This is a genomic window from Pseudomonas nabeulensis, assembly GCF_004682045.1.
GTDB lineage: Bacteria > Pseudomonadota > Gammaproteobacteria > Pseudomonadales > Pseudomonadaceae > Aquipseudomonas > Aquipseudomonas nabeulensis.
In genome coordinates this window covers 1-57,671 of the sequence record NZ_QUZT01000040.1, presented here as the reverse complement: position 1 = coordinate 57,671, position 57,671 = coordinate 1, and the positions used below count along the sequence as shown (strand labels likewise).

Annotated in this window: 47 protein-coding genes, 1 tRNA gene and 2 pseudogenes (1 of these 50 running past the window's edge); 29 read left to right on the top strand and 21 right to left on the bottom strand. The window is 62.0% G+C overall.

The annotated features are described in order from the left end of the window. The 5 genes from DYL61_RS20155 to DYL61_RS20135 form a co-directional block, all read left to right on the top strand. Window positions 1–143, top strand: partial view of a helix-turn-helix domain-containing protein gene (locus tag DYL61_RS20155; protein ID WP_135309786.1) — the end only. The gene continues 223 nt to the left of window position 1, outside the view; only the last 143 of its 366 coding nucleotides appear in the window; its start codon lies beyond the left edge, outside the window; its stop codon occupies window positions 141–143. A 150-nt stretch (window positions 144–293) separates the two neighbouring features. Continuing rightward, window positions 294–935 (top strand): response regulator transcription factor GacA, encoded by a 642-nt coding sequence (gene gacA, locus DYL61_RS20150; protein WP_099585067.1) that lies wholly within the window; start codon window positions 294–296, stop codon window positions 933–935. 1 nt (window position 936) lies between these two features. After that, the gene (gene uvrC, locus DYL61_RS20145; protein ID WP_135309785.1) at window positions 937–2,760 is read left to right on the top strand and encodes an excinuclease ABC subunit UvrC; all 1,824 of its coding nucleotides are present in this window, start codon (window positions 937–939) and stop codon (window positions 2,758–2,760) included. Between the two features lie 32 nt (window positions 2,761–2,792). Then, a complete protein-coding gene (gene pgsA, locus DYL61_RS20140; RefSeq protein ID WP_105700203.1) occupies window positions 2,793–3,353 on the top strand; it encodes a CDP-diacylglycerol--glycerol-3-phosphate 3-phosphatidyltransferase in 561 nt (186 codons plus the stop codon). Between the two features lie 60 nt (window positions 3,354–3,413). Then, window positions 3,414–3,489 (top strand) — tRNA-Gly (locus tag DYL61_RS20135). 145 nt (window positions 3,490–3,634) lie between these two features. Here the strand turns inward: DYL61_RS20135 and DYL61_RS20130 are convergent. Both DYL61_RS20130 and DYL61_RS20125 read right to left on the bottom strand, forming a co-directional pair. Next, the gene (locus DYL61_RS20130) at window positions 3,635–4,756 is read right to left on the bottom strand and encodes a metallophosphoesterase (protein WP_135309784.1); all 1,122 of its coding nucleotides are present in this window, start codon (window positions 4,754–4,756) and stop codon (window positions 3,635–3,637) included. 410 nt (window positions 4,757–5,166) lie between these two features. Further along, the gene (locus DYL61_RS20125) at window positions 5,167–6,333 is read right to left on the bottom strand and encodes an MFS transporter (RefSeq protein WP_135309783.1); all 1,167 of its coding nucleotides are present in this window, start codon (window positions 6,331–6,333) and stop codon (window positions 5,167–5,169) included. A 94-nt stretch (window positions 6,334–6,427) separates the two neighbouring features. On the opposite strand from DYL61_RS20125, the gene DYL61_RS20120 reads away from it, so the two are divergent. Beyond that, the gene (locus DYL61_RS20120; protein ID WP_167497986.1) at window positions 6,428–7,384 is read left to right on the top strand and encodes a LysR family transcriptional regulator; all 957 of its coding nucleotides are present in this window, start codon (window positions 6,428–6,430) and stop codon (window positions 7,382–7,384) included. On the opposite strand, the gene DYL61_RS20115 is transcribed toward DYL61_RS20120, so the two are convergent. From DYL61_RS20115 to DYL61_RS20080, 9 genes and pseudogenes are all read right to left on the bottom strand, one after another. Beyond that, window positions 7,327–8,622: an MFS transporter gene (locus DYL61_RS20115; protein ID WP_135309782.1), complete on the bottom strand. Its 1,296-nt coding sequence runs from the start codon at window positions 8,620–8,622 to the stop codon at window positions 7,327–7,329. The two genes, DYL61_RS20120 and DYL61_RS20115, sit on opposite strands and share 58 nt — an antisense overlap. A gap of 183 nt (window positions 8,623–8,805) precedes the next feature. Then, window positions 8,806–9,093: a transcriptional regulator gene (locus DYL61_RS20110; RefSeq protein WP_238704593.1), complete on the bottom strand. Its 288-nt coding sequence runs from the start codon at window positions 9,091–9,093 to the stop codon at window positions 8,806–8,808. A gap of 139 nt (window positions 9,094–9,232) precedes the next feature. Further along, entirely contained in the window at window positions 9,233–10,759 is a 1,527-nt protein-coding gene (locus DYL61_RS20105) for a sensor domain-containing diguanylate cyclase (protein ID WP_135309780.1), read from the bottom strand. A 160-nt stretch (window positions 10,760–10,919) separates the two neighbouring features. Continuing rightward, entirely contained in the window at window positions 10,920–11,276 is a 357-nt protein-coding gene (locus tag DYL61_RS20100) for a cupin domain-containing protein (protein ID WP_135309779.1), read from the bottom strand. Continuing rightward, on the bottom strand, window positions 11,273–12,604 hold the full coding sequence (locus tag DYL61_RS20095) for an NAD(P)/FAD-dependent oxidoreductase (RefSeq protein ID WP_135309778.1): 1,332 nt from the start codon (window positions 12,602–12,604) through the stop codon (window positions 11,273–11,275). The genes DYL61_RS20100 and DYL61_RS20095 overlap by 4 nt, the downstream gene beginning before the upstream one ends. Before the next feature lie 10 nt (window positions 12,605–12,614). Continuing rightward, a complete protein-coding gene (locus DYL61_RS20090; RefSeq protein ID WP_238704595.1) occupies window positions 12,615–13,787 on the bottom strand; it encodes an FAD-dependent oxidoreductase in 1,173 nt (390 codons plus the stop codon). A 45-nt stretch (window positions 13,788–13,832) separates the two neighbouring features. Further along, a pseudogene (locus DYL61_RS31620) lies at window positions 13,833–13,994 on the bottom strand (rubredoxin); the annotation flags it as partial. Between the two features lie 11 nt (window positions 13,995–14,005). After that, window positions 14,006–15,442: an aldehyde dehydrogenase family protein gene (locus DYL61_RS20085; RefSeq protein WP_135309776.1), complete on the bottom strand. Its 1,437-nt coding sequence runs from the start codon at window positions 15,440–15,442 to the stop codon at window positions 14,006–14,008. Window positions 15,443–15,456: 14 nt separating this feature from the next. Then, the gene (locus DYL61_RS20080) at window positions 15,457–16,638 is read right to left on the bottom strand and encodes an aromatic ring-hydroxylating oxygenase subunit alpha (RefSeq protein WP_135309775.1); all 1,182 of its coding nucleotides are present in this window, start codon (window positions 16,636–16,638) and stop codon (window positions 15,457–15,459) included. Between the two features lie 284 nt (window positions 16,639–16,922). Here DYL61_RS20080 and DYL61_RS20075 point away from each other — a divergent pair, with 284 nt between their 5' ends. Continuing rightward, complete coding sequence (locus DYL61_RS20075) at window positions 16,923–18,593, top strand: BCCT family transporter (RefSeq protein WP_135309774.1); 1,671 nt, start codon at window positions 16,923–16,925, stop codon at window positions 18,591–18,593. 496 nt (window positions 18,594–19,089) lie between these two features. Here DYL61_RS20075 and DYL61_RS20070 read toward each other — a convergent pair whose 3' ends face one another. The 3 genes from DYL61_RS20070 to DYL61_RS20060 form a co-directional block, all read right to left on the bottom strand. Beyond that, entirely contained in the window at window positions 19,090–20,007 is a 918-nt protein-coding gene (locus DYL61_RS20070; RefSeq protein WP_135309773.1) for a LysR substrate-binding domain-containing protein, read from the bottom strand. Between the two features lie 117 nt (window positions 20,008–20,124). Continuing rightward, entirely contained in the window at window positions 20,125–20,493 is a 369-nt protein-coding gene (locus DYL61_RS20065; RefSeq protein ID WP_135309772.1) for a BrnA antitoxin family protein, read from the bottom strand. 3 nt (window positions 20,494–20,496) lie between these two features. Continuing rightward, a complete protein-coding gene (locus DYL61_RS20060; protein ID WP_135309771.1) occupies window positions 20,497–20,778 on the bottom strand; it encodes a BrnT family toxin in 282 nt (93 codons plus the stop codon). Window positions 20,779–21,371: 593 nt separating this feature from the next. On the opposite strand from DYL61_RS20060, the gene DYL61_RS20055 reads away from it, so the two are divergent. From DYL61_RS20055 to DYL61_RS31930, 9 genes and pseudogenes are all read left to right on the top strand, one after another. Further along, the gene (locus DYL61_RS20055; protein ID WP_135309770.1) at window positions 21,372–22,205 is read left to right on the top strand and encodes a class II aldolase/adducin family protein; all 834 of its coding nucleotides are present in this window, start codon (window positions 21,372–21,374) and stop codon (window positions 22,203–22,205) included. Between the two features lie 10 nt (window positions 22,206–22,215). Then, window positions 22,216–23,178, top strand: a complete 963-nt coding sequence (locus DYL61_RS20050) for an ABC transporter substrate-binding protein (protein ID WP_135309769.1) — start codon at window positions 22,216–22,218, stop codon at window positions 23,176–23,178. Between the two features lie 6 nt (window positions 23,179–23,184). Continuing rightward, a complete protein-coding gene (locus tag DYL61_RS20045) occupies window positions 23,185–25,629 on the top strand; it encodes a TonB-dependent receptor plug domain-containing protein (protein ID WP_105699417.1) in 2,445 nt (814 codons plus the stop codon). Window positions 25,630–25,642: 13 nt separating this feature from the next. Next, complete coding sequence (locus tag DYL61_RS20040; protein WP_135309768.1) at window positions 25,643–26,986, top strand: LLM class flavin-dependent oxidoreductase; 1,344 nt, start codon at window positions 25,643–25,645, stop codon at window positions 26,984–26,986. Continuing rightward, on the top strand, window positions 26,983–28,557 hold the full coding sequence (locus tag DYL61_RS20035; RefSeq protein WP_135309767.1) for an ABC transporter substrate-binding protein: 1,575 nt from the start codon (window positions 26,983–26,985) through the stop codon (window positions 28,555–28,557). The genes DYL61_RS20040 and DYL61_RS20035 overlap by 4 nt, the downstream gene beginning before the upstream one ends. Further along, window positions 28,554–29,504 (top strand): ABC transporter permease, encoded by a 951-nt coding sequence (locus tag DYL61_RS20030; RefSeq protein WP_135309766.1) that lies wholly within the window; start codon window positions 28,554–28,556, stop codon window positions 29,502–29,504. The genes DYL61_RS20035 and DYL61_RS20030 overlap by 4 nt, the downstream gene beginning before the upstream one ends. Further along, entirely contained in the window at window positions 29,501–30,355 is an 855-nt protein-coding gene (locus DYL61_RS20025; protein ID WP_105699425.1) for an ABC transporter permease, read from the top strand. Before DYL61_RS20030 ends, DYL61_RS20025 begins: the two co-directional genes overlap by 4 nt. Further along, a pseudogene (locus DYL61_RS31935) lies at window positions 30,352–31,149 on the top strand (ABC transporter ATP-binding protein); the annotation flags it as partial. The gene DYL61_RS20025 and the pseudogene DYL61_RS31935, both read left to right, overlap by 4 nt. Continuing rightward, a complete protein-coding gene (locus DYL61_RS31930) occupies window positions 31,141–31,962 on the top strand; it encodes an ABC transporter ATP-binding protein (protein WP_420825082.1) in 822 nt (273 codons plus the stop codon). The pseudogene DYL61_RS31935 and the gene DYL61_RS31930, both read left to right, overlap by 9 nt. Before the next feature lie 774 nt (window positions 31,963–32,736). Here the strand turns inward: DYL61_RS31930 and DYL61_RS20010 are convergent. The 5 genes from DYL61_RS20010 to DYL61_RS19990 all read right to left on the bottom strand — a co-directional run bounded on the left by DYL61_RS20010 (window position 32,737) and on the right by DYL61_RS19990 (window position 39,466). Further along, window positions 32,737–34,302: an alkaline phosphatase D family protein gene (locus DYL61_RS20010; RefSeq protein WP_135309764.1), complete on the bottom strand. Its 1,566-nt coding sequence runs from the start codon at window positions 34,300–34,302 to the stop codon at window positions 32,737–32,739. A gap of 9 nt (window positions 34,303–34,311) precedes the next feature. Further along, on the bottom strand, window positions 34,312–36,582 hold the full coding sequence (locus DYL61_RS20005) for a TonB-dependent receptor (protein ID WP_135309763.1): 2,271 nt from the start codon (window positions 36,580–36,582) through the stop codon (window positions 34,312–34,314). A 240-nt stretch (window positions 36,583–36,822) separates the two neighbouring features. After that, window positions 36,823–37,962 carry a hypothetical protein gene (locus DYL61_RS20000; protein ID WP_135309762.1) on the bottom strand — a complete coding sequence of 380 codons (1,140 nt, stop codon included), beginning with the start codon at window positions 37,960–37,962 and terminating at the stop codon, window positions 36,823–36,825. A gap of 32 nt (window positions 37,963–37,994) precedes the next feature. Further along, window positions 37,995–38,555, bottom strand: coding sequence for a hypothetical protein (locus DYL61_RS19995; protein WP_135309761.1), 561 nt, complete (start codon window positions 38,553–38,555; stop codon window positions 37,995–37,997). After that, on the bottom strand, window positions 38,552–39,466 hold the full coding sequence (locus DYL61_RS19990) for an Ssp4 family T6SS effector (RefSeq protein ID WP_135309760.1): 915 nt from the start codon (window positions 39,464–39,466) through the stop codon (window positions 38,552–38,554). The genes DYL61_RS19995 and DYL61_RS19990 overlap by 4 nt, the downstream gene beginning before the upstream one ends. 186 nt (window positions 39,467–39,652) lie before the next feature. Here DYL61_RS19990 and DYL61_RS19985 point away from each other — a divergent pair, with 186 nt between their 5' ends. Continuing rightward, window positions 39,653–40,141, top strand: coding sequence for an Hcp family type VI secretion system effector (locus DYL61_RS19985; protein ID WP_135309759.1), 489 nt, complete (start codon window positions 39,653–39,655; stop codon window positions 40,139–40,141). A gap of 7 nt (window positions 40,142–40,148) precedes the next feature. Here DYL61_RS19985 and DYL61_RS19980 read toward each other — a convergent pair whose 3' ends face one another. Continuing rightward, window positions 40,149–40,973 carry a 5'-nucleotidase, lipoprotein e(P4) family gene (locus DYL61_RS19980; protein ID WP_135309758.1) on the bottom strand — a complete coding sequence of 275 codons (825 nt, stop codon included), beginning with the start codon at window positions 40,971–40,973 and terminating at the stop codon, window positions 40,149–40,151. Between the two features lie 176 nt (window positions 40,974–41,149). Then, on the bottom strand, window positions 41,150–42,052 hold the full coding sequence (locus DYL61_RS19975) for a LysR family transcriptional regulator (RefSeq protein ID WP_135309757.1): 903 nt from the start codon (window positions 42,050–42,052) through the stop codon (window positions 41,150–41,152). A gap of 350 nt (window positions 42,053–42,402) precedes the next feature. Between DYL61_RS19975 and DYL61_RS19970 the strand changes: the two genes are divergently transcribed. From DYL61_RS19970 to DYL61_RS19915, 12 genes are all read left to right on the top strand, one after another. Further along, window positions 42,403–44,796 carry a TonB-dependent receptor plug domain-containing protein gene (locus tag DYL61_RS19970; RefSeq protein ID WP_135309756.1) on the top strand — a complete coding sequence of 798 codons (2,394 nt, stop codon included), beginning with the start codon at window positions 42,403–42,405 and terminating at the stop codon, window positions 44,794–44,796. Further along, window positions 44,796–46,388 (top strand): ABC transporter substrate-binding protein/permease, encoded by a 1,593-nt coding sequence (locus DYL61_RS19965; RefSeq protein WP_238704594.1) that lies wholly within the window; start codon window positions 44,796–44,798, stop codon window positions 46,386–46,388. Before DYL61_RS19970 ends, DYL61_RS19965 begins: the two co-directional genes overlap by 1 nt. Beyond that, the gene (locus tag DYL61_RS19960; RefSeq protein ID WP_135309754.1) at window positions 46,385–47,065 is read left to right on the top strand and encodes an amino acid ABC transporter permease; all 681 of its coding nucleotides are present in this window, start codon (window positions 46,385–46,387) and stop codon (window positions 47,063–47,065) included. Before DYL61_RS19965 ends, DYL61_RS19960 begins: the two co-directional genes overlap by 4 nt. A gap of 3 nt (window positions 47,066–47,068) precedes the next feature. Next, on the top strand, window positions 47,069–47,815 hold the full coding sequence (locus DYL61_RS19955; RefSeq protein ID WP_135309753.1) for an amino acid ABC transporter ATP-binding protein: 747 nt from the start codon (window positions 47,069–47,071) through the stop codon (window positions 47,813–47,815). After that, window positions 47,812–49,056: an FAD-dependent oxidoreductase gene (locus tag DYL61_RS19950; protein ID WP_135309752.1), complete on the top strand. Its 1,245-nt coding sequence runs from the start codon at window positions 47,812–47,814 to the stop codon at window positions 49,054–49,056. The genes DYL61_RS19955 and DYL61_RS19950 overlap by 4 nt, the downstream gene beginning before the upstream one ends. After that, a complete protein-coding gene (locus DYL61_RS19945; protein WP_135309751.1) occupies window positions 49,053–49,766 on the top strand; it encodes an SDR family NAD(P)-dependent oxidoreductase in 714 nt (237 codons plus the stop codon). Before DYL61_RS19950 ends, DYL61_RS19945 begins: the two co-directional genes overlap by 4 nt. A 2-nt stretch (window positions 49,767–49,768) precedes the next feature. Next, window positions 49,769–51,133 (top strand): MmgE/PrpD family protein, encoded by a 1,365-nt coding sequence (locus tag DYL61_RS19940; RefSeq protein ID WP_167497985.1) that lies wholly within the window; start codon window positions 49,769–49,771, stop codon window positions 51,131–51,133. Continuing rightward, window positions 51,130–52,341, top strand: coding sequence for a dipeptidase (locus tag DYL61_RS19935; protein ID WP_238704592.1), 1,212 nt, complete (start codon window positions 51,130–51,132; stop codon window positions 52,339–52,341). Before DYL61_RS19940 ends, DYL61_RS19935 begins: the two co-directional genes overlap by 4 nt. Window positions 52,342–52,382: 41 nt before the next feature. Continuing rightward, a complete protein-coding gene (locus DYL61_RS19930) occupies window positions 52,383–53,114 on the top strand; it encodes a response regulator transcription factor (protein WP_135309749.1) in 732 nt (243 codons plus the stop codon). Next, window positions 53,114–54,457: a HAMP domain-containing sensor histidine kinase gene (locus DYL61_RS19925; RefSeq protein WP_135309748.1), complete on the top strand. Its 1,344-nt coding sequence runs from the start codon at window positions 53,114–53,116 to the stop codon at window positions 54,455–54,457. The genes DYL61_RS19930 and DYL61_RS19925 overlap by 1 nt, the downstream gene beginning before the upstream one ends. A gap of 97 nt (window positions 54,458–54,554) precedes the next feature. Beyond that, complete coding sequence (locus DYL61_RS19920) at window positions 54,555–56,765, top strand: TonB-dependent siderophore receptor (protein ID WP_135309747.1); 2,211 nt, start codon at window positions 54,555–54,557, stop codon at window positions 56,763–56,765. Further along, window positions 56,765–57,631 carry an alpha/beta hydrolase gene (locus DYL61_RS19915; RefSeq protein ID WP_135309746.1) on the top strand — a complete coding sequence of 289 codons (867 nt, stop codon included), beginning with the start codon at window positions 56,765–56,767 and terminating at the stop codon, window positions 57,629–57,631. The genes DYL61_RS19920 and DYL61_RS19915 overlap by 1 nt, the downstream gene beginning before the upstream one ends. The last annotated feature ends 40 nt before the right edge of the window (window positions 57,632–57,671 follow it).

The window sequence follows — 57,671 nt, the reverse complement described above, 5'->3', positions numbered from 1 at the left end:
GCCAGCTAGAAGAAAAGATCCTCGAAAACTACCGGGTCATGTTCAAGGAAGACCAGGACGCTATCCGCCAGTTGGCCTCGACGCTGGCGGAGCATTCCGTGCTGCATAACGGAAAACCCAAGCCTGTCACTCCGCAAAACTGACCTTTTGCCCAGCATAAATGGCCGCCTACCGAACGGCGGAGGCTTTAGTGCGGGCAAACGCTATATATATGACGCTTGCGGCTAGGTCTGTGCCTGGGTTTTTTGCTAAGGTGTTCAGCAACCTATAAGACCATATCGCGAGGTGTCTGCTTGATTAGGGTGCTAGTAGTCGATGACCATGATCTCGTTCGTACAGGCATTACACGAATGCTGGCTGACATCGATGGCCTGCAAGTAGTCGGCCAGGCCGAATCGGGTGAGGAATCCCTGATCAAGGCACGGGAGTTGAAACCCGATGTGGTGCTGATGGACGTCAAAATGCCGGGGATCGGCGGTCTGGGCGCCACCACTAAATTGTTGCGCAGCCATCCCGACATCAAAGTCGTGGTGGTGACCGTGTGTGAGGAAGACCCGTTTCCGACGCGCCTGCTCCAGGCCGGCGCCGCCGGTTACCTGACCAAGGGCGCTGGCCTGGCCGAGATGGTGCAAGCCATTCGCCTGGTATTCGCCGGCCAGCGCTACATCAGCCCGCAGATTGCCCAGCAGTTGGCCATCAAGTCCTTCCAGCCGGTCAGCGACTCACCGTTCGACACGTTGTCGGAGCGGGAAATCCAGATTGCCTTGATGATCGTCGGGTGCCAGAAGGTCCAGACCATCTCCGACAAGCTGTGCCTGTCGCCCAAGACCGTCAACACCTACCGCTATCGCATCTTCGAGAAGCTCGCCATCAGCAGTGATGTTGAATTGACCCTGCTCGCGGTGCGTCACGGCATGGTGGACGCCAGCGCCTGACATGACCACACCGTTTGATCCAAGTGCCTTCCTCTCAACCTGCAGTGGCCGCCCTGGCGTGTACCGCATGTTCGACAGCGAGGCACGCCTGCTGTATGTCGGCAAAGCCAAGAACCTGAAAAACCGCCTGGCGAGCTACTTTCGCAAGAGCGGTCTCGCGCCCAAGACGGCTGCGTTGGTGGCGCGTATCGCCCAGGTCGAAACCACCATCACCGCCAATGAAACCGAGGCGCTGCTGCTTGAACAGACGCTGATCAAGGAGTGGCGGCCGCCCTACAACATCCTGTTGCGCGACGATAAGTCCTACCCCTATGTGTATTTGTCCGACGGCAACTTCCCACGTCTGAGCATTCATCGTGGCGCGAAGAAGCAGAAGGGCAAGTATTTCGGGCCTTATCCCAGTGCCGGTGCGATTCGCGAAAGTTTGAGCCTGCTGCAAAAGACCTTTTTTGTGCGCCAGTGCGAAGACAGTTTCTACAAGAACCGTACGCGACCGTGCCTGCAATACCAGATCAAACGCTGCAAGGCGCCATGCGTGGGGCTGGTCGAGCCGGCGGAGTACGCCGAGGATGTGCGCCATTCGGTGATGTTCCTCGAGGGGCGCAGCAATGCACTCACTGACGAACTTTCCGGCGCCATGGAGCAAGCGGCCAGCACCCTGGATTTCGAGCGTGCAGCCGAGTTGCGTGACCAGATCTCCCTGCTGCGCCGCGTGCAGGACCAGCAGAGCATGGAAGGTGGCAGCGGTGATGTTGATGTGATCGCCGCATTCGTCAACCCCGGTGGCGCGTGTGTGCACTTGATCAGCGTGCGTGGCGGCCGCGTGCTGGGCAGCAAGAATTTCTTTCCGCAGACCGGTATCGACGAGGAAGTGGCCGAGGTCATGGCGGCGTTCCTTGGCCAGTATTACGTGAGCAGCCCTGAGCGCGACCTGCCGTCGGAACTCATCGTCAACGTGGTGCACGAAGACTTCCCCACACTGATCGAGGCGATCCACGAACTGCGTGGCCGCGAACTGGACATCAGCCACCGTGTGCGCGGCACTCGTGCCCGCTGGCAGCAACTGGCGGTGACCAATGCCGAGCAGGCCCTGGGCGCACGCCTGGCCAATCGTCAGCACGTTGCTGCACGCTTCGACGCCTTGGCCGAAGTCCTCAACCTGGACGAGCCACCGCAGCGCCTGGAGTGCTACGACATCAGCCACTCCAGCGGTGAAGCCACGGTGGCGTCCTGCGTGGTGTTCGGGCCGGAAGGGCCGATCAAGTCCGATTATCGGCGCTATAACATCGAAGGCGTCACCGCCGGCGATGACTATGCGGCCATGCATCAGGCGCTTACGCGACGTTTCAGCAAGTTGAAGGACGGCGAGGGCAAGTTGCCGGATATCCTCCTGGTGGACGGCGGCAAGGGCCAACTGTCGATGGCCCGCGACGTGCTCAATGAGTTGGCGGTGCCCGACCTGATCCTGCTCGGCGTGGCCAAGGGTGCCACGCGCAAGGCCGGTTTCGAGACGTTGTACTTGAATGATGCCGCCCATGAGTTCACTTTGAAGGGCGACTCACCTGCGCTGCACTTGATCCAGCAGATTCGCGACGAAGCCCACCGCTTCGCCATTACTGGCCACCGCGCCCGCCGTGGCAAAACCCGACGAACCTCAACCCTGGAAGGGGTGGCAGGGGTAGGGCCGACGCGCCGCCGCGATTTGCTTAAACATTTTGGTGGCTTGCAAGAGCTATCCCGTGCCAGCATTGACGAAATAGCCAAAGCACCCGGTATCAGTAAAAAGCTCGCTGAGTTGATTTATGCGAATCTGCACAGCGAATAGAATGCCTTTCCACCTCGTAGCCAGTTGTGCCGATGAATATCCCTAATCTGATCACCGTTCTACGCGTCCTGCTTATTCCGATTTTCATTCTGTTGTTCTATTTGCCGTATGAATGGAGCTATGCCGCCTCAAGCTCCGTGTTCGCCTTTGCCGCTGCCACCGACTGGCTCGACGGCTACCTGGCCCGCCGCCTGGAACAGAGCACGCCGTTCGGCGCGTTCCTCGACCCGGTGGCCGACAAACTCATGGTGGCTGTGGCCCTGGTGCTCCTGGTGCAGGAACACGGCAACCTCTGGCTGACCCTGCCGGCCGCCGTGATCATCGGTCGCGAGATCGTCGTCTCGGCCCTTCGCGAATGGATGGCCGAAATCGGCGCCCGCGCTCATGTTGCTGTGTCCAACCTGGGCAAATGGAAAACCGCTGCGCAAATGCTTGCGCTGGTCATTTTGCTGGCCAACCCGTCGGACTTCTCCTTCTGGGTACTGATTGGCTACGCCTTGCTGCTGATCGCGGCGGGCCTGACGTTGTGGTCGATGCTCCAGTATTTGCGCGCCGCCTGGCCACATTTGCGCACCACCGTCGAAAAGAAATAAAACTTTTTTGAATCAAGAGGTTGACGAGTTCCGAGATTTCTATAGAATGCGCATCACCAAGCGGGAATAGCTCAGTTGGTAGAGCACGACCTTGCCAAGGTCGGGGTCGCGAGTTCGAGTCTCGTTTCCCGCTCCAAGCATTACGAAAAAGCCACTCTAACGAGTGGCTTTTTTTTGCCTGGGATTTGTGGAGACGCCGCGGCGTCGTTTTTTGTTTTAGCGCGATTTATCGGCCTCTCTATAGTGGTTGGATCGACTTTCATCTGACCGCCAGACCGCTTTCAGAGTACTGCGCGGCGTAGCGTGATCCTGGTCAGTTCCGAAGGCTTGCCCAAGCGCAGTGCAAAGCCAGGCCACAGTGCAGTGCCGTTGTTGACGTACAACGACATCCCATCGACATCATAAAGCCCCGATACAAACCCTTCATTTAGTACCGCAATGACTCGGTCGATTCCCAGGATCATTCCGCCGTGGGTGTGGCCGGAGAGTTGCAACGCTACACCTTGTTTGGCGGAGTCGCGGGCGTTCCGGGGTTGATGATCCAGCAGGAGAATGGGAGCGTTTTTTGGCGCACCTGCAATCGCTTGCTTGAGATCCGGAGGCGGGAAGCCGGTCTTGGGCGCGGTCAGGTCCGTCACCCCGGCCAGTACCACCTGTGCGTGATCACGTTCGATCACTGTGTGGCTGTTCGCCAGAGGGCGCATGCCCAGCGAGACGAAGTACTGCATCCAGGCCGCGTAATCAAAAAAATACTCATGGTTACCGGGTATCACATACACACCGTCCGGAGCGTGAAGATTGCGTAAGGCCTCTACGTCTCGTGCGCGGTCACTCACCGAGCCGTCGATCAGATCACCGGTCGCGACTATCAGGTCCACACCCAAATCGTTCGAACGGCTTACAACCGCTTGCGTCCATGGCGCATCAAAAAGCCGACTGATGTGCAAGTCAGTCAACTGCAAGACCTGGTAACCCTCGAATTGCGAGGGCAAGTCTTTGATCGCGATTTCGATATCTTTGACAGGTGGCACGCCTACTGCCTGGTGTACGCCGGCGGCTGACAACACCAGCGCTGTGGTTCCCAGGCCGTAACGTACGACCGCAGGAATGCTTAGGACGCGTCGTCGAATTAGCATCGCGATAAGCGTGGCGATATCGGCAACCATTTGAAGTACTGCCGATAGCAAAATCGCGCCAAACGCCCAGTTGAGGAGTATGACCAGAGGGCGTGCAAACTCCGGAGAGAAAACGCTTCCGGACGAGAACCTGCAATACAAATGATATTGCGATGCAAGTACGAGTAACACCGCAACAGCCATCCTGGCCGGCACCGCCCAAGGCATTGGCCAGATAAACCGAATAATGACGTATAGGCACGGTAGGCTGAACATAAGGTGAAACATCAGTGCTTCCTTGAACGATGCATGTGCAGTGTTGGACGGTATGCATAATGACCGGTGACAGACGCAGTCGTGCGTTCAAATGTCGAAAAGTCTGTCTGCGCTGATTCAGCCCATGGATCTTTCAGCGACACGCTCGAAAAAGCTCATGTATTTGTAGATTCTCGACAGGAGAATCGCCCCCTCGTCGTCAGCGACCGTCTGACGTGCCGCCGCCAATGCCTGAAGCTCATCCATATGGTTTGCGTAAATAAAGGCCAAGGCGCAAACGGATGGAGACGCCCCAGCGCCTGCCCTATGAGTTGGCCTTCATGCCGGCGGCGTCCCGTTTCCCGCTCCAGGCATTACAAAAAAGCCACTCTAACGAGTGGCTTTTTTTTGCCTGGTGATTTTTAGATCCCCTCACACCCTCATCACACCACCACCGCCGCAACCGCTCTGGAACGCCAGGCAAACCCCAGCACCATCACCAGTCCAAGACCCGCCATCGCCGCACCCGCCAAGGCAATCGCTGGATAACCCAGCCCCGCGTTAATCACCGCTCCACCCAGCGCCGCACCGATGGCGTTGCCCAAGTTGAAGGCGCCGATGTTCACCGCCGAAGCCAGGTTTGGCGCGTCCTTGGCCGCTTCCATGACGCGCATTTGCAGCGGTGGCACGAGGGCGAAGCTGGCGATACCCCATATCAGGATGGCGACGGCAGCCGGCAGTGGCCAGCGCATCAGAATAGTGAACGCCAGCAAGACCAGAATCAGCACGCTCAGCGACGCGATCAAGGTGCGATCAATCGAGCGGTCGGCGGCTTTGCCGCCCCAGATGTTGCCCAGCGTCAGACCTACGCCGAACAGGACCAGCATGGCGGTGATGAAGGCGGTGGACGCGTGGGTTTCGCTGCTGAGGATGGGGGCGATATAGGTGAAGACGGTAAACATTGCCCCCGAGCCGACGACGGTCAGTGCCAGCGCCCCGAGCACCGGGCCACGGCCCAGTACCCGAATTTCCGCCAGTGCGCCGGCGCTTTTCGGCGCGGGCAGGTTGGGCAGGGCGAACCACAACGCAGCCATGGTCACCACGCCGAGCCCGGTAATGCCCCAGAATGCGCTGCGCCAGCCGAACAGTTCACCAAACCAGGCCGCCAGTGGCACGCCGCCGATGGTGGCCAGGGTCAGGCCCATGAACATGGCCGCAACCGCCCCGGCACGTTTCTCCGCCGGAACCACGCTGGCGGCAACGATGGAACCGACGCCGAAGAACGCGCCGTGGTTCAGTGAGGTCACTACCCTGGCGATCATCAGGCTGTAGTAATCAGTCGCCAGGGCGGACATCAGATTGCCGAGGGTAAAAATCGCCATGAGTGCTATCAACAGATAGCGCCGGGGGATCTTGCCGGTGGTGAGGGTCATCAGGGGCGCGCCGAGCAGCACGCCCAAAGCATAGGCACTGACCAACAGGCCGGCGGCAGGAATGGACACGCCAAGGTCCGCCGCAATACCCGGCAACATGCCCATGGGGGCGAACTCGGTAACGCCGATGCCAAAGGCACCAATGGCGAGGGCTACAAGGGGTGGATTGATACGCATGGAAGGCTCCTTATCTATGCCGCTAATGCTACGATCCATCCTTTTCAGGCGGTAGATAGCATTTTTGGCAATCACCTTTGCGTACGAGGCACAGATGGACGTCAACGGCAGGTCGGGTGAAATGGGTGTGTTCGTTTCCGTGGCGCAAGAAGGCAGCCTATCGGCTGCGGCGCGGGCATTAGGGATGACACCCTCGGCGGTCAGTCGGATCATTGCGCGGACCGAACAGCGTCTTGGCACTCGGCTGTTGCTGCGTACCACGCGAGCGCTCAGCTTCACCGCCGAGGGCGAGGCGTTCCTGCGTGGCGCCCGGCGTATCCTGGCGGATATGGCCGAGGTCGAAGAGGCCATCGCCGATCAAGGCGTGCCGCGAGGCCGTTTGCGGGTCAGTGCTGCACTGGGTCATGGACGGCTGGCCATCGTCCCGCTGGTTGCCGCGTTCAGTACCCGCTACCCCAATATCGTGGTCGACCTCTCCCTGGGTGACGAAGTGGTCGACATTCTCGGCGGTCAGGCCGACGTGGCGGTACGCTTTGGCCATTTGCCCGACAGCCCGCTGACCGCGCGCAGGATAGGCGCCACCGGCCAGGTCGTGGTGGCATCGCCCGACTATCTCCAGCGTCACGGCACGCCTCAAGCGCCGGAAGACCTGCTGCAGCACAACTGCCTACGCTTCAACTTCCGGCGGGCCGAACCCAACTGGCCGTTTATCCGCGATGGCAAAGCGTTTTCCCTGAAGGTCAGTGGCAACATCGAGTGCAGCAGTGGTGAAGCACTGGCCCAACTGGCGCGAGTCGGTGCCGGTATTGCGCGGATCGGTGCGTTCAGCGTGAGTGAGGACCTGCAGCGCGGTGACCTGATACCGCTGTTGCAAGCCTGGAACCCCGGCGACCAGGAGCCGATTCATGCCGTGTTTGTCGGGGGCTCGGCGATGCCCGCCCGGGTGCGCGTGTTCGTCGACTTTCTGGTGGAGCATCACCGGATGAACACTGATCAGCGCTCGCCCAACGGCGCAGGCTCCCCGCTCAACGCATCCACCAACGGCGGGTGATCCTGCGCGGCCTGGCGCAAATCTTCGGTCACCCGCAGTTCAGCGCCGGTCGGCGAGTAGGTGGCTGAAGCGGTGAACGGCGCGGGATTGGCCGGGGCAGGGCGTTTGCCACGTCGCCAGACGAAGAACGTCACCATGCACAGGTTGACCAGCGCGAATACCCAGAACAGACCGTGGGCGCCGAACGAGTTCATCACCGGTGAGATCAGCATCGGGCTGATCGCCGAACCCAACGAGTTGATCAGCAGCAAACCCTGGATCATCGGTACCAACGCTTCCGCCGGCGCGCGGTCGGCAGCATGGCTGACCGCCACCGGGTACAGCGCGAACACCCCACCGCCGAGCAGGAACAGCATCGCGGCGAGCATCGTCGTCGACAACGGCAGCAACACGATCACCAATGACAGCACGGTGCAGGCCACCGTCAACAGGGTCAGCACCTGCAAGCGGTCCGTGCGGTCGGACCAGCGGCCTACCGGGTATTGCAGCAGCATGGCGCCAAGGATCGTCCAGGCCATCATGTTGCCCACTTCCCCGACATTCAGGCCGGCGCGTTGCAGATACAACGGCAGCAACGTGTAGATCGCCGCGATGGTGACACCCGAGCCGAAGCAGCCGACCAACCCGGTCGGGGTGACGCCCAGCAGTTGCCGGGGCTTGAGCGGCTCCACCTGATCCAGCAGGGGCGACACCCTCGGCAGGATCACGATGGGCAGCACCGACAACGACGCGAGCATGCCGGCGACCATGAATGGCGCGCTGTCGCTCAAACCGGTGATGCTGCCCAGCGTTGCCTGGCCCAGCACGCCCGCGCCGTACAGCACGATCATGTACAGCGCGAGCAGGCGCCCGCGAATCTTCGCGTCACCGGCCAGCAGCAGCCAGCTCTCGATGACCAGAAATACACCGACCGTCGCCCAGCCGTTGATCAGGCGCAGCACCATCCAGCCCCAAGGGTCATAAAACAAGCCTTGCAACAGGATGGTCACGGCGATCAGCGACGCAAAGCTGCCGTAGGCGCGGATATGGCCAATGCGCAGGATCAAGCGGTCATTGAAGATCGCGCCCAGTGTCAGCCCGATAAAGTAGGCCGACGCTACGACACCGATCATGGTGGCGGACGCGCCTGCCGCATCGAGCCTAAGGGTGGTCAGGGAGGACAGGAAACCGTTGCCCAGGGCCACAATAAACAGCCCGAGCAGGGGCGCCAGCGCCATGGCCAGCAAACGCGGAGACATAAAAACCTCAAGGAATCGAACAGCGGACGGGCGCTTCTGCGCCAGTCAACACTCAGGCGTCTGCAAGCGAGCGCGGGATTCTAAGGCTTGGTGGGGATTTGCCAAGAGGGGCTTGCTGCGGCGTTGTGACGCAGGCGGCAGGGTGCCACCTGCGGGTTCAGTTTGATCGGGATCTGAGCGCGCTCAGTCCTCGGCGCAGTCGGAAAGCGATTCGGATAGCTGGCTGATAGCGCCCTGATCCTGCTTTTGCAGCGCCCGGTAATGCTTGATCACCACGGCTTCCTGGGGAGAGAGGCTGGCTTCCAGGGTCGGCGTATGCACCCCCAGCAGCACGTAAAGAATATCGGCGCCGCCGTGGGCAATACCGATCAGGTAGTTGGCCTTGGGCAAGCGCGCGCCAGACTCATAGTGCGCCTGGGCATTGCCTTCCACGCCGCCGAGTGCGGCGAATTCAGGTTGTGTCAGGTTCATGCTTTTGCGCACTTCCCTCAATCGGATTCCAACAGGTTTCACGGGCTTGGCCTTGGGAGAGTATCAAGGGACCATACACCCTTGAATTCAAAACGGGTGAAGTTAATCGAAAATACATGCAAATGGGTGTATTTGGCGGCTATATAAAGCGGTCCCTACCGTGCTGCTTGGCCATATAGAGCTTCTTGTCAGCGCTGGTAATCAGGCCGGCGGGTGTGACAGCGTGTTCGCCCGGCTGACACGTGGCGATCCCGGCGCTGGCGGTGATGTGCCCCAGCGGATGGGCGCTGTGTTCGATCCCCAGTGAGCGAATGGCCTCCAATATGTCGCGGGCCAGCAGCGCGGCGCCGTGGCTGTCGGTGTTGGGCAGCAACACCGCAAATTCTTCGCCGCCATAACGCACCGCCAGATCTCCCGGGCGTTTGACCGCTTGGCCAATGGCGGCGCCTACCGCGCTGAGGCAATCGTCACCCGCCGCGTGACCGTAGGTATCGTTGTAGCGCTTGAAGTAATCCACATCGAGCATGATCAACGACAGCGGCCACTGTTGCCGCGCCGCCAGGCGGATCTCATCGACCAACGCGCTGTCCAGCCGACGACGGTTGCCCAACCCCGTGAGACTGTCCGTCAACGCCATGTCGCGCATGGATCGGTGCGCCAGGCGTAACTCCCGCTCCATCAGCATCCGCAGGCGCAACTGGTTCAACACAATCAGGCCGAACACCGTGAACGCGCCAATCAGGAACAGCAACACGAAGCCGGTCTTGAACAAGTCCCACCGCCAGGGCGCGATGATCGACTCACGGGAAAGCCCCGCTTCAACCACCAGCGGATAGGCCGTCAACGCCCGGTACGCATACAGGCGCTCGGTGTCATCCACCACCGCCTTGACCTCGGCGATGCCTTCATTGGAAACCGGCAGGTAATGCTGGAAAATCGCGCTGTCCGCCAGGCTCTGGCCCACCACCGAGGCAATGAACGGCCGCCGTACCAGGATGGTGCCGTTGCGCAAGGCCAGGACCAGTGCGCCCTTGTCATCGATTTTGAAATCGCCGTAGTAATCCACGAAATAACTGACCTTGATGGTGCCCAGCAAGACGCCGGCGAATGAGCCGTCAGGGTTGTTCAAGCGGCGCGAGATCGGAATGATCAGTTCATCGGTGGAGCGGCTTTTCACCACCGCGCCGATGCGTACGCTGGGGTCCTCATGGGTGCGGTGATAGTGGAAGTAATCACGGTCGGCATTGTTCGCCGGTTCCGGAACCACGTCTTTGTCGGTCACGATCCACTGCCCATCCGGGCCGTAGATGAACAGCCCATGCAATTGCGGCATGAGCTTGGCTTGCTGGACCAGCAGGTTGTGGATACGCGCAACGTTGATGCCCTGCAGGCCGTCGCCTTCGACCCGTTCAGCGAGGGCGGCGGTCAGCACATCGACCTGGCGGATGGCGTCTTCGGCATGCTGCGCCGTGGCGCGTGCCAGGTTCGTCACAGAATCGCGGGCGGTGGCGAAGGCGGCGTGGTAGTCGCGCCAGGTGCGCCAGCCTTCGACGGCCAGGAACGCCAGGATCACCGTGAGCATGAAGGTCACGGTCAGGCGGAACGCGACACGCGCGCTGACCGCTTGGGTGAGGGGGCTGGAGTCCGGTGGTGTGCGTCCGAGCATGTGGGGGTCCTTGTGCGGCCGGTCTCGCTAAACCATAGCAGGCGAGCGAGCCCAGACGGTTGGGGCGGACAGATCACACGGTCGGACGCTCAGACGTATGGAGAGGGGAAGGGTTGAAAACGTTCAACTTTGTCGGGCCCGCGCGACCTCTACAGCGCGTTCAAGCCAGCCCCTGCCGTTGCTTCCAGTCACCGGGATACACCACGTAGCCAAACAGCGCGTGCCCGCCGTAAACCAATTCCGTTCCCTCGGGAATCCACAACACTTGCCCCGGCGTCACCCGGTAATGTTCGCCATTGGCCTTGAGTTCGAAGCAGCCTTCGATCACAAAGACCACCTCGTCATACAGCACCGTCCAACTCACCTCGGCGCCTTCCCAACGGGCGAAACCGACGCCCAGGTTGGGGGAGATTTCATTGCTCAAGGCACGCGCCACCCAGGCATCGCCGGGCGGCCCGCCGCGATGGATGAATTCAAGGTGACGGTGATCCACCAGCCTGACCGGTGCCTTGCTCATAGTTCGCTCCGGCTGTTCCACGCCGCCAGCCGAATGCGCGAGCGTACGCCCAGGCCCAGCAGCGGTTCGGGCGGGTTGCGCGAGGGCATGCCAGTGACGGCGTGGATGTCTTGCAGGCGCTGGGAGTGTGCGCCGACCACCCTGTCCGCGAGCAAGGTGCCGGAGATGGTGCCCCAGGCGGCGCCGACGCCGTTGTCGCAGGCGGTGGCGTACACGCCGTCGTCCAGCTCGCCGAAGAAGTTGGTGAAGTTGCGCGAGATCGCATACACGCCGCCCCAGGTGTGGGTGAAGTCGACGTGGGCCAGGTGCGGGTAACGCGCCAGCAGTGCGCGACGATGACCGCTGCGGATCTCCTGGCGCGTGCTGTCGCTGACGCTCTTGCCGTAGCGCGGTACGTGCTTGTAGGTGTTGCGGATCATCAGGCGGCGATCCTGGGTCATGCGCACGGTGGTGCCGGCGTGATCGGCCGGGGTCAGGCCCCAGTCGGGGAGGATGCCGGTGGCCTGCATTTCGGCGTCGGTCAGCGGGCGGGTCCAACTGGCGAAGGTCATCACCGGCAGCAGGCGGCTGCGCAGGTAGCCGAACTCTTGGGTGAAGATGCTGGTGCCCAACAACAGGCGAGGGGTGCGTACCTGGCCGTCGACACCTTGCAGCAGCCACTGGCCTTGGGCATCGCGTTGCAGGCCCTTGATCGGCGAGTGTTCCAGCAGTTCGACGTTCGGCGGCAAGGTCTCGGCCAACCCTCGTACTAATGCGGCAGGCTGCATCAGGTAGCACCCCGGCGTGTACACCGCGCGGCTGTAGTGATGAGTACCGATCACGCCCGCCAATTCCTCACGCTCGACGCTGCGAAACGGCTCGCCTAATTCCTTCATCAACCGCTCGAAATGCTCGAGATAGGCCAACCCGCGCGGGCCTACCGCGCCCTGGTATTTACCGGCGTGGGACCATTGGCAGTCGATCTGGTGGTGCTCCACCAGGCCTTGCAACTGGGCGATGGCTGCACGGTTCAGGCCGAGCAGGCGCTGTTTGTGTTCCGGGTCCGGGTGTTCCAGGGCCATCTTGTGCGGCAGGTCGATGACAAAGCCGGAGTTGCGCCCCGAAGCGCCGTAGCCCACGCGTTGCGCGTCGATCAATACAATGCGGGCCTCGGGCTGGTGCACGGCCAATTGCCGGGCAGCCGCCAGGCCGGCGAAACCGGCGCCGATCACGGCGTAGTCGACCTGTTGTTGTCCGTTCAAACGTTTGGCGGGTGCCGGTTCAGGCAGTGCGGCATACCAGCCGCAGTCCTGGTCATCGTGTGGCAGGTGGATAGCGCGGTTGTTCATCTTGTTATTCTCAGGCCACGTTTGAATGGGGAGGAAGGCAGGTCTGCAATAGCGCGCTGCGTTGTTGCTGGGCCTGGCGCCCAAGCAAGGCAAAGCCGCGCAGGTTGCCGCTGTCGTCATGGAACGCGGCGCTCAGGCCATCGGCCGTCAGCTCGATGCGCCATTGGCCGGTGCAGTCCATCGGCGCGGGCAACAGGCACAGCGGCGCGACGGGTGTCTTGACCGTCACCGGCATCAGCGGGTAACGCACCGGCGTGGGTTGCCCCAGCAGCGTGCGCGCCAACGCGTCGATGCCTTGATTGATCGGCGCCAGGTACGGCAGCAACTGGCCGTTGATTTCGATGCAATCACCCAGGGCAAAAATGCCCGGCACTGAGGTTTGCAGGTGTTCGTCTACCTGGATCCCGCGTCCACAGGCCACGCCTGCGGCTTGGGCCAACTCGACGCTGGGGCGCAAGCCCACGGCGGACAACACCAGGTCGGCTTGATGCTGCTCGCCGTTGGCCAATGTCAGGTCGAAGCCCTGCGCGCCACGCTCGATGTGCTGCAAGGTGGTCTGCAAGCTCCAGCTCACCCCCAGCGCGCTCAGCGCTTGTTGCAGATGCAACCCGGCAGCGTGCGGCAACAGACGCTCCATCGGCCAGTTGCCCAGGCCGATGACCTGGACCTGATAACCGCTGCTGGCCAGGTCATTGGCGAACTCGCAACCGATCAACCCATCGCCGAGGATCGCGATGCGTTCAACCCCCGCCAACTGCGTGCGGAAGGCCTGGTAGTCGGCCAAATTGTTCACGCTGACCAAGGCGTCGTGGGCACCTTGCACCGGAATGCGGATTGGCTCCGCTCCGCTGGCAAGCACCAGTCGGCCGTAGCTCATCTCGCCGAGGCTGGTGTGCAGGCGGCGGGCCTGGGTGTCGATGCGTTCCACGTGACAGTGCGGGTACACCCGAATGCCCAGGCGCTGCTCGATGGCCATCGGGCTTTCGCTGGCCAGGGCTTCGGCGCTACGGCCCTGGGCCAGGGCGATGGACAGCGCAGGCTTGGAGTAGGCGTGGCCGCTTTCACGGGTCAGCACGCGAATCTCGAGGTTCGGGTCCTGCTTGCGCAGGGCTTGGGCCAGGCCATAACCGGCGTGGCCGCTGCCGATGATCACCACCGGGCCGTTCACGACGTTTGCCTGCATGGGGGCGACAACCGGTGCCACCTTGACGGCGGTCACCGGTTCGCTGATCTCGATCATCTCGAAATCCGCCTTGCCCACCTTGCACTCCGGGCACAACCAGTCTTCCGGGATATCTTCCCAGCGCGTACCAGGGGCGATGCCGTCGTCGGGCCAGCCGAGGGCTTCGTCGTAGATCCACCCACAAATGATACATAGCCACTTTTTCATGGGGTCGGCCCTCACTCGCCTTGAATTCGCACAGCCAGGTTCTTGGTGCGCACATAGCTGTACAGCGCTTCCTGGCCTTTTTCGCGGCCGTAACCCGACAGCCCGACCCCGCCAAACGGCGTCTCGATGCCACCGGCAAACCATTCGTTGACGAACACCTGGCCCGCGCGCAAACGCCGGGCACAACGCAGGGCACGGTTCAAGTCCTGGGTGAACACACCCGCCACCAGGCCGAAGTCGGTGCCGTTGGCCAGTTCGATGGCGTGTTCTTCGCTGTCGAACGGCAGGATCGCCAGCACCGGCCCGAACACTTCGCTCGTGGCGATTTCCATGTCCGGGGTCACATCGCAAAACACCGTGGGCTGCATGAAGTTGCCGTGACGGCTGACCGCCTCACCGCCCGCCACCACCCGTGCCCCCTGTTGCTGGGCGCGTTGGCACATGGCCTGGATGCCCTGCAACTGGCCGGCGGAAATCACCGGGGTCAACTCGGCGTTTTCCGCACCAGTGCCGATGTGCAGGCCGCGGGCGAGGGCAGCGACGTGTTCCACCACCTCGGTGTAGATCGAGCGTTCCACCAACAGCCGCGACATCGCCGAGCAGACTTGCCCTGCGTTGAAAAAGATCCCGCTGCGCACGCTGGCCAGCAGTTGTTCGCGATCGGCGTCCGCGAACACCACGGCGGCGGACTTGCCGCCCAATTCCATCACGCTGGGCACGGCGTTTTCGGCGGCAGCGCGCAAGATGCTCTGACCGGTGGGCACCGAACCGGTAAACACAATCTGATCGACCTGTTTGTGTCCCGCCAGGTAAGCGCCGACTTCCCGCCCACGCCCACACAGCAGGTTGACCGCACCGCTCGGCAGCCCGGCCCGCTCGATGGCCTGCATCAACACGCACAGGCCCAGCGGCGACAGCTCGGGTGACTTGACCACCACCGCATTGCCCGCCGCCAGTGCCGGCGCCAGGGAGCGTGCACAGATCGACACCGGGAAATTCCACGGCACGATCTGCAACGACACGCCCATCGGCTCATACAGCGTGAAGTCCATGTAACCGTTGCCCAGCGGCACGGAGATGCCTTCGATCTTGTCCGCCATGCCGGCGTAGTACTCGAAGTAGCGCGCCGCTTCGATGAACTCGTCGCGTGCATCGTTGAGGGTCTTGCCGTTTTCCGCGCACAGGATGTGTGCGCCTTCGTCCGCCACCAAGCGGATTTGTCGGGCGATTTCCAGCAGCCAGGTCACGCGTTGGGCCGGGCGCACGCGGGTCAGGGCGCCGCTGTCGGCACAACGACGCGCCGCCAGCAGGGCACGCTCGGCGTCGGCGATACTGGCCTGGGCCATGGTCGCCACCGGCTGGTTGTCCGCCGGGTTGAGGATGGTCAGGTGCTGGTCGCTGTCGAGCCATTGCCCGTCGATGTAATTCAGCCAATGTGCAGGGGTCATGATTGTTCTCCGCCTCAGGCCGGCTTGACGCTGTCGAGCAACTGACGTGCTGCCCACTTGTGGAAGTAGTGGGTGGGCAAGTCCATTTCCGGCGAGAACGCGCCGCCGCCGTAACCCGGTGAGTTGCGGCCTTTCTGCATGCCTTCCACCGAGGCGATGTCTTCGGCGAACACCACGCGCCACGACTCCATCACGGCGTTGCGCGCGGCGGCGTAATGCGGGTCGAGGGCTTCGTCACCGACATAGAACAGGCGCAGGTGCTCAACGGTTTTGCCCGGCGCAATCGGCTCCAGCATCATCGCGAACGCGTGGTCGGCCTGGATGCCCAGCAGCACGTTGGGGAAGAACGACACGTACTCGGCGTTGCGCAGACGGTCGGCCGGCCACGACGGGAACGTCGGCAGGTGCGTACCGGCCACATCCGACAGGTTGTAGGCGTAGCTGCCTTGCCCGGCGAACTGGTCGAACAGAATGTTGTAGTGATCTTCCAGGCGCGAATAGCTGTTCAGGCTCGGGTGTACCCACGGCAGGTGATAGGCCTCGCAGTAGTTCTCCACCGCGAGTTTCCAGTTGCAGTTGACCTCGATGGCCATGGCGCCGCTGTCGCTTTCGCGGCGCATCAGGTCCATGCCGTCGTGGCCGAGGAACTGGGTCCAGCGTTCGGTCAATGGCGCCAGGGCGTCTTTCAATTCAGGGGCATCGCCGGACAGATTGACGAACACCATGTCCATCCAGATTGCGCTGCGCAGCGGTTTGAGGCCGTGTTTCTCGCAGGCGAAACGCTCGTCCTTATGTTGGTTGATGCCGCCCACATGGGGCGTGCCACGCAGGGCGCCGTTCAGGTCGTAAGTCCAGGAGTGGTAAGGGCAGCGGATCATGCCCTGCACGGTGCCAGCCTCTTGCACCAGCTTTACGCCGCGATGGCTGCACACGTTGTGGAACACCTGCACCTGGCCTTCACGGTTGCGCATGATCAACAGCGGCAAGCCCATGAAATCCACCGGCTTGACGTAGGCATTGGTCGGCAGGTCGCTGGCGAAACCAATGCACGCCCAGTTGCGGCCGAGCATCTGGTCGCGGTCCAGTTCGAAGAAGGACTGCTGGGTGTAGAAGTCGTTGGTCAGGCCGTGGGCCTGCTCGATGGGGCCCAGGACGGTTTCCAGGCTGTGTACGGGAATAAGGTTGGCGATGCCCATTATTGTTGTCTCCAGATCGCACGGTAGGTCGGCCTTGTTGGCCTTTGGCTGCGGCGATTCTTGAGGGCAGGGCGGGGGGCGGACAAACCATTTTTCAACACGCATTAATGAGGAAAAGTCATAGGTCTGCGCCGGGTTTATTTGTGCGTTTAGCTCATTAATCCGTGCAATTAAATGATTTGTTGAGGCCGGTTCAGCTGACGCATTGTGCCGTGTGCAATCCCGGCATTGCCGAATAAAAAATCCCATAAAGCGCTGTACTACAACAACAAGGGAGACAGCTGATGCGTGCTAACAGCGGCCTGTTCAAAGGCCTCAATCCAACCGTGACTGTCGTGTCGGTGGCTATCGTCGTGGCGTTCGTCCTGCTCTGTGCCATCCAGGGTGACCAGGCGACCGCCGTGTTCAAGACAGCTTCCGACGCCATCCTCCACGACTTCAAATGGTTCTATCTGGCCTTGGTCAGCGGCGTGCTCTGCATGCTGTTGATCATCGCCTGCAGTCGTTTCGGCGCGCTCAAACTGGGCCGCGAACACGACACGCCAGAGTTCAGTTTCAGCGCATGGATTGCGATGCTGTTCAGTGCCGGCATGGGCATTGGCTTGATCTTCTGGTCGGTGGCCGAACCGGTCCTGCACTATGCCAACAACCCCTTCGCCCCGGGCCTGACCGACGAGGCCGCGACCGTGGCGATGCGCCTGACCCTGTTTCACTGGGGCCTGCATCCCTGGGCGATCTTCACCATGATTGGCGTGAGCCTGGCGTACTTCGCCTACTGCAAAGGCTTGCCGCTGGCGTTGCGCTCCATCCTCTATCCGCTGATCGGCAAGCGCATCTACGGACCGATCGGCCATGTGGTCGACATTCTCGGGGTGGCGATTACCGCCTTTGGGGTGTCGCAGTCGCTGGGGCTGGGCGTGGTGCAGATCAACACCGGGCTGCATCAGGTGTTCCAGGTGCCGGTGAGCATTGGTTTGCAACTGTCGATCATCGCGTTTGTCAGCCTGATCGCGGCGGTGTCGCTGGTGGCGGGTTTGTCCAAGGGCATGAAGCGCTTGTCCACCCTGAATATGTGGATCTCCTTCGGTCTGATGCTGGTGGTGCTGGCGCTGGGGCCGACCCGTTACATCCTCAATTTTTTCTTTGAGGCGACGGGGGATTACGTGCAGCACATTGTCGGTTTGAGCTTCTGGACCGACACCCAGGCCGACACCCAATGGCAGAACAGCTGGACCGCGTTCTACTGGCCGTGGTGGATGACCTGGGGGCCGTTTGTCGGGCTGTTCATTGCGCGCATCTCCCGTGGCCGCACCATTCGTGAACTGATCCTCGGTGCCCTGGTGGTGCCGACGCTGGTGACCATCTTGTGGATGTCGGTGTTTGGCGGGGCCGCTTTGAAGGACGAACAACAAGCGCGCAAGGCCAACGCCCAATTGCCGGTGGCCGAGCAGGTTGAAGGCGCAGCGTTCGCCGGTGGACCGGTGTTGCAGGCGACCCAGAAAGAAACCACCGCTGCCATGTTCACCTTGCTTGAACGTCTGGACGGCCCGGCGGTGGGCGGTGTGCTGTGCATCATCGTATGCCTGTTGCTCGCCGTGCATTTTGTGACGGCAGCCGATGCGGGTACCCAGGTGTTGTGCATGCTCAATTCGGTGGGCAGCATCAACCCGCCCAATTGGATTCGTGTGTTGTGGTGTTTTCTTGAGGGGGCCATTGCGGCGGGGCTGTTGTTGGCGGGTGGGCTGATTGCGATCCAGATGGCGAGCATCATTATCGGGCTGCCTATTGCGCTGTACTTGCTGGTGGCGGGTTATAGCCTGATCCGCAGTTTGCGGGCCGATACCATGAGTACGGTCGAAGGGTTGATGATGCGTCCGACGGCCAATGATGCGTTGGGCGAACTGGCCACCAATGACGGGCGATTTGCACCGGCGCCGGCGCTGATCAGCCACTAGCGTTGTGGGAGGGGGCTTGCTCTGTCGGTGTACATATCCGTTATTTAGGTAACGGCGGCTTATGGTTCCGCTCTTACAGCGGCTCACTTTTGGAAAGGCCCAAAAGTAAGCAAAAGGCCTTCGCCCCAACACTCGGCACCTCGCCGTAGGCTCGGTGTGCCCGTAATTCGACATGGATTTGGGGGGCCGCCGCCACGCGCCATCCATGGCGCGGGGCGGCTAAACCGGCGTCCTGCCGGTTTACCCCCCAAATCCATGCCGAATTCCGGCCAGCGTGTTTGACGGGGCGATTGCAGATCAAAAGCAAAAGCGCGGCGGCCTTAGAGCCGACCGGTATTTTATGCCATCCGCAGTTCAAATGTGGGAGGGGGCTTGCCCCCGATGACGATGCGTCAGCCAATAAATGAGTCGACTGACACTCCGCCTTCGCGAGCAAGTCGAATCGTCGCACCGCCCCTCCCACAGGGTCCATCGCTGCACCTACGCTACCAGGCACTCACGCCGCATCAATCATCTGCGCCACATGGCTCAGCAACCAGTGACGGAAGCGGTTGACGCTCTGTCGGTTGGCCGCACGCCCCTGGGGTTCCAGCAGGCAGAACTGCGCGTCAGTGCGCAGGTACACATCCGTCGGTCGCACCAATTCACCTTTCTGCAAGTGGTCGCCCAGCAGGTTCGACCACGCCAGGGCGATGCCCTGACCGGCCAATGCCGATTGGATCAGCATCGAATAACTGTTGATGTTGATGCGACGGCGCGGCTCCGGTGTCCGGTAGCCCAGGTTGCTGAACCAGTCCTTCCAGCCGATCCAGTCACTGTGTGGGTCTTCCAGCCATAACCAGGTGGCTTCGCCCAACTGTTCAGGGGTGACGATCTGCGGGTGCTGTGCCAGATAGGCCGGGCTGCATACCGGGAAAATCTCTTCGCTGAACAGCGGCGTGATCTGCACGTTTTTCGGCGGTTTGCTGCAGTAGAACAGCGCCAGGTCCGCGTCCAGGCGAGACAGGTCGTGGTTATGGTCTGTGGCGATAATCCGCAGGTCGATCTCTTCGTTCTGGCGCTGGAATTCCGACACCAACGGCAATAGCCACAGCGACGCCATGGCCGTACTGGTCAACACCGTCACCTGTTGCGCGCCGCGCCAGTGCCGCACGCCTGCAGTGGCGTGCGCCAGTTGCTGGAGGTTTTCGCGCACGGTTTCGCCGTACTGCTGGCCAGTGCTGGTGAGGTTGATTTCGCGGGTGGTTCGGGTGAACAGCGGCGTACCCAGGTAGTCTTCCAGCACGCGGATCTGGCGGCTGATCGCACCTTGGGTGACATTCAATTCCCGCGCGGCCAAGGTAAAGCTCAAATGGCGCGCAGCGGCCTCGAAAGCCACCAGGCTATTGAGGGGGGGCAGGGGGTGCAATTTCATCAGGCATCACTTTTTATAGGTTTTATACAGCGTGCATGATTGTGCAGAAGCTGGAGGGTGGTCGCTACTGTTTTGACGGGTGTCAGACGGTTGGTTTTCTCACTGGGCGATGGCTGTTTACAGAGGCACCTTGGATTTTGACTTGCTGGTCTTGGGCGTACCCAGCACTCGATTCAACTCACCTGCGACCGCGATCAGTTGCTGCTCAAGCGCTTCAACCTCTGACTGACTAATTCCGTTATTGATGATCTGGAGGGTTTTAGTCTGTTTTTTTGAAGTAGGTACAAGGTTGTGCACATCCTGCGAAACCAACGCCTGTCGTAGCAGGTTATTGATTACGGTTTGATAGCCCGTTCCTGCGTATTCCGCACGCTCACGTGCGGCTTCGATCACGGCATCGTCCAGCATGATCGTGATGCGTGTCTTGCCCTTGTTGCTGGCGACGGTGCCGCGCTTGCCGCTGCTGAAGTCGTATTCGTCTTTCATGTTTCAAGCCCCCAGGTAGTGGCGCTGTTCATTTTTGGACGCAAGCCTGGCACTGATAATGCGAACGAAATCTGGATCGCGATAGGTGTAGGCCACTATCAATATGCGTCCCTTAGCGTCTGTTCCCATGGTCACCCAGCGCTCTTCATGGTGATCATGGTCTTGTATTGTCAGGCCTGCCTCGTCATAAAACACCGGTTCTGCATCAGCCAGGCTAATGCCTTTGTGCTTGCGCTGATTGGCAATGTTTTTCGCCTCGTCGTATTGAATCCTGAATGTTTTCATTATGCATATTTTATATGTATAAAAAAGCGTTTGAATGAACCGTCAGTCAGGGAAGGAGCAGCCGGTAGGACTATGATGTGGCTGTGTCTTTTCCCATCAGATCGGAGGGGGGAGCAATCTTGATGGGGTTGCTAGCCTATTTCTGCGCGTAATGGTCGACCCGTTACGTAGTGAAGTTCGGTTTTGATTGTCAGATGATTTATCCCCCACTTGGGCGGGAGACTTTGTATCTCCCGAAGGCGGTCTATCGGTACGCCTATCCGCTACCTGAATAACGCACACGCACTCAACTCAAAAAATGCATTTCCCTGATCATCAACAAAATAAATATTAAAAAACCTGATTATTAGCATATGACTAAAAAACCTTTTACAGGCGTTTCTTAGACGAATACCTTTCAGTACAGACACGACACACTCGACCCGACCCCTCGCATGGTGGAGGTGAGCACCGACTTAACCCATCTGCGAGGGCCCCCTGATCATGACCACCTGACCCATCCCCCCAGCCTCACACCCACCTTGCGTTCCCGCTGCCGGCCCCGCCGAGCCACGGTTTCGTTCGCCCCAAAAAAATGATCCGGGTCCAACCGTATGAGCCATTCCACACTGTTCCCCCAAACCATCTACACCTTGCCCTACGACAACAACCGCCTGGCCCTTGGCGCCGTGCCCAAACATGAAGACCCCTTGCAGGAACGCCTGGACCGCAAGCAAAAGCTCGCCGCCGCGTACCGTCTGTTTGGCCGCCTGGGTTATGAAGTCGGCGTCGCCGGTCACTTCACCGCCCGCGACCCGATTCATCCGGAGCAGTACTGGATCAACCCCCTGGGCGTACCGTTCTCGCAAATCACCGTCTCCCACCTGTTGCGCGTCGACAGCCACGGCCAGGTGGTCGAAGGCGAAGGCTTGCTCAATACCAGTGCCCTGGAGCTGCACCACGATTTGCAGCAAGCGCGGCCGGACGTGGTGGGCATCGCCCACTTGCACGGTTTCCATGGCCGCGTGTGGTCCTCGTTGGGCCGCCTGTTCGACCCGATCACCGCCGAGTCCGGCGCGTTCCTCGATGACCAGGTGATCTTCCCGCGCCACGCCTTGCGCACCGCCAGCGGCGCGCTGGAGCAAGACCGCAAGATCGTCGCCCAGGCCTTTGTCGAAACCTTCGCCCAGAACAACCTGTTGGTGTGGCAGAACCACGGCCTGTGGGTCACCGGCCAGACCGTGGAAAGCGCCGCCTGGCGTTTCATCCTTGCCGAAGACACCGCCCGCGTGCACCTGCTGGCGCACTCGGCCGGCACGCCGCTGATTCCTGCGCCGGACGCGCTGGAGGGCGGTATCGACAAGGCCCGCCACGAGTTCTTTGCCTGGCTCAACTTCCTGCCGCTGTGGGACCAGATCCGCACCGAAGAACCCGACCTGTTCAACTGAGGCGCCCGCCATGCACAGTCTTTCCCGACGGCAATTGCTGCTGGCCGGTGGCGTTCTCGCGGCCGGTTCCCTGCTGGGCCAACACGCCTACGCGGCAGAACCGCTGCGCGTGTGGCGCTACAAGGGCACCGCTGCCTCGTTCCTCGCCGACGCCGGCCAGGCCGATACGCCGTACCCGGTGGAATGGGTGGACGTCAGCGGCGGCAACCTGGTGCTGGAAGCGCTGAGCAGCGGCCATCTGGACTACGCCTTCATGAGCGAGATCCCGCCGATTTTCGCTTCCATCGCCAAGGTGCCGATTGCATTGGTGGCGCTCTACCAGGGCGACCGGAACGACACCAGCCTGGTGGTGAAAAAAACCAGCGGCATCCGCACGGTGCAGGACCTCAAGGGCAAGACCATCAGCTATGTGCGCGCCACCAACACCCACTATTTCGTGTTGAACATGCTCGCGCAAAACGGCCTGAAACTGGCCGATGTCAAGGCGGTGCCGCTGCCGATGCAGGACGCGTTGACGGCTTTTCGCAACGGCCATGTGGACGCCATCGCCACCGGCGGCATCAGCGCCCTGCAAGCCACCAGCCAAATGGACGGCGAACTGCTGGCGGATGTCAGCCAGTACTACTCCGGCAACTACGTGATTGCGACCACGCAACAGGTATTGGCCAACCCTCAACGCCGCAGCCAGGTAGGCGATTTCTTGCGGCGTGAGCAAGCCACCTGGGCCTGGGTCAACGCCCATCCCGAACGCTGGGCCGAGCGCAGTGAAGCGCTGACCGGCATCGACCGCGCCTTGTACCTGCGCCAGTTCCAGCAACGCAGCCGCCCCGGCCGCCTGCTGGGCATCGATGCCGACGCCATGACGTCCCAGCAACAGGTGGCCGACCTGTTCTATCACAACCATTTGATCAGCCAGAGCGTCGATGCCCGACCGCTGTGGCGCGACGACTTCAACCCTATTCTGAACAGTTGACCTGCCATGAAACTCACTGCCTACCGTTCCACCCTGCACCTCGCACCCTTGATGTTCGCCGGTTTCTCCATGCTGCCGGCTTATGCCGCCACCACCGATGACACCCTCGACACGGTGATCGTCACCGGTTCCCGCGGCAGCGAGGCGCGCACCGTCACCAGCAGCCCGGCGCCGATTGATGTGATCAGCGCCCAGCAACTGGAAAAGACCGGCGACAGCAGCCTGCGCGCCGCCTTGCAGAAAACCTTGCCGTCGTTTGCCCAGCGCCCGTCCGGCTCGTCCAACGACAGCATCGCCCGACCTTACAGCCTGCGTGGCCTCAACGGCTCCAACGTGCTGGTATTGGTCAACGGCAAGCGCCGTCACAACAGTGCGGTGATCAACCTCGATTCCACCGCGGCCTACGGCACCAACCCGGTGGACCTGGACATGATCCCGGTCAGCGCCATCGACCATATCGAAGTACTGCGCGACGGCGCGTCGGCGCAATACGGCTCGGATGCGATTGCCGGGGTGATCAATATCATCCTCAAGCAGAGCGACAACGGCGGTTCGGTCAGCACCTCCTATGGCGAATACACCAAGGGCGACGGCGGCACGATTCGCCAGACGCTGAACAGTGGTTTCGCGCTGCCCAACGACGGTTTCTTCAACCTGTCCCTCGACGCCAAGTCCCAGCAGACCGCCGTGCGTGCGCGGGACGCCACCGGTGCGTTCTACTACCGCCAGCCCGACGGTTCCGCCGACCCGCGCGAGGCCAACGACAAAGACGTGCAGAAGAACGGCCTGCCGAAAATCAAGGCGATCAACGTCGCCTACAACGCCGAACTGCCGCTGGACGATGTGACCCTGTATTCGTTCTCCACCCTCAGCAACCGCGATGCGCGGGGCGGGCAGAACTACCGCCGGCCCAACTCCACCAACATCATCCCGTCGATCTACCCCGACGGCACCGCGCCGTTCTACACCCTGCGCGAAACCGACTACCAGGTGGCGGCCGGCGGCAAGGGCAAGGTCGCCGAATGGAACTGGGACTTAAGTTCGACCTTCGGCCGCGACAAAGGCGTGGCCGGTGCCGACGAAACCCTCAACGCGTCGCTAGGCCCGTCGAGCCCGACCCATTTCACCACCTACACCAACTACTTCGACCAGTGGACCAACAACCTCGACCTGACCCGCGCCTTCGACGTGGGCCTGAGCAAGCCGCTGCAAGTCTCCGGCGGCCTTGAACACCGGCACGAACGCTACAAGACCGAGTCCGGCAACCCGCTGTCGTATATCAACGGCGGCTACGTCTACCCCAGCGGTCCGCTGGCCGGGCAACCGGGCGCAGTGGGGGCCCAGGGCGCGATCACCCTGACCCCGGAAGACGAAGGCCAGGCCAGTCGCAACAGCTACGCCAGCTATGTGGATGTGGGCGTCAACCCAACGGAAAAACTCTATGTCGGTGTGGCCGGGCGCTTCGAACATTACGATGACGATTCCGGCAACACCCGCAGCGGCAAGCTCTCGCTGCGCTACGACCTGACCCCGGAATTCGCCCTGCGCGGCACCTTGAGCAATGGCTTCCGGGCGCCGTCGCTGTCGCAATCGGTGTATGCGCAAACCGCCAACCAGTACACCTCGGTCAACGGCGTGGCGCAGTTCGTCGAGGCCAAGTCGGTGCGGGTGGATTCCGTGCTGGGCCAGGCCCTCGGCGCCGAGGCGCTCAAGCCGGAGAAGTCACGCAATATCAGCGTCGGCTTTGCCTGGAAGCCGCTGCCGGAAGCCAACGTGACCCTCGATGCCTACCAGATCGAGATTCGCGACCGCATTGCCCAGACCGGCTTCCTGTATGGCACCGGGGTTGACCAGATCCTGCAAGCCAACGGCTACCGTCCCGGCTATCGGGTGAAGTACTTCACCAACGCCGCCGACACCACCACCCGTGGTATCGACCTGGTGACCGATTACCGCGTCGACTACGGCGCCTTTGGCACCGTCAAATACGGCGTGGCCGCCAACTACAACAAAACCACCATCGACAGCATCAAGTCGACGCCCGCATCCCTCACTGCCGCCGGCAGCAACCTGGTGCTGTTCGACCGCGTGGCCCAGGGTTACCTGACCGTGGCCAACCCCAAGACCAAGCTGATCCTCAGCGCCAACTGGAAGGTCGACAACTTCGACGTCAACGCCGGCCTGACGCGCTACGACAAGGTCATCGCCCGCGACGCCAACCCCGCCTACGACGTGACCTACGGCGCCAAATGGCTGACCGACCTGGAGGTGGCCTACAACTTCACCAAGAACCTCAACCTGGCGGTGGGCGGCAACAACATCCTCAACGTGCGTGCCGACAACAACGCGTTTCCCCAGGGCGATATCAACGGTTTTCCGAAGTTCGGCAGCATCTCGCCGTTCGATCCCTACGGCGCGTTCTGGTACACCCGCGCCACCTACAACTTCTGATGAGGACTGCGACATGAGCCAACACGACCGCCAAATCCTGCTCGGCGCCTTCATCCCCAGTGCGGGCATCATGGGCTCGGCGTGGCGCCACCCGAGTGCGGCCACGGATTCGTTCCGCGACTTCGAACACTACCGCTGGATCGCCGAAAAACTCGAGGCGGCGCGCTTTCATGCGCTGTTCTTCAACGACTCGGTGAATGTCGACCTCGACCCGCTGGCCCTGGCCCGTGGCCCCAACAGTGTGCGCTGGGACCCGCTGGTGCTGCTGCCGGCGCTGGCCCTGGCCACGCGGCATATCGGCCTGATCGCCACCGCCAGCACCACCTACAACGAGCCGTACAACATTGCGCGCAAGTTTGCCAATATCGACCACCTGAGCGGCGGGCGGGTGGGCTGGAACTTGGTCACCTCGTTGGGCGGCGGCGAGAACTTCAACCGCGACGACCATATCCAGCACGCCGACCGGTACGAGCGCGCCGAAGAGTTCTACGACGTGGTCACCGGCCTGTGGGACAGCTGGGCCGACGATGCGTTTATCCAGGACAAGGCCAGCGGGCAGTGGCTGGATACCGACAAGCTGCATGTGCTCAACCACCACGGCAAACACTTCCAGGTGCAAGGCCCGCTCAACGCTTCGCGCCCGGTACAGGGCTACCCGGTGATCGCACAGGCCGGGTCTTCCGACGCCGGTCGACGTTTGGCGGCGCGGGCCGGGGAGTTGATCTTCACCGCGCAGCACACGGTGGAGCAGGGTTTGGCGTTCTATCAGGAGATCAAGCAGACCGCCGCGGCGTTGGGGCGCAACCCTGAACACCTCAAAGTGCTGCCGGGCGTCTCGACCGTGATCGGCCGCACCCAGGCCGAGGCGCAGGCCAAATACGATCAGTTGCAGGAACTGCAAGACCCCAAGGCCTTCCTCAGTTCCATCTCGCGCTTTACCAGCCTGGGGTTTGATTTGTCGGAGCTGCCGTTTGATTCCCAGGTGCCGTTGCCGCCGGAGCAGTTCGACACCAACACCCACAAGAGCCGCCAGAAACTGGTGTTCGACCTGATCCGCCGCGAGCGCCCGACGGTGCGTGAGTTGTTCAACAAACTCACCGCCGGTGGCCATCGCATCCTCATCGGCACGCCTGAGAGCGTGGCGGATGACTTCCAGGAATGGTTCGAAAGCGGCGCTGCCGATGGCTTTAACGTGATGTTCTCCGGGCTGCATCAAGGCATCGCCGACTTTGCCGATGGCGTGGTGCCGGAGCTGCAACGCCGGGGCTTGTTCCGCACGGAATATCAGGGCCAGACCCTGCGCGAGAACCTCGGTCTGCCGTATATCGCCAACCGTCATCAGGGAGCGCAGGCATGAAGCAGCTTTCAGTCGCCATGCTGGCGTTGCTGCTGGCAGCCTGCGGCGGGCCCCCCGATAAAGCCACCCAGGTGGAACCCGGCAAGCCACAAAGCGGCGGCACCTTGCGCGTGGCGTTGGACGGCGACCCGCAGTGTGTCGACCCGCAGCAAGCGGGCAATAACACGGCGCTGAATGTGGGGCGGCAATTGGTGGACTCGCTGACCGATCAAGACCCGGTCAGCGGCGATATCGTGCCGTGGCTGGCCGAGCGCTGGGAGGTGGACGCCGATTCGCGGCGTTTCACTTTCGTGCTGCGCCAGGGCGCGACATTCAGCGACGGTGCAGCGGTGGATGCGGCGGCGGTGAAGGCCAATCTGCAAGCCATTGTGGCGCTGGGCGCACGCTCGATTTTAGGCTCGACTTACTTGGCGGGACTCAAAAGCATCGAGACGCCGGACAGTCACACCGTGGTAGTTGAATTCGAACAACCCAATGCGCAATTCCTGCAAGCCACCTCGACCATGACGCTGGGGCTGCTGTCACCGGCCAACCTGGCGCTGCCCTCGGCGGACCGCTGCCAGGGCCAGTTGGTCGGCTCCGGTCCCTTTGTGCTCAAGTCTTTCGTGCATAACCAAAAAGTCTCGCTGGTACGGCGTGACGATTACGCCTGGGGCTCATCCCTGGCGGCGCACAAGGGCAAGGCCTGGCTGGACGGTATCGACTTCCTGATCATCCCCGAATCCGGCGTGCGCCTGGGCAGCCTGGCTTCCGGGCAGATCGAGGTGAACACCAGCGTGGCGCCCCAGGATGAACCGAGCATCGAGGGCCAGGGGCTGGTGTTGTTGACCCGCGCCAACCCCGGTGTGGTGTTCAACCTGGCGCTCAACGAATCGACGCCGCTGTTTGCCGATGTGAAGGTGCGTCAGGCCTTGAGCAAGGCGATTGATCGTGCCGAGTTGCAGCGCATCATTTCGCGCTATCAAAAACCGGCGACTGCGTTGCTCGCGACCAGCACGCCGCTGTACCGCGATTTTTCCGGGTTGTTGGCCTACGATCCGGAGGGCGCACGTCAGTTACTCGACGAGGCCGGCTGGCAAGTGGGCGCCGATGGGGTGCGGGTCAAGGACGGCCAGCGCCTGTCGTTTCGCCTGGATTATTGGCAGCAGACGCCGATCCTGGAGCTGGTGCAGCAGCAGTTGAAAGGCGTGGGCGTGGATTTCCAGCTGAATAAATCCACCATCAGCCAGGTCACGGCGATCCAGGCGGCGGGAGATTTCAGCGTGCGCTTTCTCAACCTGACCCGCGCCGATCCGGATGTGTTGCGCACGGTGTATTACGCCGAGGGCTATAACATCAACAAGCGTGAGCCGAGTGAGGTGGACCGCTTGTTGCGCGAGTCTTCCGAGACCCTCGACACCGCCAAGCGCCAAGTGCTGATCGACCAGGCCAGTGAGTTGTTGTTGCGCGACGGTCATGCAATTGCTCTCGTGGAACTGGCGACCGTGCTGGCCCACGGCAAGAACGTCCAGGGCCTGCACTATGAGGCGTCGTCGCGGTTGCAGTTCTTCGACACCTGGTTGCAGCCATGAAGGGCGCGGCGTTCTACCTGTTGGCCCGGGGCGGCCAGGCGTTGCTGGTGTTGTGGGCGGCGTTCAGTGTGTCGTTTGTGATTCTGTATGCGCTGCCCAGCGACCCGGTGAGCATCATGCTTAACCAGAGCGGCGAGCAGACCTCGGTCAACCTGCAACAAGTGGCTGAGTTGCGGGCGCAATACCATCTGGATGAGCCGCTGGCGGTGCAGTACGGCATTGCGTTGTGGCACGCGGTGCAGCTGGATTTTGGTCACTCGATCCAGAGTGGCCAGCCGGTGTCGGCATCGCTGGCCGAGGCATTGCCGAAGACCGCAGCACTCGCGCTGGTGTCGTTGGTGGTGTCGCTGGTACTCGGTGTGGGGCTCGCGTTGGTGGCCAGCCTGACCCGCCAGCGCTGGCTGCGAGACCTGTTGCTTGGCTTGCCGGCGGTGGCGGTGTCGTTACCGACGTTCTGGGTGGGGCTGTTGCTGTTGCAGTGGTTTTCCTTTGGCTGGCACTGGTTCCCAGCCATGGGTAATCAAGGGCTGGCCTCGCTGGTACTGCCGACGCTGACCTTGGCGATCCCCACCAGCGCCGTGATCGCCCAGGTATTGGCGCGCTCGTTGGCCGCCACCTCGCGCCTACCGTTTGTGGACGCCTTGCGCGCCAAGGGGTTGAGCCCGTTGCGGGTGCTGTTGACCCATGTGCTGCATAACGCGGTGATCCCGATCCTCAGCCTGAGCGGGGTGATCGTGGGGTCGTTGCTGGCGGGCTCCGTGGTGACTGAAACCGTGTTCTCCCGCGAAGGCATTGGCCGTCTGGCCCAAGGCGCGGTGAGCAGCCAGGACATTCCGGTGGTGCAGGGCGTGGTGGTGTTGGCGGCGCTGATTTTTATCAGCGTCAACCTGCTGGTGGACCTGCTGTATCCGTTACTCGATCCACGTATTCGCGCAGGTGCCCGATGAGCCTTGTATTGACTGCCGTGTTGCCACGGCCACGCCATTTCAGCGTGCTGCGCCGCCGCCCACTGTTGCCGCTGGGGGTAATCGTGTTGTTGCTGGTGCTCGGCTGGGCGCTGTGGCCGCAGTTGTTTACGCATTTCGATCCCTTGCTTGGCGTGCCGGCCAACGCGTTGCAAAGCCCTTCGACGGCGCACTGGTTTGGCACCGATCACCTGGGCCGCGATCTCTATAGCCGCACCGTATACGGCGCGGGTTTATCGTTGCGCGCCACCTTGCTGGCGGTGTTGATCGCGTTGTTCAGCGGCATTGTGCTGGGGGTGCTGGCGGGGTTTTTCGGCGGCTGGGTGGATGCCGTGTTGATGCGTTGCGTGGAAGTGCTGATGGCGATCCCCGCGCTGTTGCTGGCGATGGCGGTGATCACGGTGCTGGGGTTTGGCACGGTGAATATCGCCTTGGCGGTGGGCTTGTCGTCAGTGGCGACCTTCGCCCGCCTGGTGCGCGGTGAAGTGCTGCGCTGGCGCGCCAGCACCTTTGTCGAAGCTGCATCGGCCTGCGGCGTGGGGCCGTGGACGATTATCCTGCGGCATATCCTGCCCCATGCCAGCGCGCCGGTATTAGCCTTGGCGGCGTTGGAGTTCGGCAGTGCGGTGCTGTCGGTATCGGCCTTGAGCTTTCTGGGCTTCGGCGCGCCGCCGCCGCAACCGGAATGGGGCTTGCTGGTGGCCGAGGGGCGCAATTACATGATTTCCGCCTGGTGGTACACCAGCCTGCCGGGCCTGGTGGTGGCAGCGGTGGTGGTGTCGGCCAACCAACTGGCGCGGGCGTTGCAGCAGGATCAAGGGGGTACACGATGACCGAACAGATGTTGTTGGAGGTGCGCGACTTGCGCATTGCCTATCACGGTCGCGACGGGCGCACGGAAGGGGTGGCGGGGATCGACTTTCAGCTCAAGGCCGGGGAGATCCTGGCGATTGTCGGCGAGTCCGGTTCGGGTAAATCCACCACCGCTGCGGCGTTGGTGGGGTTGCTGGCGGGCAATGCGCAGATTGAGTCCGGCAGTATTCGTCTGGCGGAGCAGGAGCTGACCAGCGCCAGCGAGCGCCAATGGCAAAGCATTCGCGGGCGCAGCGTGGGTTTTGTGCCCCAGGACCCAGCGTTGTCCCTGGACCCGGTGAAACGTATCGGCCAGCAGTTGGTGGAAGCGCTGACCCTGCACGGCGTACCCAAGGTATTGGCGCGTCAGCGCAGCCTGGAACTGCTGCGGGAAGTCGGCTTGCTAGACGCTGAACGGATTGCGCGTGGCTTTCCTCATCAACTCTCCGGCGGCATGCGCCAACGGGTGTTGATCGCCATCGCCTTGGCCAACGACCCACCGCTGGTGATCGCCGACGAACCCACCAGCGCATTGGATGTGGGCGTACAGCGGCAGATCCTCGACCGCCTGCAAACCCTGGCCCGTGAGCGCGGCACGGCGGTGTTGTTGATCACCCATGACTTGGGCGTGGCACTGGACCGGGCGGATCGGTTGCTGGTGATGCACCAGGGGCGGATTGTCGAAACCGGTGCCGCGCGGCGTGTGTTTGAAGCACCGCAGCATGCCTACACCCGGCAATTGCTGGAGGCCGCGCCGAGCCTGTTGGTGCAACAGCGGCGGTCCACGAGTGTGGTTGCGTCGGATAAAACACCGCTGCTGACCGTTCAAGGTCTACGCAAGGACTTTTCCACGTGGCGTCATTCGACATCGCTGGCGGTGGACGATGTGTCGTTTCATCTGCCGCGCCATGGCACCACCAGCCTGGTGGGCGAGTCGGGCTCGGGCAAGTCCACCACGGCGCGGTTGATCCTGGGGTTGGAGCGGTTGGACAGCGGCAGTGTGCTGTTTGACGGGCAAGACATCAGCCGGGTTTCGCGGCGTGACTGGCTGGCGCTGCGGCGGCGGATCCAGGTGGTGTATCAGAACCCCTATGCGTCGCTGAATCCACGGTTGAGCCTGGAGCAGATCATCAGCGAGCCCTTGCAGGCATTCGATATTGGCGACCCGGCGTGGCGCAAGCAGCGCGCGGCGACCTTGCTGGAACAAGTGGAATTGCCGGCGCGGTTGCTGGGCAGCCAGCCGGTGGCGTTATCCGGCGGGCAACGCCAGCGCGTGGCGATTGCCCGGGCGTTGGCGTTGGAGCCGCAGTTATTGGTGTTGGATGAGCCGTTGTCGGCGCTGGATGCGTCGATCCAGGGGCAGATCTTGAAGCTACTCGCGGATTTGCAGGCGCGCTTGGGGTTGAGCTACCTGTTTATCTCCCATGATCTGGCGGTGGTGCGGCAGATTTCCGACCATGTGGTGGTGATGCGCGGGGGCAAGGTGGTGGAGCAGGGGGCGTGTGAGCAGATCTTTACGGCGCCGGGGAGTGACTATACGCGGAGCTTGTTGGCGGATATTCCGGGACGGTTGTTGGATGTTGGGTGATGGAGTACATATCCGTTTTTTAGGTAACGGCAACTTATGGTTCCGCTCTTACGGCGGCCCACTTTTGGAAGGACCCAAAAGGAAGCAAAAGGTCCTCGCCCCACCACTCGGTGCCTCGCCTAGGCTCGGCATGCCCACGCTCCAAAGCCTGCGTTCGGCCAGCGTGTTTGACGAGGCGACCGCAGATCAAAAGCAAGAGCGCGGCGGCCTTAGAGCCGACCGGTTGGGTGTGTCGTACTCGGTCAACACTGTGGGAGGGGGCTTGCCCCCGATGGCGGTGTGTCAGCTGCAAACTTTTCGGCTGACACTCCCTCATCGGGGGCAAGCCCCCTCCCACAGTTTTGATCTCCATACATCAGGTAGAGAGTGGTTTGCTCTGGCTCTGGCTCTGGCTCTGGCTCTGGCTCTGGCTCTGGCTCTGGCTTTTGATTTGGCTTTTGATCTTAGGCGCCCCGTTAAACCACGCTGGCCGAACGCAGGCTTGAATCCGTGGGTAACCCGGCAGGACGCCGGGTTAGCCGCCCCGCGCCATGGATGGCGCGTGGCGGCGGCCCACGGATTCAAGCCGGAGAGAGGGCACACCGAGCCTAGGCGAGGTGCCGAGTGGTGGGGCGAAGGCCTTTTGCTTACTTTTGGGCCTTTCCAAAAGTGAGCCGCTGTAAGAGCGGAACCATAAGCCGCCGTTACCTAAATAACGGATATGTACTCCGACCAAACACCTCCACCAAATGACACACCGCCATCGGGGGCAAGCCCCCTCCCACATTTAACCCCTCATACAACCTGTAACCGGGGACTGCCGCTCTCTACCACAAACTGCTTGAGGGTCGACACGGTGGCCTGTGGATCCAGCCGATCAGAGATAGCCTGCATCTTCACCGACAACTGCCCAGGCGTCAGTTCCAGCGACAAATACCCGCGCGGGCGACTGTCATAAAACCGAATCTGCGGATTGGCCGGCAAGATCGACTGCACCGCCTCATAACTCGGCCCATTCGACGTAATCGATGTGCCCACAAACTCCGCCGCCACCAGTTTCGACTCCGGATCCTCCGGCCGCTCATACAAATGGTTGGCCCAGAACGAATGGTAATCCCCACTCAACACCACCGGATTCGCCACTCGGGTGTCCCGCAGGTTTTCGATCAGCCGCCCACGCGCCGCCTGGAACCCATCCCAACTGTCGGTCCAATACCGCGCCCCATCCGTGCCCGGACGCTCCGCCCGCAACGGCGCCACCAACAGGTCCTGGGCCAGCAGGTTCCAGCGGCTGTCACTGCGACGCAAACCGTCATACAGCCAGCGCTCCTGTTCGAATCCCAACAGCGTTCGCTTGGGATCGGCGAGGTCCACGCAACTGCTCAATTCCATATGCCCCTTACCGAAATTGGGCGCCTGGTAACACGGCTGGCGCGAACGATATTGGCGCCCATCCAACACCGGGATCGCCGCCAGGTCGCCATAGGTAAACCGCCGATAAATCTGCGGGCTGCCGTTGCTGCCCAGTGGCGGGCGGCGTAGCGGCATGTTTTCCAGAAACGCCTGGTACGCCGCCGCTCGGCGTTGCTGGAACGCGGCAAAGGTCACCCTCGGATCCTTGGAGGACACGCCGGAATAATCGTCCTGCACCTCATGATCATCCCAGGTCGCGATCCATGGCGCGGCGGCGTGCAGGTGTTGCAAATCAGGGTCGGTCTTGTGCAACGCGTAGCGGTAGCGATAGCCGGCCAGGTCGGTGGCTTCGGGCGCGTTGTAGGCGCGGGCCAGGCCCTGGGTGCCGGGCGCATTGGTGTATTCGTAGATGTAGTCACCGAGGAACAGCACCAAGTCGGGGCGCTCGTTGGCCATATGCCGATAAGCGCTGAAAAACCCCCGTTCATAGTGAGCGCAAGAGGCCACGCCCAAGCGCAGATGGTCGACCTTGGCGTTCAGCGCCGGCAAGGTCAGCGCCCGGCCAGTCGGCCCGCGTTCGCCCAGGGCGATAAAGCGATACCAGTACTCACGGCCCGGTTGCAACCCGCGCAGTTCCACATGCACCGCGTGGCCGTTGATCGCCAGGGCCTGGGTGCGGCCGCGCTGGGCGATGCGCTGGAAGTTCTCGTCCAGGGCGACTTCCCAGTCCACCGGGATGCTGGCGGGCAAGGCGTATTCGTTGCCGGGGAACAGCGGCAACGTACTCAGCCGCGTCCAGATCACAAACCCATCGGGCCAGGGATCGCCACTGGCGACCCCCAGGGTGAACGGCGTGGCCACATTGGCCAGGGCGCTGCCGTAACGTAATACCAGCGGCGCGGCAATCAGCAGGCCCAGCGCCTGGCGGCGGTTCAGGTCGAACGACATCACAGCCTCCTAGAATTTATAACTGGCCTGCACACCCACGGTGCGCGGGTCACCCGGTGTGGCGATTTGCGCGTTGGACAGGAACGAGCCGTGGTACAGGTCGTATTTCTTGTCGAACACGTTGCGCGCCCACAGCGCGCCGGACCAGTTGCTGCCTTTGGGCGTGATGCCCAGGCGCGCATTGGCCAGCCAGTAGGCCTGGGTGGTGGTGCCGTTGCTGCCGGTGATGCGGTCGTGGAACGAGTAGTCGCTCTCGGCACTGAAGGTGAAACCGCCCACGTCCCACACGTACTGCAACTGGCCGCCGTAGCTGATTTTCGGGAAGTTGGTCAGGCTGGAACCGGAGAAGTCGGTGTACACCGGGTAGGCAAAACCCACCGCGCGGGTGGCGGTGCTGTTCAGGCCCTGGTAGTCGACGTACTTGCCTTTCTTGGTGCCGAAGTACTGGCCAACAGTGAGGCCCGACAGCGGCTCCCATTGCAGCTCCAGCTCGTAGCCGTAGATCTTCGACTTGGGAATATTCACCAGCCGACCCACGTTGCCCACCTGTTGGCTGATCCACACCTGGGACTGGTATTGCTGGTCGCGGTAGTCGTAGTAGAACGCCGAACCGTTGAAGCGCAGGGTGTCGCTCAGGTCGCTCTTGAAGCCCACTTCATAGGCCAGCAGTTTCTCCGGTTTGACCGGCGCGATTTGCTCGGCATAGCTGGAGTTATAAGCAGTAAAGCCCCCGGACTTGATCCCTCGGCTGACCGTGGAATACAGCAAGGTAGATGGGGTTAGCTGGTACTCCAAACCGAGTTTCCACGAAGTGGAGTTGCTGTCCAGATCACTGTCGGCTGCCGGGAAACTGAGCTGGCCGAGGCTGTACACGCCGCTGTTGACCAGGATGCGTTGGGTGGCGAAGTCTTCCAGTTCGCGGTGTTCTTTTTCCTGGCGGATACCGACGATCAACTTCAAGTCATCGGTGAGCCGGTAGTCACCCTGGGCGAAGGCGCTGTAGGTGTTGGATTTCTGGGTGTAGGAGGTGTAAGTGCCGTAACCCAGGTTGGCGCTGAAGTCCGAGTAGAAGTTTTCGTCCAGGCGGTCCTGGGCGAAGTACAGGCCGGTTTGCCAGTTGAAGCGCTCGTTGTCGTGGGAGGCCAGGCGCAGTTCCTGGGAGAACACTTCGATCTTCGAGTCGAAATATTCATCGGATTGCGGGATCACCGAGGCATCCCAGTCGATGTATTCGCGACGGCGGAAACGGTCGGACGCGGTGATGCTGGTGACGCTCAGGTGGTCGTTCAGGTCGAACGTGCCGGTGAGCGCGAAGCCGGTGTTGTCGTTGTCGCGATGGGGTTTGTCGCCCACCGACAGCCCGGTGAGTTTGGCAAAGCCTGGGGTCAGGCCCCAACCGGTTTTCTTGCCGTTGTTTTCCGGGTTGATGGCGGAGTACGCCGCGCCGTTGGCGTTGGGTTTCAGGCCCTGGTACAGGTACGAACCACGGCTGTCGGACTTGTCCTCGCCGGCATGCACGGTGAGGTTGAAGTTGATGTCCGGCGTGGCGTCCCAGTCGAACTGACCGCGCACCGAGGTGTTGTCCTTGTCCCCCAGGCTTTGCCCGGTGACGCGGTTGTCCTGCCAGGCGCCGCCTTGCTCGGTGATGAAGGACAGGCGCCCGCGCAGGGTGTCGGTCAATGGGCCGGAGAGGAACCCTTCGACGTTGCTGGCGTTGTAGGAACCGTAGCTGGTGGTCAATCCGCCGTGAAACTCGCGGGTCGGCTTGTTGGTGATGAAGTTGATCGCACCGGCGGTGCTGTTGCGCCCGTACAACGTCCCTTGCGGGCCGCGCAGAACTTCGACGCGCTCCAGGTCGAACAATTGGCCTTGGGTCTGGATCGGATAGGGCAACGCCACTTGATCGAGGTACACGCCCACAGTGGAGGTGTTATTGCTGCCGTAATCCTTGAGGCCCACGCCCCGAATGCGGAACAGCGGGTTGCCGCCGCCGTACTGCGGGGCGATGTCGAGGTTGGGCACGTAGTTTTGCAGCTCATTGACGTTGGTCACGCCCTTGTTCTGCAAGTCCTCGCCACTGAGGGCGGTGAGGGCGATGCCCACGTCCTGGGCCGATTCTTCGTGGCGCTGGGCGGTCACCGTGACCTGGGGCAGGGCGGTGGTGGTCTGGGATTCAGCCCCCAGCGCATCGCCGGCCAACAGCGCCATGAACGGTGCACTGGCAAGCACAAACGGGCGGGCGGGTTTGGTGTAACGATGGGTGCGAAGCAACGCGTGCATGGCAAGGTCCCTTAAGAAATTCCATTCTTGGGCGCGGGGCAGGCGGTATGCCGTCCCATCGCGCAGGGGCCGCTCTTTGAAGAGTAAGCTGGGGAGGTTGATAGCAAGCTATGTGCCATCATTTTGTCATAATTAAGTGATTGAAATTATGGGTGTTTTTTTGAGTGGGTAGGCTGGGGGGTTGTTTATGCAACAGTCGGGAGGCAGGTTGTTACCCAATCAACAGCCTGCTCATTCCGATTATTCGAACTTGCCGTGCAACGGCCAGAGCTGCTCGCGTTCGGTCTCCCCAAGCCACACCATGCCGTGCATAAAGGTCTCGCGCTCCTGGGGCGTGGTCAGTGCAAAACTCGCCAGATGCGTATGGGCCATAAGGTGCAGTTGCTCGGCCCAGGCCTGTTTTTGTTGATCGGTGTTGAGGTAGACGCCTTCCAGCGCGTAATCGGGCAGCAGCTGTTCCAGGTCCATCGGCAACGCGGCGGGGGTGCCCAGGCGTGCATTGAGGTTCGCTGTTGAAATTTCCACAGTGAGGCCGGTGATGCCTTTGGCCAGGAGTTTTTTCAACGCCACGATCTTTTGGCTGGCGGCGAAGTTAGTCGATTTGAGCTGGGTGTTGTAGTGCGGCTTGAAGTGGTTGATCAGCGCCGCTTCCGCCAGCGAAATCACCTCGTTTCTGTTCAGACGCACACCCCGCAACCGCTCGAAATGCGCGGTTTCTTCTTCCTCGGTGGCGCGAGGGTCGACGTTGAAGTTACCGCCGTTGCTGATCACGGTCCGGCCATGTTCAAAGCGATACAGCAACAGTGAAATCTCCAGCTCGGGGCTATTGGTCGAGGCCTCGGCGAGGATGCGTTGCAAGGTGGTGTGGTTCAACAACCGGTCGACCGCGGTACGTGCGTGCACCTTGCCGATGCCCTGGCCGACGTACAACACCTGCATGTCCCGATGGTCCGCTTCCAGGGCACTGTCGGCCTGGCTCACCACCACATGGGCGGCGACGGTTTGTTTTCTCGAGGCGGTCATCACAAAAAGGTGTGTGCCATTTGGCGCGACGAGCACCTGCTCGATGTCTTCATCATCGTCGGCATTGATCGGCGCGATGTCATACCGAAACGGCACCGACTGCACACCGTACTCATCCATCACCAGGAAACTGCCATGGGCTGAGCGGCCCATCAGGCAAATATCCAGCGGATTGATCAACACCCGGCGCCGGGCAGTGATCAGGTAGATATTGCTGCCGGCGATCAAGTCGCGGTAATGCGCATCGTGCTTGGCCCGGTACAGGTCGGCGGGGGTGAGTACCGAAGGCGGGCTTGAGTAAAGGTGGGTGGCGCCTTCGGTGTTGTATTGGCGCAGGATGTTATGGATGTCTTGCATGGGGGGTCCTTGTTTGAGTGGGGGTGTTACCACTATTTCCAGCGGCCTTGCTGTTTCAGGGTAGCGATGGTGTCTTCGCGCTTGTGGCGGATTTCGAGCATTTTGTAGCGCAGTTCGCGGCAGCGGGGGCTGTTGAGAACCAGCAGACCTGTCAGCGGGCTAAGTAGAGCCATGAAGTAGAGAAAAAGTGGCGGACGGTACGCTATCGCGGGGATGGAGATCAGCAAGCAGATTACATAAATACCGACACTCATCCATACCAAGCGGATTCGGCCATAGACCACCTGAATCTTGGAGGCAACGAGGGTAAAGCCCACTACGAGACTGCCGAAATAAAAAATTCTGACTGCAATGTCTTCATCCATTGTTGTGAGGAAGGTCATCAACATCAGGACTGCGGTCATCGCAATTGTGAGGCAGCCAATCATAAGGTCGGCGCCAATCACTAGTGCATAGCGCCTCCTGAACTTTTTAGGGTTTTCAAAGTAGAAGTAGGCATAAGCGCGCTCCTCAGGGTTCAAGGTTTTCCAATCGTTCCACTTTTCGTCTGTTTCGAATTCCTTAAGGTGCCTTCTCCTTTTATGTTTGCTCATTGGCTAACTTCCTCGTAGATGCCAATGGCCAACGTTTTGATGTTTCCTGGCATTGAGCTGCTCGCGAAACCCAGCGTTGCCGCGACCGCTTCTCTTATGTGGTTGACGGTAGCCATTTGCATTTCTATGGCGCTGATTCGTTTCGGCAGTGCTCTGCTGGCTTGTTTCACTTTAAGGAGTTTTACCGTTAATCGAGGGTCTTGAAGCCTTAGCAGCTCATCATTCAGCTTGGCGCGCTCTTGCCGGTTCAGGCCTTTCAGTACTTGCCTGAGTGGCTTACCGGTGACTTTCGTTGCTGTATTGACTGTTTTGATGATGCTCAAAGCCGAGGTAGCAACGCCAAGCAAAGAGATGGCGTCCAGGGTCGCGCTAACGGCCTGATACCAAGCGTCGTTATCCAATTGATCAAGGTAGTGTGGAGCAAACGCCTCAGCGCCGGTTCGACCTAATCCGATGAGGCATTGGGTGATACTGGCAGCCAGGGCGGCGTTACCGATAAATGTAATCACCACACTCGTCCCAGCCGTAAATGGCATCAACATCACTCCACTCGTTACTACCATCCAGCTCAGCAATGCCCCCCCACACGTCACCGCTGTCTTCAACGCCTCTGCCACCCATTCCGACTCCCTCGGCTCATGCTCCAACATCCTTTTGAACTCCACCGCCCCCACAGCCCGCGGTGCCTCACGCAGCACCACCTTGATCGGCTGCACCCTGCAAACCGCCTGAAACTCACGCAAGGTCACTGCATTGAAGTCCTCATCGATATACACCACCCCCGCGCCAATCAGCGCCGGGTCGGCGTCGATGGCCGTGAACAATCGGCGCAGGTCAATGCTGCCTTCAATCCGTTGACGCGTAGTGCGGTGAGCCGAGGGAAATCCATCTCTGAACAGGGCGCTGGTCATCCTTAACTCCTGGGTTTTTCGGGAGTGGAGAGAGTAAAGACGCCGTGGCGCAGATGAATGTCGGAAGTTTCGCTTTCTCAAGAAAGGCACTTCCCGATCCCGTTTTAGCGTCTTGTGGATGCCTTAGTGAATAAGGAAAAGTCCGCCCCGCGTCACTACCGGCGCGTACAAGGACAGGGAGCCAACATGGCCGTCGATATGTTTTTGAAACTGGGCGATATCAAGGGTGAGTCACGGGACCAGGCGCATCGGGATGAGATTGATATCACGGAATGGGCATGGGGTCTGGCCCAGACCGGCTCCATGCACAGCGGTACGGGAGGCGGGGCGGGCAAGGTCAATGTGGCCAACCTGAACCTGACGAAACCGTTGGATAAATCCAGCCCCAACCTGATGATGGCCTGCGCCAGTGGCAAGCATTACCCCGAAGCGCGATTGGTGGTGCGCAAGGCGGGCGGGGCGAGCCCGGTGGAGTATCTGGTGATCACCTTGAAGGAGGTGATGGTGGTGTCCTACGGCACCGGCGCGCAACCGGGCGCCGATGTACTGAATGAGAGCATTTCCCTGAACTTCGCCACCGTCGAAGTCAGCTACCAACCGCAAAAGGCCGATGGCGCGAAGGACGGCGGGCCGGTGAAATTTGGTTGGAATATCCGGCAGAACGTTAAGGTCTGAGCACTCGCTACTGTTCCAACTGCAACGCCTGCTGCTTGAGCTGGCGTTTGCGTTCGAACGGCAACTTCTCGTCATCCCTATACGGCGCGCTGTACCAGTTGCCGTAAGTCGGGTTGGGCAGCAGGAACCAGCGTTGGCCCAGCCAGTTCACATAGGGTTCCACCGCCTTGCGCTGGTCGGCGAGGGTGTTGTGTTCGGCCTGGACGAAATCCCCCAGCGAGTCACCGGCCATCAACAATACGCGGGCATGGCGGGCGATCCACTGACGGCGGCAGGTCTTGCCATAGCCGGCGCTTTCGCAGTGGCCGGTGGGGGTGCTGGCGGCGAGGATCTGTTCGTCGCGCTCGATGGGGAAACCCCGCAGGCGCAGGTTCTTCGCAGTGGCCGCGACCTGGCTGTGTTCGCGGTTGGTCACGTAGTACACGGTGATGCCTTTGTGCTGGGCGGCTTGCAAAAAGGCCACTGCGCCGGGCAATGCCTGGGCCTTGGCCTGGTCGACCCAGGTGTTCCAGCGGTCGTAGGAATAGATCTGGTTGTTGACCACATCGCGGGCGTTGAGGGGCACGTTGTCCAGGAGGGTCTCGTCGATATCCACCACCACGGCCGGCGGCAGGCCGGTCAGGTCGCGGGTGGGAAAGGGCAGGGCGTCCCAGCTCGGGTCGGCCAGCGCCACGTCGAGTTGGCGGGTGGCATTGGCGAAGAGTTGGCGGTAGATCAACTCATGCTCGATGGAGGTTTGGGTCCAGAGCACTGCATCCAGCTGGTCGTTGGCGGGGGGAGTGTGTTGGCAGCCTGCCAAGAGGCAGAGGCTGGCGATGATCAGTGTGCGCATCGAGGGGCAGTCTCGGATAAGGGGGCGGTGCACAGTATCGTTTGAATGGCTGGGAAGGGGTATTGCTGTGTGTGACTGGCCGGGTGAGGGGTGGTCACTGGCAACATATTGTGGGGGTGTCAGCTCATGGGTTTTTTGCTGATAGACCCCCATCGGGGGCAAGCCCCCTCCCACATTTAACCCCGCTGATAGCCCGTACACACGTCCTGCAAATGCCCCATCACCATGTCCCGAAACAACAACGCCTGCGGCGACAACGGCTTGAAGCTGTTATGAATCACCGCAATCTCCACCGCCGCCGCACTCTCAAACCGCCGAATCACCAACGGCAACAAATTCCCCGACACCGCCAGCGCGTCCACCACCGCAATCTCGCCACTGGCCAAGCTGAACAGGCTGGCAATCAACCCCGAACGCACCTGCAAGCCAATGTTCAACTGCGCCAGCACGTCCCCATACACCTTGTCCTCATTGATGCCATACAACTCCTGCAACGGCACCGAAATCAGCCGATGCCCAATCAAATCCGCCGGGCGGATGGACTCAAGCGCCGCCAATGGATGGGACGGCGCCATGATGCACACCAACGGGCAGCTGTAACGCGCATGCACGGTGATGCTCGGGTGGTCCACTTCAAACGTGGTAATGCCGATATCGACAATCTTCTCCGCCACCACATCGGTCAACGCACCGGGCAGCGGCAGGATCACCTTCACACTCAGGTCCGGCCGTTCCTTGACCGTCTGCGCCAGGCTCTGTGGCACCACCGACATGCCCAGGCTCGGCGACGCCGCGATATACAGGTTGCCCTTGGACGGGTTGGCCAGTTCGCTGGACAACTCACGCACCCGTTCCACGTTGCGCCACAACCGCTCGACTTCCTCGTACAGCTCCCGCGCTTCGCTGGTGGGCACCAGCCGGCCCTTGACCAGTTCGAACAGTTTCGGGCCGCCACGCTGCTGGGTGTGGCTGAGCATCTTGCTCACGGCGGACTGGGATATATGCAACAACTCGGCGGCGCCCGCGATGCTGCCGGTGAGCATGATGGAACGGAAGACTTCCATCTGGCGAAGATTCATAAGGGGGAATACTCGGGTCTTGCCTGTGAATAAAACCGCGCATTTATAGCCTGATCTTTTAGTGCACTCAATCAATAAACCGGCTTCAACTAGACCGTGTTCTTTTAACCATATAACCGCAGGGCCATATGAGTAAAAGTTAGTGTTGCCTGCTGTTTTTTCCGTAGGTATGGCCGCGCAGGGCAGGTAGATTGGGGCCCGTGTGAACGCCCAGGCAAGCAATCAACACGCCACCGAATTGCCCCCTGGCCCACTCTTTTATCAACTTTTGAATATGACAAATGTTCGACAGCCACTGCCCCTGCACTTGCGTCAGGGCGCGGTGATGCCTGTTGGCTGGGGAATAAGGAATGATCAAGGGCACGTTCAATCTAAGCAGGCTGTCGCTCGCCGTATTGGCGGTCGTGACCGGCATGCAGGCGCAGGCCGCAGACGACAGTGACAGCGCACCGCAGTTGAATGCGGTGGTGGTCACCGGCACTCGCTCGGAGAACCGCACGGTGCTGGAGTCGATGCAGCCGATCCAAGTGGTGTCCAGCAAGACTCTGCAAAGCACCGGCAGCAATGAGTTGTCGGAAGCGCTGTCGCGGTTGATCCCGTCCTTGAACTTCCCGCGTCCGGCCAGCTCCGGCTTTACCGGGATCATTCGCCCGGTGCAGATGCGCGGCCTGTCGCCGGACCAGGTGCTGGTGTTGGTGAACGGCAAGCGTCGCCACACCAGCGCCTTCCTCAACACCAACGTGACCCAGGGCCGTGGCTCGGCGCCGGTGGATCTGGGCGCGATCCCGCTGTCGGCCATCGACCATATCGAAGTGCTCGGCGACGGCGCGTCGGCCCGTTATGGTTCGGATGCGATCGCCGGCGTGATCAACGTGATCCTCAAGAAAGACGACGAGGGCGGCCAGATCACCACCAGCTACGGCCAGTATGCCAAGGGCGACGGCATTCAGCGCCATGTGGACGCCGACACCGGCTTCAAACTCGGCGAACGCGGCTTTGCGCACCTGAGTTTCGACGGCAACAACAATGACTTCACCAACCGCGCCGGCCCCGACAACCGCAACCCCGGCGCACCCGGTTATGGCAGCACCACCTATCGCCTGGGCGACCCGGATATCACCAACGGCAAGGTCATGCTCAACGCTGAATACGCCCTGAGCGACGACCTCACCGCCTACGGTTTTGCCGGCTACAACAAATCCACCGGCGACACCTGGGACGCGTTCCGCAATGGCCGTGCTTCCACCTACGACCGTGCCGCCCATCCCGAAGGCTACCTGCCGCGCCTGCACGCCGAAACCCAGGATCAATCGTTGGTACTCGGCCTGCGTGGCCTGCTGGCCGACTGGAAATGGGACGCCAGCGTCGACTACGGCCGCAACCAGATCGACCTGAGCAGTCGCGACACCCTTAACCGCTACCTGTACCGCGACACCGGCAACACCCAGCAGAATTTCGATGACGGCAGCCTCACCAGCAGCCTCGCCGTGTACCAATTGGACTTCAGCAACGAGCTGAACGTGCCGCTGCTCAGCAACCCGCTGTCGGTGGCGTTCGGTGTGGAGTACCAGCACCAGACCTACCAAGAAAGCAGCGGCGAGGCCAACTCCTATTACGGCACCGGCGCCGAAGGCTTCTCGGGTCTCAAACCCACCGACAGCGGCAGCTATCGCCGTGACGTGGTGGCCCAGTACCTCGATCTGGAAACCAACCTCACCGACAAATGGCGCGCCTCGGTCGCCGTGCGTCACGACGACTACAACGACTTCGGCGGCGCCACCACTGGCTCGTTTTCCAGCCGTTATGACTTCAACCCGGTGGTCGCCGTGCGCGGCAGTGTGTCTACCGGCTACCGTGCGCCGTCGCTGGCGCAGCAGCACTATTCGGCGACCACCAGCGCCCTCAACACCTCGATCAACGCTTATCAGGATCAGTTGACGGCTTCGGTGGACTCACCGATTGCACGCCTGCTCGGTGCCGAAGACTTGAAGGCCGAGAAGTCGCGCAACATCAGCCTGGGCCTGGTGCTGCAACCGACCGACGATTTCAGCGCCACGCTGGACGTGTACCAGATCAACATCAACGACCGGGTCACCCTGTCGAGCAACCTCAACGTACAGACGGCCGCCGGCCAGGCCTATCTGGCGGCGAACGGCATTCCCACCGACCTGTACCAATCGGTGCGCTACTTCACCAACGCGGTCGACACCCAGACCCGTGGCGTCGACGTCACCGGCCAGCATCGCTACCGCTTCGACAACGGTGGCCGCCTCAACAGCACCGTGGGCTACAGCTACAGCAAGACCCGCGTTACCGATATCAAGGACAACCCCATCGCGTTGACCCAGAGCGGCCTGAACCTGGACCGCATCGACCGGCGTGACCGCTACGGTGTACTCACCGACAGCACGCCGCGCAGCAAGCTGTCGTTCTCCACCGACTACAGCAAGGACAACTGGGGCCTGCACGCCAACCTGGTGCGCTACGGCAGCTTCCTCGCCGTGAGCAACACCGGTGCGGCCTACGACCAGCGCTTCGACGCCAAGTGGGTACTCGACCTGTCCACCAGCTATCGCTACGACGACTGGCTGTTCACCGTGGGCGGCGACAACGTCACCGATGCCTACCCGGACAAACGCAACAGCCTGAACAACCCCGGCCATCAGAACGTCAACTACATCTCCTACTCGCCGTTTGGCATGAACGGCGCGTTCTATTACCTCAAGGCGACGTATTCGTGGTGATGAGGTGGCTCAAGGCCTGGGGGGCCGCCGCTTTGCTGGCGGCTTCACTGGGCGCGGTGGCGCAGGACGGGCCGGTGCTGCAACGCATCGCCGAGCGCGGCGTGGTTAATGCCTGCACCAATGTGGAGAACCGGCCGTTCGCCTACCTCACGCCCTCGGGCAAGGCGGTGGGCTTCAATGCCGACTTGCTGGAAAACCTGCGCCAGTCCCTCAGCCAGCGGTTGGGCCGCGAGATCAGCGCGCAGACCATCCCCACCAGCGGCGCCAACCGCGTGCCGTTTGTGCAGCAGGGCAAGTGCGACGTGATCATCACCGGTTTCAGCGTGACCGAAGAACGCCAGCGCCTGGTGGACTTTATCTTTCCCGGTTTCTACGCCTCCGGTGCGGTGTTGCTGACCCGTGATGATCAGGTGGTCGACAGCTGGGAAAGTCTGCGCGGTGAAACCCTGTGCAGCAGCCAGGGCTCGACCTACAACCAGAGCGTGGCCGAGCACTACGGAGTGAACATCCTCGCCTTTGCCGGCCTCACCGAAAGCGCCCAGGCGCTCAGGGATCGGCGTTGCATTGGCCAGGTAATGGACGAAGCGGTAGCGCGCCTGCGTTTGCAGGACAGCCAGCAATGGCAGGGCTATCGCATCCAGTTGCCGGTGATTCTCGAAGCACCGTGGAGCCTGGCCGTGGCCAAGGGCGACCCGCAGTGGCGCGGGCTGCTGGAAGCGTTGGCGCTGCACTGGCGTCAAAGCGGTTTCCTGTATCAGTTGGAAAGCCGCTACGGCTTGCCCCACAAACATCCGCTGGACCCGAGCGAGGCGCAAAGCGCGACGCAGGACACCCAGAGCCTGCCGTATTTTCTGCAACGCCTGACGGATGGTTTTGCACGCCTCAATACCACCACCGGCTGGAACTTCCCGGTGTTCTATGACGGCTGGACCGCTCGCCAATTCGCCTCCGGCATCTTCACCACGTTGCAGCTTTCGGTCATCGGCATCCTCGGCTCCTGCCTGATCGGCCTGTTCGGTGCGCTGGCGATGGGCGCATCCCGGCCCTTGCGCTGGCTGGTGCGCGGCTATGTGGAACTGCTGCGCAACACGCCAAGCCTGGCCCAGTTGTACTTCATCTATTTCGGTGTTGGCGCGTTGTTGCGCGGTGGTCTGGAGGGCGGTGCGGCGCCGTGGTACGCCAACCCGTTCGGCCTCGCGGCGTTGTGCATCACCCTGCACTACGGCGCGTTTGCCGTGGAAATCATCCGCGCCGGCTTGCTCGCCGTACCCGCCAGCACCCGCGATGCGGCGCTCGCCCTTGGGTACGGACGAGCGGCCCGGCTGTGGCATATCCAACTGCCATTGGCGCTGCGTGCCTGCTTGCCGGCGCTGGGCAACAACATGGTGCAGTTGATCAAGGGCAGCTCCATCGCCTACGCGGTGGCCGTGCCCGAGGTGCTCTACAGCGCCCAGGAAATCTGGAGTGAACGCTACAACGTGGTGGAAATGATGCTGCTGGTGCTGATCACCTATTTTGCCGCCATGGCCGTGTTGGCCTGGGCGCTGCACCGCCTGGAACGGCGCCTGCACATCCCTGGAGGTGGCGCATGAACGAGGTGATTTCAGCGCTGCTGCCGTGGTTGCCGCTGATGCTCAAGGGCTTTGCGCTGAACCTGTGGATCGGTGCGTTGGCGATGCTGTTGGCGTGTGTGGCGGGTGTTTGCCTGGGCGCGTTGCAACGGGCCAAACCGCGCGGGCTGCGCTTGGGCGCAAGATTGCTGACCCAACTGCTGCGCAATTCGCCATGGCTGGTGGTGATGTTTTTCGTGATGCACCTGCTGCCCTATGAATGGCACGTCGCGGGCGTGGTGATCAGCCTGCCAGCGTGGCTCAAGGCGGTGTTGGCGTTGTCGTTGCCGGCGGCGGGGAATGCGTCGGAAATCGTGCGCGGTGCCTTGCAGTCGATCCCGCGCACCCAATGGGAAGCCGCCACCGCCTTGGGTTACAGCCCGATGGGTCAACTGCGCCATGTGATCTTGCCCCAGGCCCTGCGCCTGATGGTGCCGCCCGCGTTGGGCCTGTATTGCGTGGTGACCATGTCCAGCGCCCTCGCCAGCCTGCTGGGTGTGGGCGAATTGCTCAGCGCCAGTCGCGAGATCCTCGCCGCCACTGCGCGCACCGACTTGCTGCTGCCGGTGTATGGCTTGGTGCTGGCGCTGTTCTTTATCTACATCTTTCCGCTTTCACTGCTGGCCCGTTCTCTGGAACGGCGCCTGGCCTACAGGTAACCCATGAAACGTATCCTGGAAAACCCGTTTATCGCCTTGCACGGGGTGAACAAGGCCTATGGCGACACGCCGGTGCTCAAGGGCATCGACCTGGCCGTGGGGCGCGGCGAAGTGGTGTGCATCATCGGTCCTTCGGGGTCGGGCAAGTCCACGGTGTTGCGCTGCATCAATGCCCTGGCCGAGATCGACGGCGGTGAGATCCGCCTCGACGGCGCGCTGATCGGCAGCCCGCAATTGCCGTTGCAGCAACTGCGCCAGCGGGTCGGCATCGTGTTCCAGAGCTACAACCTGTTCCCCCATCGCACGGTGTTGCAGAACGTCAGCATGGCGCCGATCCAGGTGCTGGGGCGTGAGCGCAAAACGGTGGAAGAAGAGGCGCGGGCGCTGCTGCAACAGGTGCGTCTGGGCGGCAAGGAGCAGGCCTATCCGGGCGAGTTGTCCGGCGGCCAGCAACAGCGCGTGGCGATTGCACGGGGCTTGTGTATGCAGCCGCAAGTGATGCTGTTCGATGAAGTCACCGCCGCCCTCGACCCGGAGACGGTCAAGGAAGTGCTCGGGGTCATTCGCTCGATTGCCGCTGAAGGCATGACCTGCGTGTTGGTCACCCACGAAATGCGCTTTGCCCGTGAAGTTGCCGACTACGTGTACTTCATCGATCAGGGCGAGGTAGTGGAACACGCCAGCGCCCAGGCGTTTTTCGACAGCCCACGGGATGCGCGTACCCGTGACTTTCTCGACAAAGTCCTGTGAACCGGTTTTATGACGTGGCGGTGGTGGGCGGCGGCGCGGCGGGTATTGCTGCTGCGCTGGCGGCGGCCGAGTGCGGGCGCAGTGTGGTGTTGATTGAGGACTACGGCTTTTTCGGCGGCACCGCGACCATCTCTGGGGTGCAGTCCTATTGCGGCTTCCTCACCAGCGGCCCGAACCCGCAACGGGTGGTGGCGGGCATGGGCCAGCGGGTGCTGGAGGCCTTGCAGGCGTTCGGGCATCCGGTGGAGCCGGTGCTGCAAAGCTCGGGCAACTGGATCATTTTGCTGGACCCGGAGCGCCTGAAAGTGGTGCTGGATCGCCTGGTGCTAAGCGCCGGAATCACGCCGTTGCTGCATTGTCGGGTGATTGCCGCCGAGGGCGAGAACGGGCATATCGACGCGCTTGTGTGCAGCCATCCGGAAGGCAGTCTGCGCATCGAAGTCGGCAGCGTGGTGGACGCCACCGGCAACGCCAATGTGGCCGCGATGATTGCGCCCCACAGCATTCGCCCGCGCTTGCAGGCCGCGACGCTGACCGTGCGCATCGGCAATGTCGAGCCTGGCCACGCACCGGATCGCGAGGCGTTGCAAGCCGCTGTCATCGACTATCAACGCCGTACCCAACGCCATCTGGCGCGCAGCAATGGCGGCTACTTTGTGCCGTTGCCATGGTCGGGCAGCTACTGGGCGATGATGATCGATGTGGACCTGGTCAACACCGACGCCCACTACCTGACCCGCGCCGAGATCGAAGCGCGCGGCATTGCCCACGATTACCTGGAATCCCTGCGTCGCACGGTGCCCGGCTTTGAACGGGCGATCCTGGAAACCAGCGGGCCGCAACTGGGCATTCGCTCCACCCGTTGTGTGACCTCCCAGCAAGACGTGCTGGCCGACGACGCCCTGAGTGCACGGCAGCGCGCCAATGGAATTGCCCGTTCCGGCTGGCCCTGCGAACTGCACCCCGGCAACGGCGTCACCGAATACCGTTCCATTCCTCATCACGGCTGGTTCCACGTGCCGTTCGGCGCGTTGATCCCCGAGGGCAGCGACAACCTGTGGCTGGCCGGCAGCTCCATCGGCGCCGATGACATCGCCTTCGGCTCGGTGCGGGTGATGGGCACCGGCTTTGCCACCGGGCATGCGGCGGGCGTGTCGGCGGCGCTGTCCAGTCGCCTGTCCCAGCGCAGCGGGTTTGATGCGGTGAAACGGGTGTTACTCGAACAAGGAGCATTGTTATGACGGCACCTCGACGTGTGCTGGTAACCGGCGCGGGCAGCGGGATTGGCCTGGCGGTGGCGCAAGTATTTGTGGAGCAGGGCGCTGAAGTCATCGGTTGGGATTTGGTCGCTGACCCTAAGGCCGGCTTCCCGATTACCGCAGTAGATGTGCGCGATGCAGACGCCCTCAAACGGGCCGCCGAAGGCCTAGGTCGCCTGGATGTGCTGGTGACCTGCGCGGGCATCGCCCGGCGCGCCTCGGCCATCGATATGCGTGCCGAAGACTGGCAGGCCGTGCTGCAAACCAACCTCAGCGGCGCGTTCTACAGCTGCCAGGCGGCATTTCCCGCGCTGGCCGCTTCCGGCGCCGGGCTGATCGTGAATATCGCCTCGTTTATCGCCCATCGCTCCGGCCCTGGCCGCGCCAGTTACGCCGCCGCCAAGGCCGGGGTGGTGGCGATGACCGAGGTGCTGGCGCTGGATTTCGCCGCCGCGTCTGTGCGCGCCATTTCCGTTAGCCCCGGCTACACCCGCACGCGCATGGTCGGTGCGGCCATCGAAGCGGGGCGCCTCGATGAACACCATCTTCTGGCAAGCATTCCCTTGGGCCGGCTCGCCGATCCACGGGAAATGGCGCAAGCCATCGTGGCCCTGACCGGGCCGGCATTTCACTACGCCAACGGCACGGACTTCGTGATCGACGGCGGCATCATGGCGCAAGGGGTTCAATAACCGTGGCAACGACGATAGACCGGCAGTGGGTCGCACGACACCTGCTCTTGCTTGAGGCTCCCATCCCCGAGGCCGTGGCCAGCGCCCTTGGGCGTTTGCTCGCTGACACCGTGGCGATTGCCGCGTACGCCCGTCGCCATCAGGTGGGCGGCACGCAAATGGACAGTACCCTGGCGCAGCCCAGCAGCCCCGGTTGTTCGGTGTGGGGTTCCACCCTGCGCACCGATCCCGCTCGCGCTGCGCTGCTCAACGGCACCGCCGCCGAGGCCCTGGATTTTCAGGAAGTGCTGATCAACCCGCGCAACAACGGGCACGCGGCGGTGGTGATCATCCCGGCGATCCTGGCACTGGCCGAACACCATGGCGTGGTCGGCGAGCGCTTGCTGCGCGCGTTGTGGATCGCCTTCGCGGCGAATATCTCCCTGGCCGAAGCCCTCGGGCGCGGGCATCGCAGTGCCCAGGCAGGGTTTCGTACCACCTCGCTGATCGCCCCGGTGGCGGCGGCGCTGGGCTGTTCGGCGTTGTTGGATGACGACCTGGATCGGGTCTGCCACGGCACGGCGATTGCCGCCAGTTCGTTGAGTGCCGGCTTGCTGTCGGCGCTGTCGCCCAAGGTCGGCAGCTACAGCCAGGACAAGGATTTGGCCGTGGGTTTTTCCGCCCAGCACGCTGTGCAGTCGGTGTTGCTGGCCCAGGCCGGTGCGACCGGGCCGGCAGCGTTCTTGACCGGTGAACACGGCTGGCTGGCGAGTTTTGGCTTTGACACGGCGCAGGTGGATTTCCTCTCGGGCAATCCGCTCACGCAGAACCTCGACAGCTTTGCGATCAAACCGTACCCCGCGTGTTTCGGCTGCCAGACCGCGATCCGCCTGGCGTTGGAATTGCGCCAGCAGGTGCCGGCGGGGCAGGTGGTGAGCATTGCGGTGCGGGTCAATGGCGGCAGTGCGCGGTCGTTGTCCACGCGGGTGATCGAGAACGACCTGGCGGCGCGTTTCAGCTTGCCGTATGTGGTGGCCAGCGCTTTCGTGCGCGGGCGCGCAGCGTTGGAAGATTTTGAAGGCGCTGCGCTAGTGGACGAGTCAGTGCTGAGCTTTATGACGCGTATCGGCATCGAAGCCAGCGCCGAGATGGACCAGCAGCAAGCGCGCACCGGCGGTTTCCCGGCGGCGCTGACCGTGCATGCGCTGACGGGTGAAGTGGTCGAGCTGGCCTATGACGGGCCTTACGCCGCGCTGGATCGCGGCGGTCGTGACGGCTTGTTGCAGGGCAAGTTGCAGGCGCTGTGCGAGGCGCCGTTATTGGCTCGTTTGCAATCGGTGGTGGATGCGCCGCTTCACGCAGAACGCTTGTTCGGGATCGGCGTGTGAGGTGGCTGGCGCTGCTGTTCAGCCTGGCAATCACCGGCGTGCACGCCGATGCCCGTGCGCTGCATGAACGCCTGCTGGTGCTCGACAGCCACATGGACACGCCTCGGCAGTTGTCCCGTCCCGGCTGGAGCATTTTGCAGCGGCACGCTCCGGAAGACTTGTCTCAAGTGGACCTGCCGCGCATGCGCGAAGGCGGTCTGGACGGTGGTTTCTGGGCGGTGTACACGCCCCAGGGCAGCCTTGATGAAGCCGGCATGGCGCGGGCCAGCGATCAGGGCCTGGCGATTCTTGCGCATATTCGCGACCTGCTGGCGCGTTACCCGGATGACTTCGCCCTGGCGCTGACGCCTGAAGACGCACCGCGCATCGCCGCCCAGGGCAAGCGCGTGGTGTATATCAGCATGGAAAACGCCGAACCGCTGGCGTCTGACCCGCGCCTGTTCACCACCTACCACCGCCAGGGCCTGCGCATGCTCGGTCTGGTGCACAGTGCCAATAATCATGTGGCGGATTCGGCCACTGCCATCGCGCAATGGCATGGCTTGAGCCCGGTCGGGCGTGAGTTGGTGCAGCGCGCCAATTGCCTGGGGGTTTTGCTGGATGCGTCTCACGCGTCCGATCAAGCGTTCGACCAGATGCTCGCGCAGTCCCAGGCGCCGATCATCGTGTCCCATTCCAGCAGCCGCGCAGTCAACCCGCACCCGCGCAACCTCGACGATGCCCGCATGCGCCGCCTGGCCGCGAGCGGCGGGGTGATTCAGGTCAACACCTACAGCGGCTACCTGATCCCGCAGCCGCCCAACCCCGAGCGGGACAAGGCGCTCAAGCCGCTATTCGAGCGATTGCGCTTAATGCCCGCGCTGCAACCGGCGGCGTTTGCCGAGTTGTCGGCGCAGATTCGCGAGGTGCAGCAGCGTTATCCGACGCCCCGGGCGACCTTCGACGACTTTATGCGTCACTTGCTGCACGCGCTGGAGCAGGTCGGGCCTTTGCACGTCGGCATCGGTGCGGACTGGGACGGCGGCGGTGGGGTGCAAGGGCTGGAAGATGTCAGCCAGTTGCCGAAGATCACCGAGGCGCTGTTGCAGGCGGGCTACAGCGAGGCGGATATCGGCAATATCTGGAGCGGCAACCTGTTGCGCGTGTTGAGCGCGGCGCAGGCGCGCGGGCGGCAGTTGCAGGCGCAGGGGCTGTGTGGCGATGGGTGAACGTTGCGAAATGTTTCTCCGAATGAGAAACTGGCGTAATTGTGAATACTTATCATCTGGCGCCATCCTTACCCACACCTGCACGCATCCTGATCATTGAGGATGACGTCGAGCTGTGCACGCACCTCAGCAATCACCTGAGCCGTCGGGGTTTCACTCTCAATAGCAGCCATCGCGGCGACCAAGGCCTGGACATGGCCCTGCATTCGCCGGTGGAGCTGATCCTGCTGGACATCATGCTGCCCAATGAGAGCGGGCTGAATATCCTGGCGCGCCTGCGCCACGAGCGGGGGACGCCGGTGATTCTGATGTCGGCCCTCGGCGCCGAGCAGGACCGCATCACCGGCTTCAGCCAGGGCGCGGACGATTACCTGCCCAAGCCGTTCAGCCTGGCGGAGCTGGATGTGCGCATCGACGCCTTGCTGCGCCGCGTGGCGATTGATTGCGGCACCCGTACACCACCGTTGTCGGCACGTGCGTCGGCACTGGAGTTCGACAGCTATGGGCGGGACGTGCGCTGGAACAGCGTGGCGGCCGGGCTCACGTCCTCGGAGTTCCGCCTGCTGTGCACGCTGCATGAGCACACTGGAGAAGCGCTGACCAAGGCCTTCCTTTATCAACATGTGCTGCATCGGCCCTATACCCGCCTGGACCGTGGCCTGGATGTGCACGTGTGCAACCTGCGGCGCAAACTCGCGGCCATCGACGTGCAAGGCCTGCGCATCGACGCGGTGCGTTACCAAGGCTATGTGCTGATGTGCGAAGGCGCTTGATGCGGCGTCGGCACCCACTGCTGTGGAAAATGGCGGCACTGCAAGTGTGCTTCTGCCTGCTGCTGGTGTGGCTGGTGTGGAGCTGGGGTTTGCAGGTGGAGCGCAACACCTACTTTCTGGAGCAACCGGACCGTATCGCCTTGGCGGCTTATGCGGCCGAGGCCGAGCAAGTCGCGGCCAGCGGCGATGCACAGGCCGTGGAACGCTGGCGCGTGGCGCTGGAGCAACGTGAACACACTTGGGTCGCGGTGCTGGATGACTACCTGCAGAGCCTGGGCACCACGCCGCTGAATGCCGAACAGGTCAGCCACCTGACGTTCATGCGCAAGCTCAGTTGGCCGATGAGCAAGCGCCTGGATGATGAGTTGCCCTATGTGAGCATCGCCTTTCCCCAGCACCCGGAGCGGGGCCGCTTGGTGATGCAGTTGCCCGAACGCCTGCTGCCGCCGGGGCTTACGCCGTGGACCCACGTGCTCACCCACGGCGTGGTGCCGGTGTTGCTGGCGCTGGGCTTGGGACTGGTGCTGTATCGGCATCTGGTGCTGCCGTTGCATGAACTGCGCGTGCGCGCCAACGCCCTCAGCGCTGGCGACCTCGCGCCGCTGGCCAGCAGCCGCGTGACGCGTCGCCCGGATGAGCTGGGCGAACTGGCCCGCGCCTACGAGCATATGGCCGAGCGCCTGCGCCAGAACCTGCATCAACAACGGCAGTTGCTGCGCACCTTGTCCCATGAAATCCGCACGCCCTTGGCCCGCTTGACCATCGCCAGCGAAAGCGGCCTGCCGCCCGAACAGTTGCAGCAACGCCTGGCGCGGGAAGTGGAAGAGATGCGCCGGCTGGTGGACGACTCCCTCAACCTGGCCTGGCTCGATACCGAAAAACCACGCCTTGAAGCCGAAGACGTGGTGGTGGCCTCGGTCTGGGAAGCCCTGGTCCAGGACGTGCATTTCGAAACCGGCTGGCCGCTGGAGGCGCTGGTGTGTGAGCTGGACAGCCGCTGCCAACTGCACGTGCACCTCAACAGCTTTGCCCAGGCCCTGGAAAATATCCTGCGCAATGCGATTCGCCATTCGCCTGAACACGGCGTGATTCGCTTGAACGGCTGGCGCGAAGGGGACAGCTGGTGGCTAGTGATCGAAGACCAGGGCCCCGGCGTGGCCAGGGACGATCTTGAGCGCATCTTCGAAGCCTACCTGCGGCTGGACGGCACCGTGGGCACCGGTTTCGGCCTGGGCTTGAGCATCGCCCGGCGTGCCATCGAACTGCAGGGCGGCGAGCTGTGGGCCACCCAGGGCGGCCAGGGTTTGCGCATGAATCTGCGCCTGCCGGCGGCAAATGTTTAGAAAGTTAAGTTTCTTTACTCGCAATTGCATCTGATTATCATCTGCGATCTTTGATGGCCCGCCGCTATCGGTCGGGTTGACGTTTGGAGATCGTCCCATGTTCCGCTTGTCCCTGCTTGCCGTGAGTATTTGCAGCCTGCTGCCCGTCGCCGGTTTTGCCGCCGAGGCCGAAACCCCGGCGCAAATGGAATTGCCGACCCAGACCGTATTGGGCACCGCTCAGGAAGAGATCAAGCAAATGCCCGGCGTGTCGATCATCACCGCCGAAGACATCAAGAAGCGTCCACCGGCCAACGACCTGTCGGAGATCATCCGCACCATGCCGGGCGTCAACCTCACCGGCAACTCCAGCAGCGGCCAGCGCGGCAACAACCGCCAGATCGACATCCGTGGCATGGGCCCGGAAAACACCCTGATCCTGGTAGACGGCAAGCCGGTCAGTAGCCGCAACTCGGTACGCTACGGCTGGCGCGGCGAGCGTGACAGCCGTGGCGACACCAACTGGGTGCCGGCCGATCAAGTGGAGCGCATCGAAGTCATCCGTGGTCCGGCCGCCGCGCGTTACGGCAACGGTGCGGCGGGCGGCGTGGTGAACATCATCACCAAACAGCCGAGCAGCGAGACTCACGGCTCGGCGACGATTTATCACAACTTCGCCCAGCACAAGGAAGAGGGCGAGACCGAACGCATGAACTTCGGCCTCAACGGCCCGCTGACCGAGAACCTCAGCTACCGCGTGTACGGCAACATCGCCAAGACCAACCCGGACGATGCCGACATCAACAGCGGCCACGAATCCACCCGTTACGGCAACCAGGTGGGCACCCTGCCGGCAGGCCGCGAAGGCGTGCGCAACAAAGACGTCAACGGCTTGCTCAGTTGGAAAATGACCCCTGAGCAAACCCTCGACCTGGAGGCCGGTTTCAGCCGCCAGGGCAACATCTACACCGGCGACACCCAGAACACCAACACCAACGCCACCGTCAAAAACATGCTCGGCCATGAAACCAACACCCTCTACCGTGAAAGCTACGCGCTGACCCACCGTGGCGAATGGGATTTCGGCAGCACGCTGAGCTACGTCCAATACGCCAAGACCCGCAACAGACGCATCGATGAAGGCCTGGCGGGCGGGCTTGAAGGCCTGTTCTCCAGCACCACCGTCAGCACCAGCACCCTGCGCGATATCACCGCCCACAGCGAAGTGAACGTGCCGTTCCACGCCGGGGTTGACCAGGTGATGACCCTGGGCACCGAGTGGGTGGAGCAGTCCCTCGACGATCCAAGTTCCAACACCCAGGCCACCACCACCACGGGCGCCATCGCCGGGATCAGCAGCACCAACCGTCCCAGCTCGTCCTCGGCGCGAATCTTCTCGGTATTCGCCGAAGACAACATCGACCTGCTGCCCGGCACGCGCCTGACACCGGTGCTGCGTCTGGACCATCACAGCGTGGTCGGCGACAACTGGAGCCCGGGCCTGAACCTGTCCCAGGTGCTCACCGACACCTTGACCCTCAAGGCCGGTATCGCCCGTTCATACAAAGCGCCGAACCTCTACCAGATCAACCCCAACTACCTGCTGTACAGCAACGGCCAGGGTTGCTACGGCGCGGCCACCAGCTGCTACCTGCAAGGCAATGCCGACCTTGAGGCGGAAACCAGCGTCAACAAGGAACTGGGCATCGAGTACCGCGATAACGGCGTGGTGGCGGGCCTGACCTACTTCCGCAACGACTACAAGAACAAGATCGAGTCCGGCCTGACACCGGTGGGCAAGGCCACAGGCGGCACGGCGTCGAACATCTTCAAATGGGAGAACGTGCCCAAGGCACTGGTCGAAGGCCTGGAAGGCAACCTGTCGCTGCCCTTGAGTGAGCAGGTGAACTGGTCCAACAACTTCACCTACATGCTGCAATCGAAAAACAAACAGACCGGCGACGTGCTCTCGGTCACGCCAAAATTCACCCTCAACTCGATGCTGGACTGGCAGGTCACCCAAGACCTGTCGCTGCAAGCCAACGTGGCCTGGTACGGCAAGCAAACCCCGAAAAAATACGACTACCACGGCAACCACGTGACCGGTTCGGCCAACAACCAACTGTCGCCGTATGCCATCACCGGTGTCAGCGGTACGTACGCCATCACCAAAAATCTCAGCCTCACCGCCGGCGTGGACAACGTGTTCGACAAACGCTTGTGGCGTGAAGGCAACTCCCAGGGCGTGAACAACATCGACGGCGCCGGCGCGGCCACCTACAACCAGTCGGGCCGTACCCTGTTCACCAGCCTGACGGCGTCGTTCTGATGCGCCGCGCGATCATGCTGGCCTTGCTCTTTTCCCAGGCCGTCTACGCCAAGCCGGCGCCGGACCAGTTGATGGATGCGCCGGTCTTGCGTGAAGCCAGCGACTACAGTTTCAGCACCCTGGAACTCGACTCCGTCGACGGCGCCCGGCACTACCGTATCTGGCTGGGCCGTCCGCTCAAGGTCAGCGCGGCCAACCCGGTCGCCTACCTGCTGGACGGCAACGCGGCGATGGCGGCACTCGACACCGAGTTGCTCAACCGCCTGTCCCACAGCCCCGCGCCGCCGGTGCTGGTGGCAGTGGGGTACGCCACACCGCTGCGCATCGAACGCAATGCGCGCACCTTCGACTACACGCCGCAGGTGGGCGAGGGCGTGCAGCGCGACCCACTGACCGCTGTGCCGAGTGGTGGGGCGGAGCAGTTCCTCGACCTGCTGACGCAACAGATCCGCCCGCTGATCAACCAGCGGTTGGAAGAGAAGCCCAAGCGGCAACTGCTGTGGGGGCATTCCTACGGTGGGTTGTTGGTGCTGTATACGCTGATGACCCGGCCGGATGCGTTTGATGAATACGCCGCGGCCAGTCCGTCGTTGTGGTGGAACGGTGGGGTGATTCATGCCGAGGGTTTGGCGCAACGTTTGAACGACAAGCATCCGACGTTGTTGATGATGCGTGGGGATGAGGAACCGGCGAGTCCTTCCAGGCAGGTTGGGCCTAAAGGCGATGCAGCAGCCAAGAAACTGCTGGCGGATTTGCAGCGGGTGCAGGGGTTGAAGGTGCAGTACCAGGCATTCCCCGGCTTGAGCCACGGTCCAATGCTACCGGCATCGCTGCGCTATACCCTGGAACACCTGAGCCAGCCATAACGACGTTCAAACTGTGGGAGGGGGCTTGCCCTAATGCCAG

Excerpts from the sequence above, each read along its gene's own strand:
- DYL61_RS20110 (WP_238704593.1), bottom strand. The coding sequence starts at position 9,093 with ATGAACCTGACACAACCTGAATTCGCCGCACTCGGCGGCGTGGAAGGC.
- DYL61_RS20035 (WP_135309767.1), top strand. The coding sequence starts at position 26,983 with ATGAAGCAGCTTTCAGTCGCCATGCTGGCGTTGCTGCTGGCAGCCTGC.
- DYL61_RS19960 (WP_135309754.1), top strand. The coding sequence starts at position 46,385 with ATGAACGAGGTGATTTCAGCGCTGCTGCCGTGGTTGCCGCTGATGCTC.
- DYL61_RS20100 (WP_135309779.1), bottom strand. The coding sequence starts at position 11,276 with ATGAGCAAGGCACCGGTCAGGCTGGTGGATCACCGTCACCTTGAATTC.
- DYL61_RS20000 (WP_135309762.1), bottom strand. The coding sequence starts at position 37,962 with ATGCAAGACATCCATAACATCCTGCGCCAATACAACACCGAAGGCGCC.
- DYL61_RS19915 (WP_135309746.1), top strand. The coding sequence starts at position 56,765 with ATGCGCCGCGCGATCATGCTGGCCTTGCTCTTTTCCCAGGCCGTCTAC.
- DYL61_RS19975 (WP_135309757.1), bottom strand. The coding sequence starts at position 42,052 with ATGAATCTTCGCCAGATGGAAGTCTTCCGTTCCATCATGCTCACCGGC.
- DYL61_RS20065 (WP_135309772.1), bottom strand. The coding sequence starts at position 20,493 with ATGAAAGACGAATACGACTTCAGCAGCGGCAAGCGCGGCACCGTCGCC.
- pgsA (WP_105700203.1), top strand. The coding sequence starts at position 2,793 with ATGAATATCCCTAATCTGATCACCGTTCTACGCGTCCTGCTTATTCCG.
- DYL61_RS20125 (WP_135309783.1), bottom strand. The coding sequence starts at position 6,333 with ATGCGTATCAATCCACCCCTTGTAGCCCTCGCCATTGGTGCCTTTGGC.
- DYL61_RS20005 (WP_135309763.1), bottom strand. The coding sequence starts at position 36,582 with ATGCACGCGTTGCTTCGCACCCATCGTTACACCAAACCCGCCCGCCCG.
- DYL61_RS20080 (WP_135309775.1), bottom strand. The coding sequence starts at position 16,638 with ATGGGCATCGCCAACCTTATTCCCGTACACAGCCTGGAAACCGTCCTG.
- DYL61_RS20120 (WP_167497986.1), top strand. The coding sequence starts at position 6,428 with ATGGACGTCAACGGCAGGTCGGGTGAAATGGGTGTGTTCGTTTCCGTG.
- uvrC (WP_135309785.1), top strand. The coding sequence starts at position 937 with ATGACCACACCGTTTGATCCAAGTGCCTTCCTCTCAACCTGCAGTGGC.
- DYL61_RS20030 (WP_135309766.1), top strand. The coding sequence starts at position 28,554 with ATGAAGGGCGCGGCGTTCTACCTGTTGGCCCGGGGCGGCCAGGCGTTG.
- DYL61_RS19925 (WP_135309748.1), top strand. The coding sequence starts at position 53,114 with ATGCGGCGTCGGCACCCACTGCTGTGGAAAATGGCGGCACTGCAAGTG.
- DYL61_RS19985 (WP_135309759.1), top strand. The coding sequence starts at position 39,653 with ATGGCCGTCGATATGTTTTTGAAACTGGGCGATATCAAGGGTGAGTCA.
- DYL61_RS20050 (WP_135309769.1), top strand. The coding sequence starts at position 22,216 with ATGCACAGTCTTTCCCGACGGCAATTGCTGCTGGCCGGTGGCGTTCTC.
- DYL61_RS19980 (WP_135309758.1), bottom strand. The coding sequence starts at position 40,973 with ATGCGCACACTGATCATCGCCAGCCTCTGCCTCTTGGCAGGCTGCCAA.
- DYL61_RS20085 (WP_135309776.1), bottom strand. The coding sequence starts at position 15,442 with ATGACCCCTGCACATTGGCTGAATTACATCGACGGGCAATGGCTCGAC.
- DYL61_RS20105 (WP_135309780.1), bottom strand. The coding sequence starts at position 10,759 with ATGCTCGGACGCACACCACCGGACTCCAGCCCCCTCACCCAAGCGGTC.
- DYL61_RS20115 (WP_135309782.1), bottom strand. The coding sequence starts at position 8,622 with ATGTCTCCGCGTTTGCTGGCCATGGCGCTGGCGCCCCTGCTCGGGCTG.
- DYL61_RS20025 (WP_105699425.1), top strand. The coding sequence starts at position 29,501 with ATGAGCCTTGTATTGACTGCCGTGTTGCCACGGCCACGCCATTTCAGC.
- DYL61_RS20045 (WP_105699417.1), top strand. The coding sequence starts at position 23,185 with ATGAAACTCACTGCCTACCGTTCCACCCTGCACCTCGCACCCTTGATG.
- DYL61_RS19970 (WP_135309756.1), top strand. The coding sequence starts at position 42,403 with ATGATCAAGGGCACGTTCAATCTAAGCAGGCTGTCGCTCGCCGTATTG.
- DYL61_RS20095 (WP_135309778.1), bottom strand. The coding sequence starts at position 12,604 with ATGAACAACCGCGCTATCCACCTGCCACACGATGACCAGGACTGCGGC.
- DYL61_RS19955 (WP_135309753.1), top strand. The coding sequence starts at position 47,069 with ATGAAACGTATCCTGGAAAACCCGTTTATCGCCTTGCACGGGGTGAAC.
- DYL61_RS20055 (WP_135309770.1), top strand. The coding sequence starts at position 21,372 with ATGAGCCATTCCACACTGTTCCCCCAAACCATCTACACCTTGCCCTAC.
- DYL61_RS19990 (WP_135309760.1), bottom strand. The coding sequence starts at position 39,466 with ATGACCAGCGCCCTGTTCAGAGATGGATTTCCCTCGGCTCACCGCACT.
- DYL61_RS19945 (WP_135309751.1), top strand. The coding sequence starts at position 49,053 with ATGACGGCACCTCGACGTGTGCTGGTAACCGGCGCGGGCAGCGGGATT.
- DYL61_RS19965 (WP_238704594.1), top strand. The coding sequence starts at position 44,796 with ATGAGGTGGCTCAAGGCCTGGGGGGCCGCCGCTTTGCTGGCGGCTTCA.
- DYL61_RS20130 (WP_135309784.1), bottom strand. The coding sequence starts at position 4,756 with ATGTTTCACCTTATGTTCAGCCTACCGTGCCTATACGTCATTATTCGG.
- DYL61_RS19920 (WP_135309747.1), top strand. The coding sequence starts at position 54,555 with ATGTTCCGCTTGTCCCTGCTTGCCGTGAGTATTTGCAGCCTGCTGCCC.
- DYL61_RS19995 (WP_135309761.1), bottom strand. The coding sequence starts at position 38,555 with ATGAGCAAACATAAAAGGAGAAGGCACCTTAAGGAATTCGAAACAGAC.
- DYL61_RS20070 (WP_135309773.1), bottom strand. The coding sequence starts at position 20,007 with ATGAAATTGCACCCCCTGCCCCCCCTCAATAGCCTGGTGGCTTTCGAG.
- DYL61_RS20040 (WP_135309768.1), top strand. The coding sequence starts at position 25,643 with ATGAGCCAACACGACCGCCAAATCCTGCTCGGCGCCTTCATCCCCAGT.
- DYL61_RS20090 (WP_238704595.1), bottom strand. The coding sequence starts at position 13,787 with ATGCAGGCAAACGTCGTGAACGGCCCGGTGGTGATCATCGGCAGCGGC.
- DYL61_RS20075 (WP_135309774.1), top strand. The coding sequence starts at position 16,923 with ATGCGTGCTAACAGCGGCCTGTTCAAAGGCCTCAATCCAACCGTGACT.
- DYL61_RS20060 (WP_135309771.1), bottom strand. The coding sequence starts at position 20,778 with ATGAAAACATTCAGGATTCAATACGACGAGGCGAAAAACATTGCCAAT.
- DYL61_RS20010 (WP_135309764.1), bottom strand. The coding sequence starts at position 34,302 with ATGTCGTTCGACCTGAACCGCCGCCAGGCGCTGGGCCTGCTGATTGCC.